At 51.1% G+C, this 41691-nt stretch carries 37 protein-coding genes and 2 pseudogenes (1 of these 39 only partly in view); 6 read left to right on the top strand and 33 right to left on the bottom strand.

The genetic code is table 11. The features are described from left to right. The 8 genes and pseudogenes from narH to TJ79_RS03065 form a co-directional block, all read right to left on the bottom strand. Positions 1 to 189 (bottom strand): annotated as a pseudogene (gene narH / locus TJ79_RS03100) (nitrate reductase subunit beta); the annotation flags it as partial. Continuing rightward, positions 179 to 3865, bottom strand: coding sequence for a nitrate reductase subunit alpha (locus TJ79_RS03095; RefSeq protein ID WP_040948809.1), 3687 nt, complete (start codon positions 3863 to 3865; stop codon positions 179 to 181). The pseudogene narH and the gene TJ79_RS03095, both read right to left, overlap by 11 nt. Before the next feature lie 210 nt (positions 3866 to 4075). Next, positions 4076 to 4696, bottom strand: coding sequence for a molybdopterin-guanine dinucleotide biosynthesis protein B (mobB, locus tag TJ79_RS25645; RefSeq protein ID WP_052339206.1), 621 nt, complete (start codon positions 4694 to 4696; stop codon positions 4076 to 4078). A 17-nt stretch (positions 4697 to 4713) separates the two neighbouring features. Further along, positions 4714 to 5982, bottom strand: a complete 1269-nt coding sequence (locus TJ79_RS03085; protein ID WP_040948808.1) for a molybdopterin molybdotransferase MoeA — start codon at positions 5980 to 5982, stop codon at positions 4714 to 4716. A gap of 38 nt (positions 5983 to 6020) precedes the next feature. Beyond that, on the bottom strand, positions 6021 to 7553 hold the full coding sequence (locus TJ79_RS03080; protein ID WP_052339205.1) for a nitrate/nitrite transporter: 1533 nt from the start codon (positions 7551 to 7553) through the stop codon (positions 6021 to 6023). A 124-nt stretch (positions 7554 to 7677) separates the two neighbouring features. After that, positions 7678 to 8673: a GAF domain-containing protein gene (locus TJ79_RS25640; RefSeq protein WP_052339204.1), complete on the bottom strand. Its 996-nt coding sequence runs from the start codon at positions 8671 to 8673 to the stop codon at positions 7678 to 7680. Then, positions 8666 to 9319, bottom strand: a complete 654-nt coding sequence (locus TJ79_RS03070) for a response regulator (RefSeq protein WP_040948807.1) — start codon at positions 9317 to 9319, stop codon at positions 8666 to 8668. Before TJ79_RS03070 ends, TJ79_RS25640 begins: the two co-directional genes overlap by 8 nt. Beyond that, positions 9319 to 10566 carry a histidine kinase gene (locus TJ79_RS03065; RefSeq protein ID WP_040948806.1) on the bottom strand — a complete coding sequence of 416 codons (1248 nt, stop codon included), beginning with the start codon at positions 10564 to 10566 and terminating at the stop codon, positions 9319 to 9321. Before TJ79_RS03065 ends, TJ79_RS03070 begins: the two co-directional genes overlap by 1 nt. 167 nt (positions 10567 to 10733) lie before the next feature. Here TJ79_RS03065 and TJ79_RS03060 point away from each other — a divergent pair, with 167 nt between their 5' ends. Next, positions 10734 to 11144 (top strand): VOC family protein, encoded by a 411-nt coding sequence (locus TJ79_RS03060; RefSeq protein ID WP_040948805.1) that lies wholly within the window; start codon positions 10734 to 10736, stop codon positions 11142 to 11144. Positions 11145 to 11242: 98 nt separating this feature from the next. On the opposite strand, the gene TJ79_RS03055 is transcribed toward TJ79_RS03060, so the two are convergent. Genes TJ79_RS03055 through TJ79_RS03045 form a run of 3 tightly spaced genes read right to left on the bottom strand, consistent with a single transcriptional unit; the run spans position 11243 to position 14073 of the window. Further along, positions 11243 to 12088: a hypothetical protein gene (locus TJ79_RS03055; RefSeq protein ID WP_052339203.1), complete on the bottom strand. Its 846-nt coding sequence runs from the start codon at positions 12086 to 12088 to the stop codon at positions 11243 to 11245. Between the two features lie 53 nt (positions 12089 to 12141). After that, entirely contained in the window at positions 12142 to 12666 is a 525-nt protein-coding gene (locus tag TJ79_RS03050) for a GNAT family N-acetyltransferase (RefSeq protein ID WP_040948804.1), read from the bottom strand. 3 nt (positions 12667 to 12669) lie between these two features. Beyond that, on the bottom strand, positions 12670 to 14073 hold the full coding sequence (locus TJ79_RS03045; RefSeq protein ID WP_040948803.1) for a GGDEF domain-containing protein: 1404 nt from the start codon (positions 14071 to 14073) through the stop codon (positions 12670 to 12672). Between the two features lie 159 nt (positions 14074 to 14232). On the opposite strand from TJ79_RS03045, the gene TJ79_RS03040 reads away from it, so the two are divergent. After that, positions 14233 to 17253 (top strand): DEAD/DEAH box helicase, encoded by a 3021-nt coding sequence (locus tag TJ79_RS03040; protein ID WP_238322752.1) that lies wholly within the window; start codon positions 14233 to 14235, stop codon positions 17251 to 17253. Positions 17254 to 17360: 107 nt separating this feature from the next. Further along, complete coding sequence (locus tag TJ79_RS03035) at positions 17361 to 18311, top strand: ribose-phosphate diphosphokinase (RefSeq protein ID WP_040948802.1); 951 nt, start codon at positions 17361 to 17363, stop codon at positions 18309 to 18311. Position 18312: 1 nt separating this feature from the next. On the opposite strand, the gene TJ79_RS03030 is transcribed toward TJ79_RS03035, so the two are convergent. The 12 genes from TJ79_RS03030 to TJ79_RS02980 all read right to left on the bottom strand — a co-directional run bounded on the left by TJ79_RS03030 (position 18313) and on the right by TJ79_RS02980 (position 29325). After that, the gene (locus TJ79_RS03030; RefSeq protein WP_040948801.1) at positions 18313 to 18585 is read right to left on the bottom strand and encodes an ATP-binding protein; all 273 of its coding nucleotides are present in this window, start codon (positions 18583 to 18585) and stop codon (positions 18313 to 18315) included. A 279-nt stretch (positions 18586 to 18864) separates the two neighbouring features. Then, a complete protein-coding gene (locus TJ79_RS03025) occupies positions 18865 to 19740 on the bottom strand; it encodes an amidohydrolase family protein (RefSeq protein ID WP_040948800.1) in 876 nt (291 codons plus the stop codon). 11 nt (positions 19741 to 19751) lie between these two features. Continuing rightward, positions 19752 to 20555: a hypothetical protein gene (locus TJ79_RS03020; RefSeq protein WP_155987750.1), complete on the bottom strand. Its 804-nt coding sequence runs from the start codon at positions 20553 to 20555 to the stop codon at positions 19752 to 19754. A gap of 65 nt (positions 20556 to 20620) precedes the next feature. Beyond that, positions 20621 to 20884 (bottom strand): hypothetical protein, encoded by a 264-nt coding sequence (locus tag TJ79_RS25635; RefSeq protein WP_052339201.1) that lies wholly within the window; start codon positions 20882 to 20884, stop codon positions 20621 to 20623. Beyond that, the gene (locus TJ79_RS03015; protein WP_052339200.1) at positions 20881 to 22860 is read right to left on the bottom strand and encodes a GNAT family N-acetyltransferase; all 1980 of its coding nucleotides are present in this window, start codon (positions 22858 to 22860) and stop codon (positions 20881 to 20883) included. Before TJ79_RS03015 ends, TJ79_RS25635 begins: the two co-directional genes overlap by 4 nt. Positions 22861 to 22935: 75 nt before the next feature. Continuing rightward, on the bottom strand, positions 22936 to 23472 hold the full coding sequence (locus tag TJ79_RS03010) for a DUF1697 domain-containing protein (protein ID WP_040948798.1): 537 nt from the start codon (positions 23470 to 23472) through the stop codon (positions 22936 to 22938). Positions 23473 to 23512: 40 nt separating this feature from the next. Then, positions 23513 to 24307 (bottom strand): Nif3-like dinuclear metal center hexameric protein, encoded by a 795-nt coding sequence (locus tag TJ79_RS03005; protein ID WP_040948797.1) that lies wholly within the window; start codon positions 24305 to 24307, stop codon positions 23513 to 23515. A gap of 100 nt (positions 24308 to 24407) precedes the next feature. After that, the gene (locus TJ79_RS03000) at positions 24408 to 25349 is read right to left on the bottom strand and encodes a GGDEF domain-containing protein (RefSeq protein WP_040948827.1); all 942 of its coding nucleotides are present in this window, start codon (positions 25347 to 25349) and stop codon (positions 24408 to 24410) included. Positions 25350 to 25372: 23 nt separating this feature from the next. Continuing rightward, positions 25373 to 26239, bottom strand: a complete 867-nt coding sequence (locus TJ79_RS02995; RefSeq protein ID WP_052339199.1) for an EAL domain-containing protein — start codon at positions 26237 to 26239, stop codon at positions 25373 to 25375. Positions 26240 to 26445: 206 nt separating this feature from the next. Continuing rightward, on the bottom strand, positions 26446 to 27537 hold the full coding sequence (locus tag TJ79_RS02990; protein ID WP_081756668.1) for a M24 family metallopeptidase: 1092 nt from the start codon (positions 27535 to 27537) through the stop codon (positions 26446 to 26448). 36 nt (positions 27538 to 27573) lie between these two features. After that, positions 27574 to 28272: a CPBP family intramembrane glutamic endopeptidase gene (locus TJ79_RS02985; RefSeq protein ID WP_238322750.1), complete on the bottom strand. Its 699-nt coding sequence runs from the start codon at positions 28270 to 28272 to the stop codon at positions 27574 to 27576. A 150-nt stretch (positions 28273 to 28422) separates the two neighbouring features. Then, positions 28423 to 29325, bottom strand: a complete 903-nt coding sequence (locus TJ79_RS02980; protein WP_040948794.1) for a cation diffusion facilitator family transporter — start codon at positions 29323 to 29325, stop codon at positions 28423 to 28425. 575 nt (positions 29326 to 29900) lie between these two features. On the opposite strand from TJ79_RS02980, the gene TJ79_RS02975 reads away from it, so the two are divergent. Continuing rightward, the gene (locus tag TJ79_RS02975) at positions 29901 to 30767 is read left to right on the top strand and encodes a YitT family protein (RefSeq protein WP_081756664.1); all 867 of its coding nucleotides are present in this window, start codon (positions 29901 to 29903) and stop codon (positions 30765 to 30767) included. An 18-nt stretch (positions 30768 to 30785) separates the two neighbouring features. Continuing rightward, complete coding sequence (locus TJ79_RS02970) at positions 30786 to 31646, top strand: alpha/beta hydrolase (protein WP_040948793.1); 861 nt, start codon at positions 30786 to 30788, stop codon at positions 31644 to 31646. Between the two features lie 64 nt (positions 31647 to 31710). Here TJ79_RS02970 and TJ79_RS02965 read toward each other — a convergent pair whose 3' ends face one another. The 4 genes and pseudogenes from TJ79_RS02965 to rpoD all read right to left on the bottom strand — a co-directional run bounded on the left by TJ79_RS02965 (position 31711) and on the right by rpoD (position 36534). Continuing rightward, entirely contained in the window at positions 31711 to 33153 is a 1443-nt protein-coding gene (locus tag TJ79_RS02965) for a DHA2 family efflux MFS transporter permease subunit (RefSeq protein ID WP_420319368.1), read from the bottom strand. A gap of 158 nt (positions 33154 to 33311) precedes the next feature. After that, positions 33312 to 34008: pseudogene (locus tag TJ79_RS02960) on the bottom strand (uracil-DNA glycosylase). Beyond that, positions 34005 to 35447: a serine hydrolase domain-containing protein gene (locus TJ79_RS02955; protein ID WP_052339197.1), complete on the bottom strand. Its 1443-nt coding sequence runs from the start codon at positions 35445 to 35447 to the stop codon at positions 34005 to 34007. Before TJ79_RS02955 ends, TJ79_RS02960 begins: the two are co-directional and overlap by 4 nt. Positions 35448 to 35616: 169 nt before the next feature. Continuing rightward, positions 35617 to 36534 (bottom strand): RNA polymerase sigma factor RpoD, encoded by a 918-nt coding sequence (gene rpoD, locus TJ79_RS02950; RefSeq protein ID WP_052339196.1) that lies wholly within the window; start codon positions 36532 to 36534, stop codon positions 35617 to 35619. Positions 36535 to 36961: 427 nt separating this feature from the next. Between rpoD and TJ79_RS02945 the strand changes: the two genes are divergently transcribed. Further along, positions 36962 to 37225, top strand: coding sequence for a hypothetical protein (locus TJ79_RS02945; RefSeq protein WP_040948792.1), 264 nt, complete (start codon positions 36962 to 36964; stop codon positions 37223 to 37225). A gap of 14 nt (positions 37226 to 37239) precedes the next feature. Here the strand turns inward: TJ79_RS02945 and TJ79_RS02940 are convergent, their stop codons facing one another. The 6 genes from TJ79_RS02940 to TJ79_RS02915 all read right to left on the bottom strand — a co-directional run. After that, a complete protein-coding gene (locus TJ79_RS02940) occupies positions 37240 to 37851 on the bottom strand; it encodes an alpha/beta hydrolase (protein ID WP_040948791.1) in 612 nt (203 codons plus the stop codon). Next, entirely contained in the window at positions 37848 to 38798 is a 951-nt protein-coding gene (locus TJ79_RS02935) for a ring-cleaving dioxygenase (RefSeq protein ID WP_040948790.1), read from the bottom strand. Before TJ79_RS02935 ends, TJ79_RS02940 begins: the two co-directional genes overlap by 4 nt. Positions 38799 to 38930: 132 nt before the next feature. After that, positions 38931 to 39380, bottom strand: coding sequence for a MarR family winged helix-turn-helix transcriptional regulator (locus TJ79_RS02930; RefSeq protein WP_040948789.1), 450 nt, complete (start codon positions 39378 to 39380; stop codon positions 38931 to 38933). An 87-nt stretch (positions 39381 to 39467) separates the two neighbouring features. Further along, positions 39468 to 39806 carry a hypothetical protein gene (locus tag TJ79_RS02925; RefSeq protein WP_040948788.1) on the bottom strand — a complete coding sequence of 113 codons (339 nt, stop codon included), beginning with the start codon at positions 39804 to 39806 and terminating at the stop codon, positions 39468 to 39470. Between the two features lie 119 nt (positions 39807 to 39925). After that, on the bottom strand, positions 39926 to 40891 hold the full coding sequence (locus TJ79_RS02920) for a TIGR03943 family putative permease subunit (protein WP_040948787.1): 966 nt from the start codon (positions 40889 to 40891) through the stop codon (positions 39926 to 39928). Beyond that, positions 40888 to 41691: the 3' portion of a permease gene (locus tag TJ79_RS02915; protein WP_272944731.1), read on the bottom strand. Its footprint extends 114 nt past the window's final position; the window shows 804 of its 918 coding nt (coding positions 115–918); the start codon falls outside the window, past its right edge — the gene reads right to left on this strand; the stop codon is at positions 40888 to 40890. Before TJ79_RS02915 ends, TJ79_RS02920 begins: the two co-directional genes overlap by 4 nt.

Here is a 41691-nt window from a genome sequence, read left to right as displayed (position 1 = left end):
TTTGTATTTCTCTTGGTCCTCCCATTGTTTGGGATACCCGATGCCCGGCTTGGTCTCGAGGTTGTTGAACCACATGTATTCGGCGCCTTTGCGGTTGGTCCACGTGTTTTTGCAGGTTACGGAGCAGGTGTGGCACCCGATGCATTTGTCCAGGTTCATCACCATGCCGATTTGCGCTTTAATCTTCAAGCCAGTTCACCTCCTGGAGTTTGCGGATGACAACGAACAAGTCCCGTTGGTTGCCGGTGGGGCCGTAATAGTTGAAGCCATAGCTGAGCTGGGCGTACCCACCGATCATGTGGGTCGGTTTCACGTGGATACGAGTCGGGCTGTTGTGCGTACCGCCCCGGGTGGTGGTCACATCCGTTGCGGGAACGTTGATCGTCCGGTCCTGGGCGTGATACATATAAGCCATGCCTCTCGGCATCCGGTGAGTGACGACGGCACGGGCAACGACGGCGCCGTTTTGGTTGAAGCATTCGATCCAGTCGTTATCCTTGATCTCGCCATCCGCCGCATCATCCTTATTGATCCAGATGGTCGGTCCGCCGCGGAACAGGGTCAACATCGGCAAAGAATCGTAGTACATGCTGTGAATCGACCATTTGCTGTGCGGGGTCATGAAGTTAAGCACGATTTCCTTGCCCTTCTCCCCCGGTCGCTCCTTCGTCGTGTGGAACGGTGCGTGCTTCAACGTAGGCTTGAACACCGCCATGTTTTCGCCGAATTCCATGAGCATTTCGTGGTCGAGATAAAAATGTTGCCGTCCCGTCAGCGTCCGGTAAGGAATGAGCCGCTCCACGTTGGTGGTAAAGGGAGAGTACCGGCGTCCATGCTGCTCCGATCCGCTGAAAGCGGGAGACGTGATTACCGTTTTCGGTTGGGCTGTGATTTGCTCGAAGGTAAAGCGTTCGTCGCTGCGGTCTTCCGCAAGATCCTTCAGCTTCCGGGCGGTTTTCTGTTCAAGGGCTTCCCAGGCTTTAACCGCCATTCTGCCGTTGCTGGTGGACGATAAGGTCAGGATGGCTTCGGCTACCTGCCGATCGGTTACCAGTTTCGGGCAACCTTCCCCAACTCCTGGTTCGTCAGTGACGCCGTTGACGCTTTTCAGCAGTTCATACTCCTGCGCGGCCGACCAATTGATGCCTTTCGTTCCGTAGGGTTTATCTTTAATGTTCGGTCCAAGGGAGGTCATTTTCTTGTAAACCTGCGTGTAATCCCGCTCTACCACAACGAATTTCGGCATGGTTTTGCCGGGAATCGCTTCGATTTCCCCCTTGCTCCAATCTTTGATTTTGCCGAAGGGCTGAGCCAGCTCATCCGGCGAATCGTGTTGGAGGGGCACCGCTACCACATCCCGAACCGGTCCATCAAATCGTCCTTCGGCCATTTCCGAGAAGGTTTTGGCGATGGATTTGAAGGTTTCCCAGTCGGATTTGGATTCCCAGAGCGGCGGCACCGCCGGATTGAATGGATGAATAAAGGGATGCATATCTGTGGAGCTCAGGTCGCTTTTCTCATACCAAGTAGCCGCCGGGAGCACGATATCGGAATATACCGCCGTTCCGGACATGCGGAAATCGATGTTGACCATCAGGTCTAGCTTGCCTTCCGCCCCTTTGTCCCGCCAGACGATTTCCTCCGGGCGAATGGCATGGGTGTCATCGTTCAACAGGCCGTTGTGGGCCCCTAGCAGATGCTTGAGGAAATACTCATGCCCTTTGCCGGAGCTCGATATCAGGTTAGCCCGCCAGACAAACATTACCTTCGGGTGGTTCACCGGAGAGTCCGGATCTTCGATGGCAAACTTCAAATTGCGGTCATTTAGCCGCCGCGCAATATATTGAGCGATTTCATCCCCAGTCTGGGCGCCTGCTGCCTGAGCCTCTTCCGCCAGCCCGAGGGAGTTTTGATCAAATTGCGGGTAAGACGGCAGCCAGCCAAGACGAGCGGCAAGCACATTGTAGTCCGCCGAATGGGCGTACCGGGCTTTCTCCACCAAAGCCGACGTATGGTCGTCCACCGGATTGGATTCATAGCGCCATTGATCCGTTGCAAAGTAAAAGAAGGACGTTCCGTTCTGCTGTCTCGGCGGCATCGTCCAATCTCGTGCAAAAGCAATGTTGGCCCAGCCTTCCGCCGGCCGCAGCTTTTCCTGTCCGACATAGTGAGCCCAGCCGCCGCCGTTTACCCCTTGGCAGCCAGTCATCAGCACGAGATTCAAAATGCTGCGGTAAATGGTGTCAGAATTGTACCAGTGGTTGATGCCGGCGCCGACGATGATCATCGAGCGACCTTCGCTATCCACGGCATTTTGGGCGAACTCCCGGGCGATCTGGATCACCGACGCCCGATCGACACCGGTGACGGCTTCCTGCCAGGCCGGTGAATAGGCGATGGAAGCATCGTCGTAACGGCTTTCGCCGGAGGGGCTCACACCGTATTGGGCCAGCATCAGATCGTAAACCGTCGTCACTTTATAGGTCGCACCGTCCGCCGCCGTTACCGTCATGTAAGGAAGTTCGCGAGAGACTAGCGTCTTACCATTATCGTCAAAATAGGGCAGGTTGATGGACAAGACGCCCTCCGTCTTATCTCCCAAACCCAAACGCGGAATGATTTCTTCACCGGTGAAGGTATCCACCAGTTCCAGATTCCACTTGCCGTTCTCGCCCCAGCGGGAACCGATAGTGCCGTTGGGGATGTGCAGCTTGCCGGTGTTTTCCGCCAGCAGCACCGTTTTCCATTCGGGATTGGTGGTGTCGATCCCCAAATCCTTGGCTGTCAAGAAACGGTCCGGAGCGGTCACGGCGCCGTCCTGTTCGCGGATCATAACAAGAAACGGAAAATCCGTATATTTTTTGGCGTAGCTTTCGAAATAAGGAGTGCGGTTTTGCGCATAAAATTCATTCAGGATGACGTGCCCCATGGCCATGGCGAGAGCGCCGTCGGTCCCCTGCTTGGCAGGCAGCCATTTGTCCGCGAACTTGACGAACTCCGCGTAATCCGGGCTAATGGATACAACCTTCGTCCCCCGGTAGCGGGCCTCTGTCATGAAGTGGGCGTCCGGCGTCCGGGTCATGGGCAGGTTGGAGCCCCATACCAGCAAGTAGCTGGAGTTGTACCAGTCGCTGCTCTCCGGCACGTCGGTTTGATCGCCCCAAATTTGCGGCGAGGCTGGCGGCAGGTCAGCGTACCAGTCATAGAAGCTAAGCAACGGCGAGCCGAGGAGCGACAGAAAACGTGAACCGGCCGCATAACTGACCATCGACATCGCCGGAATCGGCGAAAACCCGATGATCCGGTCCGGACCGTATTGCTTGATGGAATACAGCATGGAAGCGGCGATGATCTCATTCGCTTCCTCCCAAGTGGCGCGGACCATGCCGCCTTTTCCTCGGACACTCTTGTAGATTAGCTTCTTCTCTTCATTCTCGACAATGGAAGCCCAAGCCGCGACGGGATCTCCGCCGTGTTGGCGCTTGGCCTCACGGAACAGGTGAAGCAGCTTGCCGCGAATGTAGGGGTATTTCACCCGGAGGGGGCTGTACAGATACCAGGAAAAGCTCGCTCCGCGAGGACAGCCCCGCGGCTCGAACTCTGGCATATCCGGTCCCGTCGTGGGGTAATCCGTTTGCTGGGTTTCCCAGGTGACGATTCCATTCTTCACGAATATTTTCCAACTGCAGGAGCCGGTGCAATTGACCCCGTGTGTGGACCGAACTACCTTATCGTGGTGCCAACGGTCGCGGTACATATCTTCCCAGGAACGGTCGACTGTAGTCACTTCGCTCCAGCCTTCCGAAACCGATTCTTTTTTGCGAAAAAACGATAGCTTTTGCTTGAGCGGGTTGCTCTTCTTCATCGGCTCATCTCCCTAACGGCTTGATCTACTCTCATTGTAGCCGCGGGAGCCTGTAAAAAAGAGAGGGGAACTCCCTCACTTGCGTCGAGGGAATTCCCTAGTTTTCACTTCATAAGAGTTTATAAGAGCTTGGCGCTATAATAAGTCTTATTTCGCTATGGTAAACGTCGCTCGTCCTGGCATCTGGGTCCTATTGTCGGCGTTAGCCGTTTATCCTTGCGGTTTTGCGAGTTTTCGATGTCTAGAGCAGCTAATATTGTGGAGGGTGAGGGCGAGGGTAACAGCTTCTTGCAAAACCTTGTCTTCCTCGAAAATCGAGAGAATGCGCAGATGGGACAGTGCCGGGGTAGCCTGCTTACTATCTGCTGCTGCCTCCAGTGCATCGGGAGTTTGCCAACTTACCCATATCCGCACATCCTGAGCTGCCGTCCACAAAGTGGCGAGGTCTTCAGGTTCCCGAATTAAGGCGATTTTCGGGTAAGGCGCATCTTTGAAACCTTCAGCGATAAGGATATCGACCTTTCCGTACAGCTGCTTGACGATATCTATAAGTGTCGCCGGCGTCCGGCTCATCCAGCGGGTTTGCGAGCCGGAGGTGAGCACGGTTTCCACGGCTCCAGCCTCCAACTGCCGGGCGCTGTCTGTTCCCGAGTCGTCCAGGTCGAACTCATGGGCATCATGCTTCGCCGAACCGACCCTCAGTCCGGAAGCGGTTAACGCCTCGATCAATTTACAGGCCAATGTCGTTTTCCCGCTGTTTTTAAAGCCGACGATTTGAACAATGGGCATCAGGAACGGCGAGCGCTCCATCCATGAATCAAAGGTTTGCATGATTTCCTCTCCTTCCATCAAAGAAGAATGATTTCTACAAGAGTTCCCGCCTCAATGCCTTTTGGCGAACCGGGCAGAACGATCAAACAGTTGGCATCCCGCAGAGATACGGTGACGCTGGATTGATCCGGGCCGACGGGCCGAGCCGATAATTTTCCGCCGTTTTCCGATACAATCCCGCGAACAAACCGGGTGAAACGGTCCGACTTAGGGTAATCCACCGCTAATTGAGCAGTCAACCGCGGCTTCGGCTCGGGGTTTGTCCCCTGCATTTTGCGGAGAGCAGGACCGACAAAAAGCCTGCAACCGACAAAACAGGCGGAGGGATTGCCGGACAAGGCGAACAACGGCTTTCCCTTCCATAACCCGAAGGTTGTCGGGCTGCCGGGGCGCATCATCACCTTATTGAACTTCAAGTCGCCATCCCATTCCTGGGTGACATCATAAAGGATATCGTGGTCCCCGACGGATACCCCGCCGGTTGTCACAACGGCGTCAAAATCAGCAAGTGCCGAAAGAATGGCTACACCCGCCAATCCCGCATCATCAGGGACTGGGTCAAGCAGCGACGGCAAACCGCCATACTCCGCGACGGCGGCTGCGATCATATAGCCGTTGCTGTTGCGGATGCGTCCCGGCTGAATCTGTTGATCCACGGCAAGCAGCTCGCTTCCGGTGGTCAATACCGCCACTCGCGGCGCAGTGAACACCGGTACCCGGGCTACGCCAAACATGGCGAGGAGCGCGATCTCTCCCTGCCCAATGCGCGTTCCCGCCGGAAGCACCATATCCCCGGCAGCGATTTCGGAACCGATGGCCGAGATGTTTTCCCCGACAACAACGCTTCCTTTCACGAGGACGCCGAGCTCACCTTCCGACGCATGCGGTTTATCATCCTCTTCGGTCATCTCATACTTGATGACAGCGTCCGCTCCCTCAGGAACGGCGGCGCCGGTCATAATCCGGGCACACTCACCAGCTCCGAGGCGCTTCCCTGAGACAGCGCCTGCCGGAATGTCATCGACGACCCATAACCTTGCCGGCTCAGCGATTGTCGCTTCCGCGACATCCGCCGCCCTGACGGCGAAGCCGTCCATGCCCGACCGACGGAAGTGAGGAACCGGTTGAGCCGCCGTCACTTCTTTCGCAAGGAATCGGCCGATAGAAGCCACGAGCGGCACCTCTTCCCGGCCTAACGGCCGAATCGATTCCAACACAGACTCCACCGCTTGTTGAACTGTAACGGCTCTGCGCATGAAATTAGCCGAATCCTTCCTCCCGCTCATCGAGATCACTCCCTCTCATTCCATACACGATGTTGCTATTACGCCATGCGTATTTTTGCAGGTTGGCCATCCGGATACGATGTGGCTTCAATCTCTTGAAAGACGCCGACAAAGTAGCTGATTTCGCCTACATCATTCTTAATGCCATTAATAGTTAACATCTGCAAGTAAATGTTGCCGTTATGCTTCTTGTTCCAAATCTTACCGTTCCAGGCCCCCGTCTCTTTTAACTGTCCCCATAGACGATCATAGAATTCACGGTCATGCCGTCCCGATTTCAAGATGCCAGGCTTTTGTCCGATTGCCATCTCAGCGGTATAGCCGGTAATCTCCGTGAACGCAGGATTGACATTGATGATGATGCCCGACTTGTTTGTGACGAGTATCGCCTGGGAAGTGCTGGATATGATCTGTTCCGCCAGTTTTACTTTATCTTGCCAGTAGAGATACAAAACCAGCAGCAGGCTGCAAATCGCTGCCATCGCCAGTGCCATAAATCCGATGGCGTACTGCCCCGTAATCGCGTAAAGCGACGTCAGCATCAGCGGCGGGAAAAATCCGCCCAAGCCGCCTAAAGCGGAGATCAAACCATTGGCAATACCGGATTGTTTGGAAAAATAAAGGGGAACCAGCTTGAAAACCGTGCCATTGCCAACCCCGGCGCAGAAGCCGATAAGCAGACAACCGACAGTGAACAGTACGATGGACGGCGAAAACGCTAACAATATCCCGCCTGCCGTCAAACCGGCAAAAACGAAAGTTAGGATTCGAAATGGATTGATGCGGTCAGCCAGCCATCCGCCTATAGGGCGCATAAACGTGGCCAGCGTAACAAAACCTGCTGTCCGGAGTCCGGCGGACACTTTGCTGATTCCAAAGGTATCGACAAGGTGATGGGGCAGGAACACGGTAAAAGCAACAAAAGAACCGAAGGTAATAAAGTAGAAAAGACAGAGCAGCCAAAGTTTTTCGTTGCGGTATATCCCTTTGATCTGAACGATCAATGACGTTTTCAGCTTGGCTTCCTTCCGGTCTCCAATAAGAAAGTTTGCAAGAGCCAAGATAACCAACAGGATCATGTAAAACCGCACCGTTGTCTGCCATCCGAACTTCTCCGCTAGTAGCGGGGCAAAAAAGGTGCTGATGGCCGAACCAAGGTTGCCCAACCCGTAAATACCGTTGACTAACCCATGTTTTTCCCGAGGATAATATTTGGGCAAGGAAGTAACTCCCACGGAAAAGGTCGCTCCTGCGATCCCCAGAAACAAGCCGCCCAGGATCAAATCCGCAAAAGTGGACGCCCGGCTGATGTAAAAGACGGGAATCAAAAGCAGGACAAAGCTGACAAAAAACATGTTGCGTGCCCCGAACCGATTAGTCCAATAGCCGAAGGGAACGCGCAGGATGGAGCCGAGGACGACGGGTACCGCCGTAACCAGCGTAAGCTGCTGAGCCGTAAGCGAGATATCGCCTTTGATGAATGAGATAAGCGATGACAAGATGCCCCAAACCGCAAAACCGAGAATCAAACTCGTTGTTTGCAGCGGGAGATTAGCCTTGGATGGCTTCATACCTAAACCTCCTATTAAGTTCATTGCCTGATGAACTCATTATCCTAGGAGACCCGCTTAAAAAAAATTGGGGAATTCCCTCATTTGCTTTCAAGGAAATTCCCCATCTGCTGTTTCCGCCTCTCTAAAGCTGCCAAAGCGGTTCATCCAAAAGTGAGCGAGTCGGCAGCGTAAAGCGGACATAATGCCCATCTTCCGCAAGCCCGATCTCCAAATCGCATTTCAGCGATTTCAATTGACTCATAACCGGTTGAAATAATTGCTGGGACGGTGCCATAAGCTCATCTGCAGCAAATTCGATCAGTGTCTGCCCGTCTTCATCCTGCCCAATGACCAGCCGCGGATGATTTGCGGGAGGCATGCCAGCCTGCACCAATTGGGCCAAAACTGCAGCCAATTCTTGTTGTCTGGCGGTTGCAAGCCGCGTGACCCGCTGATCCAGCAGCTCGCAGTCAACGCCCGCGAACCGAGCTTCCCTGAGCAATTTAAGCACGGGTCCATCTTCCCTGCGGGAGGTGTCCACCGCGGCGACGAAGCTTCGCGATTCTGATCTCCTACCGGCTGCTGCCTCATCGCCTCTGCTGACATCGCTGCCCGTCTCAGGGTTGCATCCGTTCTCCGCACCCTTTATTGCAGCAGGCTCGTCATCATCATCCAAATCATACAGCCTGCCCAGCTCCCGAGCGCAGATTTGTACCCGCTCGATTTCCTTCTCCGTAAATTCCCGCATTTCCCGCTGGCCGATTAGCAGGACGCCATAAGCTTGACTTCGCTCCGGCTTGAAAGAATCTACAGATACGCCAACGCCGGACCGCAACGACTCCACCAAAAAAATAGGATATTCCAGCATTTCCTCCTGCACTTCCTCGGGGAATGCGGTGACGACGTACGGGCTTTTGGCTTGCAGTACTTTTCCGGCCATGCCCTTACCGATGCGTACGGTGATTTTCTTGTAGCGGTCGGAGTTGGCACCTAGGGCGAATCGCCAGTGGATATCGCGGTACTCCCCATCGGTCAAGGCGACGGCGACAAAATCCAGCTTAAGCTCGCTCTTTAGCTCCGCCATCTCTTTCTGTATCATCTGTTGCAAGGTGCCGGCATCCCCGTTACGATTAGTCAAAATCAAGCAGCCCCCTCGCATGCGCAAACTTCATCAATTCTCGGCGGTTAGTAAACTGAAGTTTATCCATCAGGTTCCCTTTGTGATTTTCCACCGTTTTCACACTAATGGACAGCAGCTCCGCCACTTCTTTATTAGTGTATCCTTTGGCGACGAGACTGAGGATTTCCTTTTCCCGTTCCGTGAGAGATTCGAATACGTCTTGATCATCCTTCGTCTGGCCGTGAAGATAGCCCTCAATCACTTTTTTCGTCGCCGAAGGATGCAGATAGACAAGCCCCTGATGCACCTGCTCGATAGCTTTAACCAGCTCCGAGACAGGCGCCGATTTCAGCAGGTAACCGGAAGCTCCCGCCTTCAAAGCCCGGAACAAATACTGCTCGTCGTCGTGCATCGTCAAGATGACCACCTTGACCTCAGGCAAGGATTGCAGCAGCTCGCTTGTCGTATACAGCCCGTCGCGGCCGTTCGGCATGCTGAGATCCATCAGCACGACATCCGGGCTCACTTGAAGAGCTTGCTTTATACAGTCGACGCCGTCCGCTGCCTCGCCGACCACCGTGATGCCCGGCTTCGTTTCCAGAACGGCGCGCAGGCCGCTGCGGACCACCGCATGATCGTCAGTGATAAAGACTCGGATCGCCATCATTTTCCCTCCTTTGGTTGATCGGAAGTGCCCTCCATTATGGGTACCTTCGCGCGGATCGTCGTACCCTTCCCCGGAAGCGAATTCATATCAAACCATCCTCTGAGGATTTTAACCCGTTCCTCCATGCTATACAAGCCGACTCCCTGGCGCAATTCCGAAGTAATGACGAAGCCGCACCCGTAATCCTGGATGAGCAGCTCCGCATAAAGCGGAGAAAGCTTCAGTTGAACGTCGACAACGTCGGTATGGGCGTACTTCGCCGCGTTCGTCAATGCTTCCTGCACGATACGGTAAAAGGCGGTTTCTTGAGCCGAGGGTATGCGGCCCGCATCCCCTTCCACCATGAAATGTACCTGGATGCCGAACTTCTGCCCATAACTGCGAAAATAATTCCGCAGCGCCGCCACAAGCCCGATATCGTCTAGGGCTGACGGCCGCAGCTCCGCCGAAAGATCGCGGATATCTTCGATGGTATTGCGGATCGCTTCCTGCAGCGCTTCGACCCGCTCCTCATCGGCGGTATCCTTCAGCATCTCGGTTTGGATCAGAATGCTGTACAGCGATTGTCCGATGCCGTCATGCAGCTCCCGGGATATCCGCTTTCGTTCGTCTTCCTGGGCGGAAAGGATGGAGTGAGTGATCATTTTGGCGATTTGGTGCTGCTCCTCCTGCCGCTTCTCCTCCACTTCCTTGATGCGCAGCACACTGAGCGGCCCGTGCAGCGGGTCTTCATAGCGGGAGACGCTGGTGCGAACCGAAACGGTTTCATTGCGGGGCGTGACCAGTTGCAGCTCTACCGGTTCCGTCGTATTTTCGTAGACAAAACAATTTTGGTACGTGCAAAGCTTGCCGAGTCCGGGATAATTGGAACAAACTTCGCAAAAGTTAGCCGGTTCCGTATCGCTTCCCGACTTCATTATTCTTTGGGCAGCGGGGTTAATCCGCAAAATAGTCTTCTCGTTGTCGAGGATCAGCACGCCTTCCGAGCTGTGCATGAACACATTGGCCAGCTGTTCCTGCTCCGAGCGAAGCCTGCGGCCTTGCAGATAGATCAAGAAGAAAAAGAGAGTTGTGATCACAAGCACAAAGAAAAACATGGGCGTGTAGGATCGCCATGTATCCTCTTTGCCTCCGAGGGTCGCTTTTATGGTCAAAACAATGAGCAAAGTCGTGCTGATTGTTAAAATTCCGTTCCCAATCATAAAGCCGGTGAAAGAAATAGCCTTGCCCAGCGCCGTTTTCAATGGTATACCCGCTTTCTCTATGCAGATACTTCTATCCTACTTAAAGATTGCCGACAAGATTGTGATCTTTCTAACATTTTTTACGATAATTATTGCTCCGGCTTTTGGAAATCCTCTATAATCGAAGGGCGGGCATAAAACTCCTATAACGAAAGGATGTTGAAAACATGGCCAAGCACTACACCTATTTCTTATCCGAAGACGCAAAAGCCCAGGCGGAATTTTATGTCGAAGCACTGGGAGGGCAAATCGATTCCGTGCAAACCCACGGAGAATTGCCAGGCGGCAAGGAAGAATGGAAAGACAAAGTGATACATCTCAGCGTGACCGTCGCCGGCATTACCTTCCTTATGTCAGACGCCGTTCTCGAACCCGAAACCAAAGGAACGTTCATCTGCCAAACGCTTGAATTCAAAACGGACGAAGAAGCACACAAAGCCTTCGACAATCTGGCCAAAGGCGGACAGGTGCTGGACTCGTTGAAGCCGGCCTTCTGGGGAGCCTTGTTCGGGTTGCTGGAGGACAAATTCGGCGTCCGCTGGATGATCACCACCGAAGCACCGACACCTACCGCCTGAGTCCTAACCCTTTCATAGAAAAAGCAGCCGAAATCTGAGCGGCAGCCCCTATGGGCAAGCCATTCCGTCTCTCGGTTGCTTTTTTTTGTACCATCCTTTTATCTTCCAAGGGGGGAATAAGATAAGCTCATCAGCAGGCTGCTCAAACGGTCCAGGCAATCCTTGGTGTCAACATCCCCGTCTTCGATGCGCCGGATCAGCTCGTCGCAACGAGCAAGGTTGATCTCCAAACCGGGATACAGCTCTCGCCGAGGTGAAGATTTGTATTGCTCCAACTGCTCTACCATGCGATGGAATTTATTCATAAGCTCCATCCCGGCAGCTTTCTCTCGCTGTCGGGCCTGCTCTTCCCTGCGTTTTTGCACCATATCTTGCTCGTAATCGCGCTTCAATGCTTTCAGTCGCCGGATAAAGCCATCGTGCAGCGGAAGACCTACCGCCATATGCCTCTTGATATCAGACGGAACCTCCAGCTCGGGCGGCAAATTGAGAAACTCTCTGTCATATTTCCAGCCGTCTCTCACTTTGCTTAGAACTTGATCCAGCTCGTAGTCAATCGCTTCAAACCCTTTTTTGATTAAGGATACGATGGTTGCATCAAAACCGGTATGCTCTTGCAAATGAGTGATGCCGAAACTTCTGATCTCCCCCGTCGATTTTTGGATCACGATGTACTGATGCCGAAGCGACCTGCCGCATTCACAGCGGTGTTCGGAGGATACGTGACCGGCATCTATGTATTGATCAAGCACCCATTCCGACAGATGAGCTTCGATTTCTTCATAGGAAGCGTCATTCGAGATATCCGCCCCTTTCGCCTCTGCCATGACCCGGGCAAAAGCCGTCCGCTTTCCCCTGGCCATCGTCTCCGCCAAATAAGCCAACTGCTCAGCAGTCAGCTCCGATCGAATGAGATCCCTTTCGTCAGGTGGCAAATGGAACACGGCGAACGCCTCCTTGCAAGATAAGCTCTCCTCTCACCATGAATAGAGAAGAATTATACCTCGATCCAGTACCTTTTCACCACGTTACCATCTTCCTCGATAAAGTCCGCATCGGCGATTCCGCCGTTCTTCAAAATGGTGCACTCGGACGCGGTATTGCTCGCATCGCAAACGACGAGGGCTTTTTCAATCCCCAGCTCACGGCACCTTTCCAGCGCCAACGCCAACATTTTTGCCGCGTACCCTTTTCCCCGCTCCGACGGACGGATGCCGTACCCGATATGACCGCCTTCACGAAGCAGCTTCTCATTCAGCCTGTGGCGGATGTTGACGGCTCCTACCACGCTCTTCCCATCGGCTATCAGCCAAAAGGTTGATGATGGAACCCAAGACTCCGGAATATGTTCACCCTTTTCCTGTTCGGCCAAAAATCGCAGCATGCCCGGAAAATCGGAAGGATCCTTTTCAATCGCCCAAGGAACCATCGATTCCCCGCTGTCTTTCCAATCTTGATAAAATTCCATGTATGTTTGCCGCCACTCTTCCGACGGTTTTACAAGAGATAGTTCATCAGCCACAGATTACACCTCAATTTGATTTTTTCCGTTTTGTTTAGCCATATACAACCGAACGTCAGCTAAATGGAACAAGTCTTTAAACGTCTCGATGCCGGTATCCGTATTATCCGCAACACCGATGCTGGCCGTTATTGAAACCGATAGGTCATCCTTGATAATCGGATACTGGTAGAACGATTCCTTGATCTGTTCCGCTCTCAGGATTCCGTCTTCCAGAGAGACGTTGCGAAGAACGATAACAAACTCATCCCCGCCATAACGGCCGACCAAGTCGTCTCTGCTGAAAATCCTGCTGATCGCCCTGCCCACCTGCTGAATCGCTTCATCTCCAAACAGATGGCCGTAGGTATCGTTAATGGTTTTAAAATTGTCAATATCGAAAACAATGCAAATAATCGTTTCCTCATTCTCGCGTGCGGCTTTCAACCATTGATCTGTCGTTTCCTCCATATATTTGCGGTTGAAGAGCCCCGTTAAGTAGTCCGTATTTGCATTTTTTTCGATATCGGCGATACTATGTTTGATGTCGAGCTTCAGGGCAACCAACGCCAGCTCCCGTTTCATGATCACATTCAGGAGAGCGATATACTCTTTTTGAACGCTGTATCCGAGTTGAACGTCATTCATTAATTCGCACAGTTTGCAGCGCTCTTCTTGGATCGCCTTGAGCAGATACACGTCGTCGTAACTCTCCACCAACTCCTTCGCCCGGGTGTACCAATCAAAAGCTTCCCGGTACTGTCCCTGCTTGGTGTGCCAAAAGCCTTGGAGATCATACAAATTCGCTTTTTCCCGGACAAACGACTCCAGCACCGAATTACTCATCATTTCATCGATTAAAATCTTGGATTCAGCGAAATGTCCAAGTCCGATGTGGGCTTTGGCCAAATTAAGCTTCACTCTCAGCTTCATCATTTCATTGGGCGGCTCATGAAGATTGGCGTTAAGCAGCCCTTCCTTCGCCATATATAAAGCATCCGCGTAATTACCTTCCGCCATGTAAAGATGACTGTAATTGCTGTACCCGTTGCTAATAATGTTGTATTTCTTCAGTCTTTTCCCCAACTCGATGCTCTTGTCGAGGGTCGCTTTCGCCCGAACGTAATCCTTATTAAACTCGTGAAGCAGGCACAAACAATTATACAAGTTCAAATAATCCGTGTCGTCGCCGTACTGGCTGCAAACCTCTTTATATTCACTCAAGCTTTTAAACGCCTCTTCGATATCGCCGATGCAGTAATAGGAGGACATTTTATTCAGATGCGCGACTAACATCGATTTCGGATCATTCGCTTCCGTTCCGAGTGCAAGAAGCTCCTGGCAGCCTTCAATGGTTTCCTTGTACTTCCCTTCTGCCCGAAGTGAGGTGACTTTTTGTTGCAAGCTGACTAAATCGACATGTTCCATGAACCCGTTCCCACTCCCAATCTCAGACGATCTTTCTATTATACTGTTAAATTTGTCATATTTCATCAAAAACTGCATCCCATAAAAGACATTAAAGTTATTCATCCTGTGTCCTATGATAAGATAGACATACTTTCATTATTAAAAGGAGCCCTACCTGTGAGTCGTATCCGGTCTGGCGAAAAAACGCCGCAACAACCCTATCCCTCCTTGCTGCATCCGGAAAACCGGCCGCATCCGAGTACCGTTTCTTTGGACCCCGATGCAGAGGAAGAACAATTGACCGCAGATTTGCTAGGTTTGTTCACAGATAAGGCCGTACGCCCTAGCCTTGCTCAGCCGCATTTTGAAACACGTACCCCTCTCCAAGTTGAGTTCACGCTGTTTCCGGTCCTTACCCCTATGCGAAAATACATGTTCGGCGTCAGCCTCAAAGTGGGGCTCGGCCGGTTCTATATCGTTCAGCAGCTCCATGAGTTTTTAGATCGGGTCGACAAGGGTCAACGCATCTCTTTTTCCGCTCAATTCGCCTATGATCCTGCGCTTTATTGCTTTCAACCGGCAGACGACGCCATTTTACGTCAACTGATTCAACTCAGCCGCAATGATCAGTTGTTTCAACAAGGGAATCTTTTCACCTCTGCCAAAAAACGAAACGAAGAGCGGCAGCAGCTTATTCCCCCCTACGCTTGGGACAGCCTGCAGCCCCTCTTTGCAGAGGCGCCGATGGTGAAGCTTGAACACGAACGCACGGCCTATTCGAAAATCAACTTCACCGATGCTCCGCTGCCGTTATATTTCACACTCGATCAGGAGCAGGATAGCAGCTATCGGTTGGATTTTAAAGGGATGGAACTCGTTACCGCCCTTGATTTGTATGGCCTTGTACTCCACGAAGGGAATCTGCACAAACTGCCTGCTGAGTACTGCCAACGTTTAGCGGATATGAAAGATATGCTCGAAAGCCGTGACAGCACCTGCCTGCGGATTCCGCCGGAGCAGATTTCCGCCTACATCGAAACGGTCATCCCCGGACTCGTGAAAATGGGAACGGTCCATATCGCCGAAGGCGTATCTAGCCAAATGGAGCATACGCCGTTAAAGGCGCGCTTATATCTGGATCGGGTACACGACAAACTGCTGGCAGGATTGGAGTTTCAATATGGCAGTATCATCTTTAACCCTTTGGAGGAAAACGATGGCAAAGGGAGAACGGACCGCATTTTAATTCGGGATCGGCAAAAAGAGCAGCGTATTCTGTCGCTGATGGCCGAGGGGGCTTTTGCCCGCACCGAGAGCGGCTTTTATCTGGATGAGGAGGAAGATCAATACCATTTCCTCTATCACCTCATCCCCGAGATGGAAAAACTGGCGGAAATCCACGCCACCACGGCCGTCAAAGTCCGCCTGCTGACCAAACACGCCCCGCCGCGAATAACCGTGAATGTGGATGAACGCACGAATTGGCTGGATTTTCGCTTCCATATGGATGGCATTTCGGAAAGCGAGATTCGCAAGCTGCTCCTCACCCTAGAAGAAAAACGCCGCTACTACCGTCTGCCAAACGGTTCCTTGATGCCTTTGGAAACAGAGGAGATGCAAGAGATCGTCCGCTTCTTGAATGAATTCGGCATCGGCAAAGGGGATCTGCGCGGCGCCGAGTTTCGCTTGCCCGTTGCCCGCGGTCTCCACTTAACCGAATTTGCCGGGACGAGCGGCGCCATCCGGTTGGGTAAATCCTTCCGGCAGTTACTGGAGAACATGCGCAACCCGGATCATCTCGAGTTTCCGGTACCCGAAGGACTTTCTGATACGCTGAGGGATTATCAAAAATACGGCTTTGGGTGGATGAAGACCCTCGCCCATTACCGGTTTGGCGGGATTTTGGCAGACGACATGGGCCTTGGCAAAACCGTTCAAAGCATCGCGTTTCTCGTATCCGTCCTACCGGAAATTCGCGAGCAAAAGCAGCCAGCGCTGATCGTCTGCCCCGCCTCCCTGCTTTATAATTGGCAGCAAGAGCTAAACCGGTTTGCACCGCAAATCCATGCCGTTATCGCCGACGGTGCAAAGAAGGAACGCAGCAAGTGGTTCAAGCAACCCGGTAAGGCGGATGTGATCATCACCTCCTATCCCCTTTTGCGCCGGGATATTGAAGAAATGACTGCTTGTCCATTCCATACGCTGATTCTGGATGAAGCGCAAATGTTCAAAAATTGGACGACCCAAACCGCCCAGGCTGTAAAAGAAATTGGGGCCCGCTACCGCTTTGCCCTTACCGGAACGCCGGTGGAAAATTCGCTGGAAGAACTTTGGTCCATCTTCGACGCCGTTTTCCCCGAACTGTTTCCGGATCGTAAAGCATTTCTAGACATGCCTCGCCCCCTTGTCGCCAAACGGATTCGACCCTTTCTCCTCCGCCGGGTAAAAACCGACGTGCTGGAAGAATTGCCGGAGAAGATCGAATCCTTGCAGGCCTCCGAGCTTTTGCCGGAGCAGAAAAAACTGTACGCCGCCTATCTGGCCAAGCTCCGTCATGAGACGCTCAAGCATCTGGATAAGGAGACGTTTCAAAAGAACCGTATCCGCATTCTCGCTGGGTTGACCCGGCTTCGCCAATTATGCTGCCACCCTGGATTGTTTGTGGAAGTCTATACCGGCGGTTCCGCCAAGCTAGCACAATTGCTGGAGCTTGTGGAAGAATGCCGCGGCGCCGGAAAGCGCATGCTGATCTTTTCCCAGTTTACCGGCATGCTGAAGTTGATCGGGCAGGAGCTTATGCAGATGGATATTCCATATTTCTACTTGGATGGAGCCACACCGTCGGCGGAGCGGGTAGAGCTATGCAGTCGGTTCAATAACGGGGAGCGGGACTTCTTTCTCATCTCCCTGAAGGCAGGCGGGACCGGGTTGAACTTGACGGGAGCGGACACAGTCGTCCTCTACGATATGTGGTGGAATCCCGCCGTCGAGGATCAAGCAGCCGACCGCGCTCACCGTATCGGGCAAAAAAATGTCGTTCAAGTCATCCGTTTGGTCAGCCGGGGAACGGTGGAGGAAAAAATGTACGCTCTTCAGAAGCGGAAGAAAAATCTCATCGATGAAGTCATTCAACCCGGCGAGCAGTTGGTATCTTCTCTTACCGAAGCGGATTTACGAGAGATTTTACAAATTGTATAATGGATAACAGAGTCCACGACATTAAAGCGGACAAGCGCCAAAAATAAAGACAAATCGGGCAGAACCCGGGGAACACAGATCATTATCCAACCGATGGAGGGTTAACCATGAGCGGCAGTAAAATGAAGATCTTTTCCGGCTCGTCCAATCCGAAGCTGGCAGAGGAAATTGCAAAAGATTTGGGACAGCCTCTAGGCAAAGTTAAGCTATCCAAGTTCAAAAGCGGAGAATTGTACTGTTTGTACGAGGAAGGAATCCGCAATTGCGACGTATACTTGGTGCAGACCTTTTCTCATCCCATCAATGAACACTTCGTCGAACTGCTGGTCATGATCGACGCGGCTAAACGGGCATCCGCCCGCAGCATCAATCTAGTGCTACCCTATTACGGGTATTCCCGGCAGGAGCACAAATCCGCTCCCCGCAAACCCATCGCCGCGAAAATGGTAGCCGACTCCCTCACCACCGTAGGCGCCAACCGAGTCATTACCATTGATTTGCACGCTGCCGCGATCCAGGGCTTTTTCAATATCCCGATCAATCACTTGACCTCTCTCGATTTGATCGCCGATTATATCGTCAAGAAAAATATCCAGAATCCCATCGTCGTCTCGCCGGACGCAGGACGCGCGACCACAGCGGAGCGGCTGGCCAACATTTTGAACGCCCCCTTTGCGATCACCATCAAACAGCGGCCGGAGAACAGCGAACCGGTCATCACCCACGTCATTGGTGAAGTGGAAGGCCGCACGCCCATCGTCATCGAAGACATTATCGATACGGGCACGACGATCGTCAATGTAGTGGAAGGCCTCAAAGTACGCGGAGCGTTGGACGCTTATGTTTGCGCCACCCATCCGGTGTTTTCCGGACCGGCCCTTGATCGTCTCACCCACTCCCATATCGCGGAGGTTATCGTCACCGACACCATCGCCATTCCGGAAATTCGGGATCCGCGGATCAAAGTACTTTCCGTCGCCCCACTGCTCGCCAACGCTATCCGAATTTCTTGCGAAGGCGGCTCCATCAGCTCCTTGTTCAAATACGGCGGGGTATAGGCTACAACACCGTAAAGGAGCTGCCTTCTCTCGGTTTGCTCTCTGCGGATAAAGAGCCCAGATGCTCCAGAACGATCCACTTGGCTATGGCAAGTCCAAAACCGAAGCCTTCGGGATGCAACGACGCCGTGTCCGTTACCCGGTAACAACGGTCAAAAACCCGCTTCAAATGCTTCGCCTCCATTCCTGTTCCGGTATCGGAAACGGTGATGGAGGCTTTTTTGCTTGATCTTTTAAGTTCAACTTTAACATGCCCCGCTTGCGTATACTTCAAGGCATTACATTACTCTCCACCCAATTATGATAGAAACTTGTATAAAGTCATATTCACGCGAGCGGAGATCAGGGGGAACAAGGCGGCTAACGGGAAGGAAATTCTGAAATCGGTAGAAACGAGAACTCCCCTTGCAGAGGTATGAGTGGATTTATCCAAGCAGGTTGTCACCTAAGTTATACCTATTACTGGCGATTATGCATATAAAGGTGTTCCGGTAGCCGTTTATTAAAACAGAAAAGGCAGAGGGACGCTCCTCTGCCTTTCTGTTTTTTCCGATTATAGACTTTCAAGCCTTTCCTTCACACGTGGAAATACCCGAAGCGCATTGCGGTAAAAAACGTCGTCATGATGCTTTTCAGGAATGAGGCGCCGGACGAACTCGATGTACACGTCGATGGGAGCTAACGGCCAATCGGTGCCGAACAGCATTTTTTCATAATTGTCAGCATAGACGAGCGCTCGGCGAAAATGATCCATAAAAAGAGGTTCATTCTGGAATCTGTCGAACTTATGTTGATCACCAACAACCAGGCCGGAAAGATCCGCATAGACGTTAGGGTTTTTCGCCACAACCTCCGCCGCGTCCATCACCCACGGATCGCCCAGATGGCAGATCATGAAGCGCACGCCCCGCTGCTGGTAAGCCAATTCGTCGACCGTCAGCGGATGGGAGTACTTTAGCAACCCGTTCATCGAATACGTATCGCCGGTATGAATGACGACAGGCACATCGTATTTTTTGGCCAGTTCATACACCGGTCCGTACACCGGATCGGTAACGAAATAATGATAGTAACCGGCATATAGCTTAATTCCGGCAACTTCCTTGCTTTGCAATCGCTGCTCGATTCGGTCCAAATCCTCTTTCCCAGTGTCCGCGGCTAAGCGAACCGGATTGATTCCCACGCACTCCATCAGAAAAGACGGCATCGGCCGGGCCAGATCGAGCCCCATCGGATTCCCCGCCAGCGTATCCGGAAAAGCCGCCGGGGTTTCTTCTTCCACGCCCATCCCGATCCCCAAAATAACCCCGCTGCGTTCAAACTCGGCTTTTAAGCCTGCCACAGAGTAATCCACGCCTGATAAGTCCCGCGCCGTATGGTGAAAGCTTTGAATATCGGATAAATGGATATGGCAATCGATGATCGGCATAATCGTTTCTTCTACCTCCCGTTCCCGTCAAATCGAATGTCAACCAGGTTTTGCAATTCTTTATACGTAAGGGCCTCATCGGCAAAAGCGAAGAACACGGGAGCGGTCCATACCGTCTCATCTGCTGCCATCTGCATCCATTCCGACTCCCCGAACCCGATTACCTGATTGTTGGTATATAGCCACGCACTCGATCCAGGATGGCGGTTCACCATATGCAGGATGGCGGAGCGGCTATCCGATCCTATGCGAATCACGCCCTCGGATGAAATCTCCACGCCGCTTTGGCCGCAACGTGTCCGAAGATCGCCGTCTATTTCCACCCATCCTTGCCGAATCGACTCTCCTGGCAGGATGAAACCGTTCAAGTTGCTGCGGAAGTGGTTATAAGACAGCCCCGTACCATTGGTCAGACGAGTAACACAGCATAAAACGGAAGAACCCGGCAACATCAAGGTGAGGAGATCTAGTTTCAAGCCCTTGTTTTCGTCATGCTTAACGATATCCATATTCAGGCTGATACCGCTCCACTCATTGCCCAAACTGTCCGTCAGGCTGACAAACTCGGCACTGCAGCCCTCTTCATGCATGCTGAGAAGAGACATGCCTTGCACATCCGCGTGAATGCCGCCCATCCATGGATTCCACCAGGATCGGGGACCGGGTGTGGGGAACGAGGTATCCAGCCATTCTTCTCCACGATAAACAAGAGAGTGAATCGTAGCGCCGAAGGCAGGGGTTGCCTGAATCGAAAGGGTCCCATTGCTCATGGTCAGCGTTTCCCCGTGCTCTCCCTGCAGACGCTCCTGCCGCACCGGTTCATGGTTAACCGGGAAAACCGCTGAACTGCGGAAAAAGCGGATGTCCGGGGTAATCGCCTCTAAGCGGACCGCATACCCATCTTCCAGCCCATTCCCCGGAAGGGCGGTTTGCGCTGAAAACTGCTGTCCTCTTTGTCTATGCGAATACTCGTTACTGGGAATTTCCCTGTAGGCGATGAAAGCTTCATCTCGCCCGTAAGCGGCTGCTGCCTGTTTTGGCGAATTTCAAGCGCGGCATTTTCCGATACGAAAGGATTGCCGTCGTTTACCCTGAGTTCAAAATGGTCCTTCAAAAGCGGCTTGCGCGGATCCCGTTTCTTCACGGCATAGGAACGGAAATCCCACCAGTCGGTAAAGGTTCCGATGGAAGCCGCGTGGACGGCGTCCGCTTGATCTCTCCGTCGGCCAAAGACCCCAAAGCGTATTCAATGCCAAAATGCCATTCCGTCTTGACCAGTTTGCCCGAAGGATGCCACATGAAGCCATGGGACAAATTCTCTCCGGCGCTGTACAGCCAGTTTTCGGAAATGTTCGCGATATCCCAATCATCATAATCCGCTGCAAACGGATCCTTCAAATCGTAATACTCTCCCCCATAGGGAAGAACGAGCCGATGCGGCGAATGGAAAAAAGCATCGATGAGGAACAAATCCTCTTCCGCCGCTTCACCGGAAGCATTGCGAACTTCGTAATAATGCTCGGCCATACCATTGGAAGAGAGAAGGACAGTACGGGTGAAGGTAATACCCGGAAAATCCTCCGACTGATAATCCGCCTCCAAAACCATCTGGTCGCCGGCTTTATAGGTGCGAACCTCTTCCGCTTTTTTCTTGGAAAACTCTTGAGAATAAGGTTTCCCTAACCGCGGTGATATCCACCATGTTTTATAGGTCCCCTGATAATGAGAGGCCCACAGGTCATTGTTCGTTTTATTCAAGCCGATGGTGTAGGGACCGTTCACAATAAGCCAGTTATCTCCTGCATCTCCGCCAAAACGCCCGGCGTTGCCTTTGAACACGGCGTGGAGCTTCCGTTCAAAGCAGATGGCCGCTCCCCCTTCCGGCTTCGCCGTCATCTTCACCGTCTCCGAGTATAAGCCGAATTTCTTCAGCGTATAGGAAACCGCGACGGTCCTCTTTTCTTTTGCCGGGATGCGGAGCTCGATGTCACTATCCTGAAACTCGATGAAAGAAGCTTCGGGCAGCGAAAACGAAAAGACCGCGGCGGTATCGTAATGGTTCTCAAAAGTCAGGTAAGCCAGCTCCGGCACATCCAGATATTGCTCCTGCTCCTTCACTTCCAGCTTCACCTTAGCCGGAAACTTCGGCGCGATCCCGGTGCGGAATTCCGCCCGCTTGCCGTTGATTCGCCACTCGGAGGTTACCACCGGGTGGGTTTTCCAATCGCTTTGCTCCTCCAGCACCGGATCGAGAAAAAACTCACCTTCGACGGTGACCGTGTCTTGTACCTGTACGGTTTTTTCCAGATCGAAGCGGATATTTTTATCGTCTCTGCCCTTAACGGTGCATTCAAGAGGGGCGCCGGATTTGTTGCGGATGACATACCGGACCGGATACCCGCATCCGAACACGAGATCATGAGTGGCAATCTCCGCATGAATGGAATAATCGTCGCTTTCGATCAGCCTCAAGCCTCTGCCGGTTTTTTCGAACTCGACCCGAAGAGAAGAGCCTTCTTTTTCCCAGCTGTATTCAAAATAATCAAACCCGCTTTCCCGCCTGCCGTCAGGCTTGACCTCGATGGGCCGAACGCTGTCGGCATACCAATCCAACCGGTCCAGATAAGGCTTTAGCGCTTCTGTTTGAAGAACCGTGGGAATAAAATTCATCAAATGAACGGTGTTGTCTTTCCTCTCCCAAAAGAACCCGCATTTTTTGTACATGGGAACCGCCTTCGTATTACCCGCCCATGTAAATAGGTCCAGCCGCGGCCAGCCCATCTCCACCGTTGTCTCCACCGCTTTTAAAATCAGCGACCGTCCTACCTTGTGGCCGTGATAATCGGGTCTTACGTTAAGCAAAGGCACGTACAAGGCACCTTCGTCCATTTTGTACGGAGAGAAGCTGCAGAACCCAATAACCTCATCTCCATCCACGGCGAGAAACACCTTCAGATTGCCCGCATTTTCCAACTCGCGGGTCACGCTTTCGGCAGTTCGCACCCGATTGCCGCCGCCCCAGCTTTCCTGACTCCGGTTCCACATCTCGGCCACAGCTTGCGCCCACTTCGGCTCGTATTCCACAATTAAAACTTCTTCCCGTACATTTACTGAACTCATAGGATCACCCCAGTTTCGATTTACTCTACTTCAAGAGTAGAATAAGACTGACGTGTTGCGAAAGAGAATGTTTAGTTAAAAAGATTTGATCATATCCGCCAGTTTGCGGACAGTGTTCCAATTGCGCGCCGTTGCCGGAACGCCCAGTTTGGATAGAGCGGCGGCCAGCTTGGAATCCCGGACACCTTGAGGGAGGAACAAGTATATATCTCTACCGTTTACCCGAAAGTCATCATGCTCCGCTTTAACGGCTTTGAGTTTATCGATTCCTTTTTGAGGTGGCTCAACAGGCAATAGGGCGACTTGAACGTTATCCGCTGATGAATCTTCTGCCGATAGATAGGGGCAATCCAGCATCATCCGCTCCCACTCGGCTGCCGTGCGCAATACGACGGATACCGACATCCCAAAGGTAGCTGCAATCCCTTGCTCCAGCTTGGTGCGCAGCGGTTCTTCCTCTTCCTCCGATTGAAAAACAACGTTACCGCTTTGGATATAGGTTTGCACCTGACTAAGACCGAGCTGTTCCATCATAAGCTTAAGCTCCGCCATTTTCATCCGGGTGTTGCCGCCGACGTTGATTCCCCTAAGAAGCGCAATATAATTGGACATGACGAATCCCTCCTTATGAGTTGATCACAGAATAAGCCGATTACAGCACGCGAAAAAGCGGACGCTGCGCCAGAAAATGCACGGGGACTGCCGGAAATGCCTCTTGCAGCCACTCAGCCAACCGCTCCATGCCCGGTTCCTCGCTTGCCCCGTGGCCGATAAACAGCATCGTTTTGTTCCGGCCTTGATGTGTCGCATCCCGCACATATTCGGGAGCTTCCCACTCCTGCCCCTCCCCTGCAATGATCAGATCCAGCTCTTTTTCAGCAAAAAGTGGGATCGTCACCGACCCGCCGCCCCTGTAGCCAACAGCTACGCCAACGCGCGATACCGGATTGGAAGCGTTGCCGGTAACCCGCACGAAAGGGACGCCTAGCTTGCTTTTCACCCATGCGGCGATCTCTTCCACCGTCATTGGCGGCAAGCTTACAACCGTGGCTGCTGGAAGGATCTCCTCAATATTAGATTGCCACTGGAGCGCCTCCACCAAACCTTGTGTAATGCCGTCCGGCTTATACCGGTGAACATAATCATGGCAGCGGAAAACGGCAATGCCGCTTTCCTCCAGAAGACGGCGCTTTTCCAAATAAACGGCGTTCTGCGCAAGAGCATCCTTTTGATCGTGATGGCTGTAAAAAGGTCCCTCATGAGAAATGATCAAATTTATGCCTAGCTTGATCGCATCTTCCAGCACCTCTTGCGTTAAAAGAAAAGTCACGCCTACTCCGGACACTTCCGTTTCCGGATTCCCCGGCTCCAGCTTATCCACCGTCATCTCCAGGCGGCCAACCGGTTCGATCAGCTTGTCCACTACTTGTTGAATCGTTACGGTCATCCTTCGACCCTCGTTTCCTAAAAATCTCAACATCTCTATCATACTATAAAATACCATTTTAACGAAAAAGAGACCCGCTTTAGCACCAGCAAGGCCTCTTCTATGCATTAACCAAATAGCAGCTTCCTTTGTTCTTTTTGCAGCTTTTTTTGACCAGAGCCGCGTATTCCACAAGCTCTTCCACGTTTGCAAACGTTCTGTCAACGTTAGTCACCACCGCGATGGATAAGGAGACCAAGGCGATCTTCTCCTTCACCCCTTGGCGATTTTCCGCGATGACATATTGCTGGCGGATATGTTCGCTATGATAAAACCCTTCTACCATATTATCGAATTCCTCAAGTATCGTTTCGCAAAGGGTAGCGATATCGCAATGGTCGAGCACGGCGATAAAATCGTCTCCCCCGATATGTCCCAGAAAATAACCTCGCTTCGCCACTTCTTTTTTCAACAGCTCGGCGGTAGCTTGCAGGAGATCGTCTCCTTTTTTGAAACCGTATGTATCGTTATAGGCTTTAAAGTAATTCAAATCAAAATATAATACGCTGAACCGTTCCTTGTGCAAGATCTCGTTCAGCATCTCGTCAATGATGTGATTACCCGGCAGACGGGTGAGGGGATTCAAGAAACTGGCAAATTCCACTTGCACCTCGACCAGCTTCATAAGCAGCGTTTGAATGCTAACAATGCCGACATACTTGTTTTCTTTTGTCACGATGACATAATCATACCGATGCTCTTCATCCCGATCCATAGCCAGCTTGCTTACTTCCGTAATGGATTGGAAATAGTCGACGATGAGCGTTTCCTTATTCCCGATGAGTTCAATGGACCTGCCCATGTACAGATTATACCCGTATAAGGAGCCCATCTTTTGATAAAAAAAAGTCCGTGTGATCAGGGAAATCGGCGCGTCCTGATTGACGACCACGATCCCTTGTATCTTTTTGTTCTCGCTAAACATCTTGTCTACGGCTCTGCTTAATGCATATTGAGGAATACAAGGTGCAAGCTCAACAATGTCACCAATATAGGCCGGCATCAGATCCATCTTCTTCCTGAAAATTATAAACACATACGTCCAGGAATGATTTCTTCCTGGGGCTTGCCCAAAATATACCCCTGTCCGTATTGTACCCCATGTTCACGAATATAGGATAATTCTTCCACAGTTTCAATCCCTTCAGCTATCATTTCTGTCGAGGAATGATTGGAATATTCGATGATCAGCTTCACTAGTTGCTGTTGCTCCCGGTTTTTGTCGATATTGCGGATCAAGGACATGTCCAGCTTAACGAATTCGGGCTTCAAATAGATTAACGTTTTCAAACTGTTGTATCCGGAGCCTACATCATCAATGGCAATGCGAAAGCCTTGTGAACGGTAATTGGAAAGAACCTTTTCGAATAGCTTAAAGTCGGTAACGGCTGTTTTTTCCGTCAACTCAAAAACCACTTGTTCCGGTGCGATCCCGAGCCGTGAAAGAAGATGGAGGGTTTCTCCGCTATGATAAGTGGAGTCGAGCAAGACCTGGGGATGAATGTTTATAAAAAGCAACGACGCTCTATCGTGAGCTTGGGGTTGATAACGTTCGATAAACCGCTTGAGGGAGATATTGCGGCAGTAGCATTCAAATAGAAAAACTTGATTCGTCTGGCCGACAAAATCGTAAAAATGCTCCGTATTCGGGAATAGCGGGGTGCGAGCTGGACGGTTCAAGGCTTCATATGCCATGGTTTCCCCGGAATCCAGACGAAGAATAGGCTGAAAAAAGGTATTCAATGCATCGGTTTTCATTATTTTTTGCAATTCCTTCAACCTGCGGTAATACAAAACTTCCTGTTTTCTTCGGTCGTTTAAATGCTTTAAATAAGATTGCAGCGGATGGCTCCCGATAAAAGAAAATAGCTGGCTGTTGATCCGGGCTTGCATTTGTACACCTACTTCTATGCAATTTCATCTCTTTTGATTTTCGTTAAAGATCCGTTCCTTGTACGCTCCTTTCATTTTTGCATGAATTTGTTAAGGACATGTCAATTTTTGTCGTTTCTTATGTTAAACTGTCCGACTCACGGCCTAGGCGGCACGCAAAAAAAGGCCCGCATACTCATGCAGGCCTCCCTATTCGCAATAACCGATCAAACGCCGATGACCGTCAATTCCTTTGAGAAAGTCGTCAGCACTTCTACACCGTTTGCGGTGACCCGCACATTGTCCTCAATGCGCACGCCGCCCAAGCCGGAGATGTAGATGCCAGGTTCCGCTGTGAATACCATGCCCTCCCGGACCAGATCCTGATTTTTACCATGAATCGAAGGATATTCGTGAATCTCCATACCGAATCCGTGCCCGGCCCGGTGATTGAAATATTCGCCATATCCATGGTCGATAATAACTTGGCGCGCCGCCAGATCCAGACTGCCCAGGGTTACGCCAGGACGCACCGCCTGAATCATCGCCTCATTCGCTTGCAGTACGATGTTGTAAATTTCCTTTGTCTTGTCATTCACTTCGCCGACAGCGAAGGTTCGGGTGATGTCTGATGCATAACCGTCAACGAATACCCCGCAATCGAACAGCAGCAGCTCCCCTTCCCGGACCAATTCATAGCCCGGAATACCGTGGGGAAGCCCGGTTTTTTCACCAGCCAATACCATCGTGTCAAAAGATGGCCCTTCTGCGCCGAGCTTCTTCATCCGGTACTCCAGCTCTGCTACGATATCCAGCTCGGTTATGCCCGGTTTCACGATGGATAAGGTGGAACGCAGCGCATCTTCGATGCAAACGATCGCTTTTTTGATAGCGACGACCTCATCCTCGCTCTTGATTACGCGAATATCCGCCAGTTTCCCGTCCATTCCGACAAAATCCTTTGCCCCTGTCGCTTCCATCAAACCATGATAGCGGTTCACGTTCAAATGCTCCGCCTGAATGCCAGCCCGGACGTATGTACCCTTTAAGAGACCGCGCAGAACCTCGTATGGATTATCCGTATCCTCGTGAGAATAAATTCGGCTCACGCCGGACACACGCACCGCTTTTTCATAATCCAACACCGGAACCAGGAGAAACGGCTCCTCGCCGCGTGGACATACAAGCGCCATAAAGCGCTCGTGAGGGTCCGAGTAAAAGCCCGTAAAATAGTAAACCAGCTTGGGTGAAGTGATAAAGGCAACATCCAAAGCTTCGACCTTAAGAAGAGTATTGAGTTTATCCAATCTTTCTTTCACGGTTTTCATCGCCTTTCTGACTGATCTTTAACGATATCACAAAATAAACCGGATCGCCAACCGATAAAACAAATCCGAAAAATTATGGCAGACCACGGGAGCCAATATACTTTTGGTCCTTAAATACATGATGCTATAGATGATGCCAAGCCCAAATGCAAGGGCAAGCTGGAGAGGATCGTAGTGAAGGCTGAATGGAGCCCAGGATATAAAAATGTGCCCGATGGAAAAGAAGATGCTGGACAAAAGAATGAGCACGCCCTTCGTCTTCCGCTCAACTGGTTCATGATGATCCCCATTCCCAAAAGCGAGAAACAAAAGCTGAATGACAAACACACGAAAAAAGGGTTCCTCACCTGTTCCCGGCAGCAAACCGTAGCACATGAACTCTTTAATCAGATACAATCGGCTCACAGTTCCAAGCCCGGCTGTGAATCCATTCGCCCCCATGTCAATGAGCAGTTTTCCAATTCCCATATACAAGATAGGGTACAGTATGATAAAGGCGAAAATAAACCGTAAGCTGCTAGTGAAACTGCGGAGGTTGAATCCCAGTTCAGTCAGCGGTTTGCGAAAGATTCCCTTCAATAACAAGTATGTAAAGGCGATCTGAACCACATACCACAATATCATTTGGGTAAATTCGGCTTCCAGTCCCCACCTTTGCAGCGCTTCTACGATAAAAGCCGACGGTCCCCTTGCGTCATAAGATAGATAATTCGTTACTTGCTGCATGAAAAAAATGAGGAATAATATAACCAAGCAGATCCGAAACAGCTTCCATTTGTTCCACCTAGCGGCAATCATCCTGGGATAAACCTCCAATATCGCTTAAGACCCGAAAGATACATCCTAAATTCATTCGCGATATGAGGGATTTTTCCTTCACGCCGATGAGGATGGAGAAGGAAGCGAGTTCTCTTTAATAAAGGGTTCAATATGAACGTGAACATGGCGGATTTTATGATTTTTAAAAAGCCGCGTTTCAATGGCGTCGCTGATCATGTGGCTTTCCTTGACGCTTAAGTCCTGATCGACATAAACGGTCAGATCGACAAACACGTGATTGCCCTGAAAGCGGGCACGAATGTCTTTGACCTGCTCGACACCCGGTGTTTTATTCACGGTTTCCTGAAAAGCCACGATCATCTCTTCGTCAAAACCATCTGTCAAGGAATGGGTCGCTTCCCGAAATATATCCCATGCCGTCTTAAGAATAAGTGCGCCGACTATGATCGCAGCGATGGGATCCAAAAGCGGAATCCCTAACTGAGCGCCGACTATCCCCGCAAAAGCCCCGATGCTTACATAGGCGTCGGAGCGGTTGTCTTTAGCTGCAGCCATCAGCGCTTTGCTGTTGATTTTCAGCGCCAAACGATGGTTATACCGGTATACCGCAAGCATGATGACGGCACACCCGACAGCTGTCCACGCCGCTATCATATCAGGAGCAGCATCCATCGGGTTGATGATTTTTTGAATCGTACTGAACAGCACCTGCAGGCCAACCCCGGTCATGATTAGAGATGCAATGAGAGCCGCCACAGTCTCAGCCCGAAAATGGCCGTACTGGTGGTCATGGTCAGGAGGACGGCGGGATATTTTCAAGCCGATCAGTACAGCTGCGGAGGCGACGATATCCGTCGCGTTATTGAGTCCGTCCGCCCGCAGCGCATCCGAACCGGCACTCCAACTGATCATCAACTTAATTCCAGCCAGAAAAACATAGGCAAGGATGCTGATCCATGCCCCTCTTTCGCCTTCTTTTATACTCTCGTATTCGGACACTATACTAACTCCCCCATAAAAAGAATACTTGATCATCATACCTCTCACTATTTATGTGAGTCTAGAGAAACAGTTTTGCCTATAGGCCAAATCCTCATTTATGCTTAGTCCAGCACGATCTCCAAACCCCTTTTTTCTGTCCGCATATACTATTTCAGGGATTTCGAAAGGGGTGAGACTTATGGGAGTTGTAGAAACAGAACACAAATCATCATCATCCGCCGCATTTATTCTCGTTCTCTTTATTCTGCTCGTGATCGTTCTTGTATCTTTCAGCGGATTCTATTAAAGAGGAAAAGGCGGATCCGTTAGGTTCCGCCTTTTTCTAAACCATTTTTCTGGTCGAGCCTATACCTGAGAATCATAAATTCATCCCAAACAAGAAAAAGCCCGATCAGCTTGTCTGGCCGACTGGACTCTGCGTGTTCCCAATTGTATCATGATAATGGGAAAAAGCTTATGACCTATATCTCCGGTGAGATTAGTCATAGCAATCATGCCGATAAATATTTATGATTGCCATGGAAAATAATAACTCGCAGCTCATTTACCAAATGAAAAGAAGGTACATATCCATGAAGCCGCTTCAATCCGCCTCTCTCTTGCGTCCAGCCTTTCTTGTCAGATCCTTGTGGGAGGTTGGCATCATGTTTCTCTCCTCCCTGCTCCTTGCAATCGGGCTCAATTTCTTTCTCGTCCCGCATCAACTGCTTTCCGGCGGTGTAACCGGCGTCACTTCCATTATCGGTTATGTAACGAACATGAAGATTTCTTTTCTCTATTTTGCGCTCAATATCCCCCTTGTCATCTGGGGCTGGAAAATCGTCGGCCGCAAATATATCGTCTTAAGCCTGCTGTGTATTCTGTTCACCGTTTGGCTTCTTGAAGTTGTTCCCATCGTTCAAATATCCAAAGATCCGATCATGTCATCGGTTGCCGGGGGAATCATCAGTGCCGTGGGTATCGGTATCGCACTACGCGTCGGCGGATCAACCGGCGGATTTGATATCATCGGCTCCATCGTCACCCGTACCCGAGACTTCCCGATGGGTACCCTTTTGTTTATTTTAAACGGCCTCGTTATCCTGGTGCTTGGCTTCACGAAAAATTGGGATTTGGCGCTATACTCCATGCTGTCCACCTTCGTGAAGGGAAAAGTCGTCGATATGATTCACGTGGGACATGTAAAAGTCACCTGTTTCATCATAACCAAAGAAACGGACCGAATGCTCAAGCAGCTCAGACAGCTTCCCCACGGCATTACCTGCATGGAAACGAAAGGCGGCTACAGTGATGAACATAACAGCATGCTGATGACGGTAACAACCCGCTACGAGCTGACAGCCTTACGCAAGGCCATCCTGGAAGTCGACCCTAATGCATTCATGAATGTCGTAAATTCAAGCGAAATCGTCGGACGCTTTGCGAGACCGAAAAAATAAGCGGTAAGCGGGGATCATATGACAAATGGAAATTGGCGGTTTGAAGAATGGAAATGGGATCTGACCGACAGAACCAAGATGTACGCCTGTGGCTGGCTGCCCATCGATGAGAAACGGATGAAGGGTGTCATTGGCCTTGTACATGGAATGGGTGAGCATGCCGGGCGGTATGTTCATGTCGCTGAGGCTTTTGCGGCAAAAGGCTATGCTGTACTTTCCTTCGATCAACGGGGGCACGGGCAAACAGGAGGAAAACGTGGGCACACCCCTTCCTATGAAGCGCTGCTAATAGGCATCGACATGCTTGTCTGGGAGCAACGAATTCGTTATCCGAATCTCCCCTTCTTTCTCTATGGGCACAGTATGGGCGGAAACGTAACGCTTAATTATTTGCTTAGGCGCAAACCCGATATAGCCGGAGCTCTGGTGACGGGGCCATGGTTGGAGCTTGCCTTCAATCCACCCGTTATACAAACCGCTGCCGGGTGGCTGATGGAAAAGGTTTATCCCGGCTTCAGCATCAAACAGACGTTGCGAGCCGAGGACTTAACGTCAGATCCGGTGATGATCCGGAAATTGTTGGACGACCCCCTTTACCACAATGTGATAACAGCCGGATTCTATTTTGCCGTAAGGCAGGCAGGCGCATGGGCTCTTGCCCACTCCTCCGAGCTCACCGTTCCGCTACTGCTGATGCACGGAGGTTCTGATCCGGTCACCTCTCTTCCCGCAAGCAAAAGGTTCGCCGAAGGAGCGGGAATTCATTGCGAATTCATGGAGTGGCCAGGTTATAAGCATGAGATCCATAACGATACGGGCCGTGCGGCTGTGATCGCCTATATGCTCGATTGGCTGAACGATCGGGTGGCTGCAAACTGAGCCCCTCCCTACTCTCATAACAAAAAGACCTGGACGAATTTCGTCCAGGTCTTTTTATTGAACTTTAATGCATGGATATTTGCGGATTACCTTCAGGCGCTTTCGTACGCTTCAGGAAGAAGCCGCAGACGAGCGCTGCAAAGCCGAAGACAAGTGCCACGGTAAAGGAGGTCTGTACCCCTTGCACCAAGCCGTTCACCGCTTCCTCCGGCGCCATCGGGTTGGCCGATTGCGCCAGATACGATTTGGCGGACGAACTCATGATGCTGACGAACAGCGCGGTACCGATTGCGCCGGAAACCTGCTGCAGCGTGTTGAGCACAGCCGTACCATGCGGATACAGATGACTGGGCAGTTGGTTCAGCCCCGTCGTTTGCGCCGGCATCATGACCATGGCGATGCCGATGACCATGATGATATGCATCGCGATAATGGTTCCCGAGCTAGTGTTGGCATCCAACCCGCTAAACAGATAAATCGCTATACAAACGATGACCAAACCGGTAGGGACGAGCACTCGCGGCCCAAACTTGTCAAACAGCAAGCCGGTAATCGGCGACATCAGCCCGTTCAGCACGCCACCAGGCAAGAGGATCAATCCTGCGCTGAAAGCGGAGAGCATGATGGCATTTTGCAGATACAACGGCACGAGGATATTCATCGAGAAAAGCGACATCATCATGATTAAAAGCAGTACAGCCGTTAAAGAGAACATCGGATATTTGAACACCCGAAGCTCCAAAAGCGGCTCCTTCATCACCAATTGGCGCCAGACAAATAAAACAAGCGCGATGCCGCCTACGATCAGAAAGGAATACACTTCCGGGCTTGACCAGTTGTATTTGGCCGTGTTGCTGAAACCGTACACGATTCCGCCGAAGCCGATAGTAGAAAGGATAATGGATAGGACATCCACCCGCGGCTTGGTCAGATGAGAGACATTGCGCAAATAAATCGCCGCAAAAATAACCGAAAACAACGCGAGCGGCACAACAAGATAGAACAACCAACGCCAGTCAAGAGAATCCACGATAAGACCGGACAGCGTCGGCCCGATGGCCGGTCCGGTCATGATAACGAGCCCGATCATGCCCATGGCCGCTCCCCGCTTTTCCGGCGGGAAGATAATTAAGATCGTATTCATCAAGACGGGAATCAAGAGCCCCGTTCCCAGTGCCTGGATGATGCGACCAACCAGCAAAACAGCAAAGGACGGTGCCAAGCCGCAGACAACAGTACCCACGAGGAAGAAGGACATCGCCGTCAGAAACATCTGTCTCGTTGAAAACCATTGCTGCAAGAGCGCCGTTACCGGAACAAGCACACCGATGACCAGCATGTAGACGGTAGCGAGCCATTGCACGCTGTTTTCCGCAATGCCAAATTCCTTCATGATGTCAGGAAAGGCGATGTTCAGCAGCGTCTCGTTCAGGATCGATACGAATGCGCCGATGATCAGGCTGGCAACGATCGGTCCTCGTTTAACTCCGGACAAATCCGGGGACAGTCCGGTCTTTCCTACAGTATTCTCCACTCGCTTCACCCCACATCTCTTTTTTCTCTATTGAACGCAAAGACGGTCCAATGGTTCTAATCTTAGCGGAATCCATCTTCTTGTCAAGATAAATGTGGCGATTTCGTGAATAGCTTGCCCATTTCGACAAGCTATTCCAAACCAGTAACGGGCATCTGCCACTCGATTTCCTTTTGCCCGATGGAACGCAGTCTTTCATTGGCTGCGGAAAACGGGCGGCTGCCGAAAAAGCCGTTATACGCCGACAACGGACTAGGATGAGCGGCGCGAATGATGAAATGGCGGGAAGCGTCAATGAGCTTTTCTTTCTCCTGGGCAGGTCGTCCCCACAATAGAAAGATAACCGGCTGCTCCCTGCTGTTCAGAAGTGAGATAATGGCGTCGGTAAACGTCTCCCACCCCCATTTTTTATGGGAATGAGCCTCGCCTGCCCGGACGGTAAGCACCGTGTTGAGCAGCAGCACGCCCTGCTTCGCCCAGAATTCCAGATTGCCATCAGCAGGAATATCGCAGCCTAGGTCATTATGCAGCTCTTTAAAAATGTTTTTGAGCGAAGGAGGAAGCTTGACTCCGGGATTCACGGAAAAGGCCAATCCGTTGGCTTGTCCCGGACCGTGATAAGGATCTTGTCCCAAAATGACGATTTTGACCGCATCATAGGGGATAGCATGGAGAGCCGCAAAAAATCCGCTCCTTTGGAGGATATACCGTATGCTCCCGGTATTCATCGGCCAGCCTGTCCATTAAGCTCCGAAAATAAGGTCTCTCCATTTCTGGATGCAGCAATTCCTCCCATCCGCCGGAAAGATGGAACGTATGGAACGTCATCCTGTCTCCCCCGCGGCCTGCACCGGAATGTTCACCCAATCGGTCGGACCGAAGGCAACATTCACCTTTACATCGATGCTAAAGGGTTCATCGCCGAACCGGCATTTTATCGAATAATAGAATGGGGTTTCAATCAACCGAATCACAAGCAGCAAGGTGTCAGGCGTCTCCCAAGTGCAGGCGGACATCGTCTTTTCCGGGAACTTCCGGATTAGGCTTGTTGTTCCTTCGAGCCACTTGCCTCGGCCAAAACGAAACTCCGTTGCTGCCTCGCCCTGCGATATGCGGCAGGCAACCGCCTCATCTTCAAATGAGAGGGATAATGCCCCGATTTGAAAAGGATTGGCAACGAATGAATAACTGACGGATAAGAGATCCTTCTCTAGCGGGGAGTAATCCTCCGTACAGGGAGGGAAAAGCCGTAAACTCTGTAATTTCTCCCGTAGAACTTCCGTTTCCTGTTCGTTCGGCTCAAGCCTGCCCGGTGAAAAAGCCGGTAAAAGATGAGTCCAGACCACGTCCAATAAAATTTGCATGTCTCCGACAGCCGAGGTTACCGCTAAAACCGCATCTTGCTCCGGCATCACGATGCAATACTGGCCGAATGCTCCGTCTCCACGATAAACGCCAACAGGCTTACATCGCCAAAATTGATAGCCGTAACCACAGCCCCAGTCTTTTTCGCCGTTGTCGTTGGAGATTTGCTTCGACGAAGCTTTTTCCACCCATTCCTCCGGAATCAGGCGCTGTCCGTTCCATAACCCTTTTTGCAGATAAAGCTGACCGAACTTGGCGATGTCTTCCGTTTTGAGATTGAGACCAAATCCACCGCAATGGATGCCCTTCGGACAGGATTCCCACATCGCACCGCTTATGCCGAGTGGTTCCATTATCCGAGGTTGCAAATAATCGAGCAGCTTCTGCCCCGTTACTTTTTGCAAGATTGCCGAGAGAATATAGGTAGCTCCACTATTATATAGGAACACAGTTCCAGGCTCATGGATAACGGGCGTCCGCATAAACAGGCGCACCCAATTGTCGTCAGCGTCAATGCGGGTTAAGGGATCATCCTCTTGTCCGGTACCCATCGTCAGCAGATGATGAACAGTCATGCTCCGCAAATATTCCGAAGCGTCGGCCGGTGTCTCCTCCGGAAAAAACGACACCACTTTGCTGTCCAGTGTCATGAACCCTTCCGAGATAGCCAAACCCACTGCGGTAGAGGTAAAGCTTTTGCTCAAGGAAAACAGCATATGCGGCAAATCATGCTCATAAGGAGCCCACCAACCTTCCGCCGCAACCGCCCCATGGCGCAGCAGCATGAAGCTGTGCAGTTCCAGTTCCTTCGTTTGCAATTCATGAAGAAACGCGGATACGGCTAGCGATGACAAGCCTAACTCTTCCGGTGATTTTCTTGGCAGTTTCCCCAATGCGCCCATTCGTTTCTCTTCCTCCTTTGAATGGCTAATTCTTAGCAAGCAGCTAATCCCATTTCATTGTACCCTTTAGGCTTGGAGGCCGATAGTTACAAATTGAGAACTTCTGGCATTAAAAAACTCCGGCAGGAGAGGGTAGATTTCTCTCCTGCCGGAGTCTCATTGATTCCATTTACTCCAGAAAATCCTTCAGCCGTTTGCTACGGCTCGGATGCCTCAGCTTGCGCAACGCCTTCGCTTCGATTTGCCGAATTCGCTCCCGTGTTACGCCGAATACTTTGCCAACTTCCTCCAGGGTTCGGGTTCTGCCGTCCTGAAGACCGAAACGAAGCCGAAGCACGTTTTCTTCTCTCTCGGTAAGAGAGTCTAGCACGTCCTCCACTTGCTCTTTCAGCATTTGATAATCGGCGGCATCTCCCGGCGAGACGACATCCTCATCTTCGATAAAGTCTCCCAAATTGGAATCGTGCTCTTCACCCACCGGGGTTTCCAAAGATACCGGCTCTTGAGAAGCCTTCATGATTTCAAGTACTTTCTCTGTGCTGATATCCATCTCTTTAGCAATCTCTTCGGGAGAAGGCTCTCTGCCCAAAGTTTGATGCAACTGGCGGGAAATCCGGGTCAACTTGTTGATCGTTTCGACCATATGAACGGGAATCCGGATGGTGCGAGCCTGATCGGCAATCGCTCGGGTGATGGCTTGGCGAATCCACCAGGTTGCATAGGTGCTGAATTTGAAGCCCTTGGTGTAATCAAACTTCTCTACGGCCTTCATGAGGCCCATGTTTCCTTCCTGAATCAGATCCAGAAAAGGCATTCCGCGGCCTACATACCTTCTTGCGATACTGACGACAAGGCGCAAGTTCGCTTCCGCCAATCGCCGTTGAGCGGCTTCGTCGCCTTGTTCCGAGCGCTTGGCCAGCTCGATCTCTTCCTCCGCCGTAAGCAACGGCACACGGCCAATTTCCTTCAAGTACATGCGAACTGGATCGCTGACCGCCACCCCTGGCGGAATCATCGTATCGTTAAGATTCGTCGTTTCATGAAACTGCTCAGCTTTCTCAAGTTCCGCGTAGTTTTCGCTGCTCATTCTCCGCCCCCTCGATGTTTGACAAAAGTTAAATCTTGTGGTATGTTTAGGTATTATTATAGTATATAAATGTGTTCGTTATTCTACCACAGTCATTTTCGGCCGTCAAATTTTTTTTTGACAATCGATCACTATCACAATCTTGCACAACAAGCATCCGTTAGCCTAGCAGCTGACGGTTTTTTTATCGTTACAGAATGTTTATGTTTGCTAAAGTGCTCAAGTACAAAACATTCACCTCTGAAACGCGGTCGCTCATCTTTATAAAGCCTCGATAGAGGTTTTCTTATGGACATATCTACTACGAAGCAACTCGTCCCAAAGTTTCAGCAAAAACCGATCAAATTTTTCATTTTAGTGAAAAAAAGAATCCCCGGCCAGAAAGCCGGGGGTAATCTTCTATCCGCATCACTTGGAGGGATTGCGCATGGAATGCCGGATCGGTTGCGCCGCTTGCTGTATTGTCATCTCCATCACTTCGCCCATACCCGATATGCCCTATGGCAAACCCGCAGGTATACGTTGCGCTCAACTCACGCCCGATAACGCTTGCCGGCTGTTTGGCAAACCGGAGCGTCCCCTGGTTTGTGGCAGCCTGCAGCCCGCTGAAGAAATGTGCGGCTCATGCAACGAGGATGCATTTCGGCTGCTATCGGATATGGAGCGGGTAACGAAGCCGGAACCGCGTTGATCCGTGGTCAACCTTTAGTCGATATACGTGAGTTTAAACCAATCAACCGCTGCCTCAAGTTCTGAAGAAGTCAATTGGTGGCCAAACCGCTCCCAATGAATATCAACATCGGCTCCCGCATCTGATAACAAACCGGCAAGCTCATTCGTTTCTTCCGCCGGACAGATCGGATCATTGGTACCCGCTCCAATAAACACCTTCAACCCGGTCAAATCTGGCAGTTGAATCCCCCGGCGGGGAACCATGGGGTGATGCAGCAGCGCGCCCCTCAATACTCCAGGATGGTGAAAAAGCAAGCTGCCTGCCATATTGGCGCCGTTGGAATAACCGATGGCGATCAGGTTTTCACGATCGAAGCCGTATTGCACCGCCGCATCATCCAAAAAATCCTTGATCTCCTCGGTGCGAAATACCAGATCAACTTCGTCGAACACTCCCTCCTCTAACCTTCTGAAAAAACGGGGCATGCCATTTTCCAATACGTTCCCTCTCAGGGAGAGCACAGAGGAGCCTGGAGAGACCATCCTGGCGATGGGCAGCAGATCCGTTTCCGTTCCACCTGTTCCGTGAAAGAGTACCAATACTGGCGCCGACAGGTCGCTGCCCTGTTTAAAAATATGCTTCACAACCGTCCCCCCTTCACTTCCCGCACCTCAATGGGCAGCAGGTTCGCCTCAATTTGCGCACGCTGGGGTTCGTACCATGCCGGCAGCATCAATTTCTCTCCCAATGCATCAGCTGCTTCGTCTCTTGCGAATCCTGGAGGGTCTGTGGCGATTTCAAACAAGATGCCGCCGGGTTCCCGGAAATATACCGCGTTAAAGTATTGCCGATCGATAATCGTTGTGGGTTGATACCCCTCTTCCGAGACGAACGACTGCCACTGTGCGTGCTCTTGGAAATCTTTTGCCCGCCAAGCAATGTGATGAACCGTCCCTGCTCCGCCTCCGCCCCATGGCAAAGCGGCCAACCTGAGGTCGATACGATTGCCGATATCCCCATCCGTCAAAAAGCGAAGGTAACCCCCGTCTTCCTCTGTCTTCTTCATCCCAAGCACATGCTCCAGTACATGGGCCGTTTTTTCCGGATTCACGCTGTATAAAACCGCGCCGCCAAAGCCTTTTATCGCTTTGTCCAGAGGGATGCCGCCGAAGCTCCAGCCGCTGTTTGCCCCTTCCGCCCGAGCCACAAGCTCCAGCTGCAACCCTTCATTGTCGCGGAACTGCAGATAGGTTTCGCCGAAACGTTCGCTCTTATCGACAAGAATGGAAAAGGACTCCAGCCGGTTTTCCCAATACTCAAGAGCTCCCTCCGGCACGACATACGTTGTTGTTCCCACTTGGCCGCCGCCGATCCTTCCTTTGCGCGATTCCGGCCATGGGAAGAAGGTGATAATGGTGCCGGGACTCCCGGCTTCATTGCCGAAATAAAGGTGATACACTTCTGGCGCATCAAAATTTATCGTTTTCTTCACCAGCCGTAAGCCTAAGACGCCGGCATAGAAGTCTACATTTTCCTGGGGATTGCGGGCAAAAGCAGTAATATGGTGGATTCCCGATGTTTGCAGTGTCATTTGAATTCTCTCCTTTTTTAAGTTCATTTAGTTTTCCTCATATTTTAAAAATGAACAAATCGCAAAATGACTTGCCTAACTACTATCTTTATTTTAAATGTCTTAATATTAAGATATTGGCCGGAAGAAAATCTATTGAGCCGCGGCTCCCTTGCCCAATTTCTTAAGCCCCTCAATTAAGGCTGTCTTCTCCTCATCCGCCAAAGCCCCCATTGATGCATGAATGACTTCCGCATGCTGGGGAAAAACCCGGTCAAACCAAACTCTACCTTCAGAGGTGATCTCCGCATAAATAACCCGACGGTCGTCTTCGCAAGGGACTCGTTTCAGATAACCCTTCTTCTCCAGCTTGTCGATGTTGTAGGTTACACTGCCGCTTGTTACCAGAACCTTTTCTCCGATCTGCTGCAAGGGGATTCTGCCTTTGTTATACAACACTTCCAGCATGGTAAACTCGGAGGGTGACAAGCCGTGTCGCTTCATATCCTTGACTGCCCGGTCCATAATGGTTTTATACGCTTTGGACAGCACGACCAACAAATGCAAGGAAAGCTCTTCGCCTTGTTCCCGATTATCTGTCATCTCCTTCACCTCCTCGTCAACTGTTTTAAAATCAATTATCTTAAATTTAAAATAATACACAGAGGAGGATTTGTCAACTCCCCTTCTTTAATGATTTTGGATCAGGGGTGTTCTGACAACCGCAACCCCATCAGTTCGTGATTCCATGGAATACAAATCCATAGGACCGTCCGAGTTATATATAACGAGACATGGCGCACATTCAGCTCCGATCAGGTCTTCAAAATGACTTGACAGCATGTTGCACAACCATAAGGCAAGGCAACCCTGCCGGGCTCCTTCGTCTTTCGTTATCAGGCTTGAAATTAGTTCGAGATAATCAGCAGGCAGCGTTGATTTCAATTCCTTGTGAATCCACTCAGCATCCTTTCCGCTAAAAGGTTTTGAAAAGTCTACATTTTCCAGCCATTTTGACAGTTCAGCCATGTGCAATAATCGCTCCTATTTCCCCTCGGTCAAATGTCATACTGGTATTGTAATCCATTTTAGCAAATTATGCCTTAACATTTTTTAGCTATTGTGGAACGATTGATCCATTTTTGTCGTTACTGGCGGTCAACGTAGGGGTCTTCCGGTGTCTCAATCCGGTTCCAATCTTTCACTTCGAGCACAGGAATCGTCTGCTTGAAAGGCTGATACATCTCCCAGGTCAGCTTGCCGGAGACGTGAATCCATTGATCGTTTTCCAGGTTGAGATTGGCCGGGAAATCCACAAGCATGCCGAAGACACCCGAGTCTGCAACACAATGGATAAATCCGAAGCGGAAAATAAAATAATGGTTTCCGTCCACCTGCTCGCCCTTGTATGCAAAGCCGTCGAATCCGATAGTCTTGTCCATGAATTCTCCAGGGAAGTTATAGATGACTTCCATCCCTTTTAAATAATCCTTGTCATTCAATTGGATATTATCCCGGTCGATAAACTCCGCCAGCTCCTTTTTTTGAACCTTGGAATAATTCTCTTTTCCGTAAAAAACACTGGTATCCGGCTTGAGAAACTGATGGTTTCCGGGATCCTCCGTACCGACAAACGTCGGAAATGAAAAGCCCTTGGCTTTGACAAAGCTGGAATCGAGGGTTTGCACCGGAAAGAAAAGCCCGGTCGCAACGGGTACCAGCAGGATCACGTATACGATCACTCGTTGCCAGCGCTTTTCATTGCCATGGGAGTGGTCATGACCAAAATGGTCATGATCTTCGTGACCGGCGTGATCATGGGAATGCCCATGGTGGTCATGGTCATGGTGGTGTTCGTGGCCATGCTCGTGCGAATGTTTGTGATCATGCTCATGGGCGAGGCTCATCTCCTGCCGCATTTTTTTCGCTTTTTCCAGCGCCACTTCCTTGCGGTATGCTTTCATGAATTCCACCAAGCAAAGAATGGATAAGAACACGATGGCGATGACCGTCAAATACGAGTATTTAGTGTTGATGTACTTATTCAAATTACCGCTTGTCTGCAAATAGGAAAACAGCAGCACATAGCCCGTCAAAATCATGAAGCGGATCATCCGAACAACCTCCCGACAATGGAAGCTCCGAGCAGCGTGAAGATGGTAACCAGCGCGATGAGCAAGGCAACGAACTTGCCGCGGAATGTCCCCAGTAGCATCAATGTATTTTTAATATCGATCATCGGACCAAAGACGAGAAAAGCCGACAGCGCCCCAGTTGTGAACGTGCTGCGGAAGGAAGAAGCGATAAACGCGTCAGCCTCCGAGCACAGGGACATGGTAAAAGCAAGCACAATCATGACCAGCGAAGCAGTGAGCGGGCTTCCGCCCAGCTTCAGTAAAGTAGCGGTTGGAATGAATGTCTGCATGGATGCAGCTATGAAAGCACCTATAACCAGATATTTCCCTACAGAAAAGAACTCCTCTACAGCATGGCTTAAGACACCGCTGATTTGAGATGCAACAGAGCGTCTGAGTTGCGGTTGAGGCATCGTCTCCGCTGTTGCAGCAGCTTCCAACCGGGCCGTACTCTCCTGAACCCGAAAGGGTGGCTCGGGATAAACAAAACTCAGCACCAACGCCGTACAAAAGGCGACGCCGATGGACATGAATGAGCGAATGCCGACCATCCGCCAATCGTTGCCGAAAGCGATATACGTAGCAAAAAGGACGATGGGATTAATGATCGGACCTGTAAGCATAAAGGCGATCCCTGCGTGTAGGGGAACTCCCTTGTTCAGCAGCCTGCGGGTAATCGGAACAATGCCGCACTCGCAAGAGGGGAATAAGACACCAACGCTGCAGCCCAACACCGTCGCGGCGACACGGTTTTTAGGCATAATGCGGGCGATCCATCG

Source organism: Gorillibacterium massiliense, assembly GCF_000455485.1.
In the GTDB taxonomy this organism is placed as follows: domain Bacteria; phylum Bacillota; class Bacilli; order Paenibacillales; family NBRC-103111; genus Gorillibacterium; species Gorillibacterium massiliense.
Note: the sequence above shows the minus strand (reverse complement) of the source record. Positions and strands in the feature narration are given on the sequence as shown.

What these genes read in the sequence shown, in the direction of transcription:
- TJ79_RS03015 (WP_052339200.1), bottom strand. Translation starts at nt 22,860, where the DNA reads ATGAGTTCAGTAAATGTACGGGAAGAAGTTTTAATTGTGGAATACGAG.
- TJ79_RS02920 (WP_040948787.1), bottom strand. Translation starts at nt 40,891, where the DNA reads ATGATCCGCTTCATGATTTTGACGGGCTATGTGCTGCTGTTTTCCTAT.
- TJ79_RS03010 (WP_040948798.1), bottom strand. Translation starts at nt 23,472, where the DNA reads ATGTCCAATTATATTGCGCTTCTTAGGGGAATCAACGTCGGCGGCAAC.
- TJ79_RS03005 (WP_040948797.1), bottom strand. Translation starts at nt 24,307, where the DNA reads ATGACCGTAACGATTCAACAAGTAGTGGACAAGCTGATCGAACCGGTT.
- TJ79_RS02930 (WP_040948789.1), bottom strand. Translation starts at nt 39,380, where the DNA reads ATGACAGATAATCGGGAACAAGGCGAAGAGCTTTCCTTGCATTTGTTG.
- TJ79_RS02975 (WP_081756664.1), top strand. Translation starts at nt 29,901, where the DNA reads ATGAAGCCGCTTCAATCCGCCTCTCTCTTGCGTCCAGCCTTTCTTGTC.
- rpoD (WP_052339196.1), bottom strand. Translation starts at nt 36,534, where the DNA reads ATGAGCAGCGAAAACTACGCGGAACTTGAGAAAGCTGAGCAGTTTCAT.
- TJ79_RS03025 (WP_040948800.1), bottom strand. Translation starts at nt 19,740, where the DNA reads ATGCCGATCATCGATTGCCATATCCATTTATCCGATATTCAAAGCTTT.
- TJ79_RS03000 (WP_040948827.1), bottom strand. Translation starts at nt 25,349, where the DNA reads ATGCCGGCCTATATTGGTGACATTGTTGAGCTTGCACCTTGTATTCCT.
- TJ79_RS03045 (WP_040948803.1), bottom strand. Translation starts at nt 14,073, where the DNA reads ATGGAACATGTCGATTTAGTCAGCTTGCAACAAAAAGTCACCTCACTT.
- TJ79_RS02995 (WP_052339199.1), bottom strand. Translation starts at nt 26,239, where the DNA reads ATGCAAGCCCGGATCAACAGCCAGCTATTTTCTTTTATCGGGAGCCAT.
- TJ79_RS03085 (WP_040948808.1), bottom strand. Translation starts at nt 5,982, where the DNA reads ATGAGCGGGAGGAAGGATTCGGCTAATTTCATGCGCAGAGCCGTTACA.
- TJ79_RS02985 (WP_238322750.1), bottom strand. Translation starts at nt 28,272, where the DNA reads ATGCAGCAAGTAACGAATTATCTATCTTATGACGCAAGGGGACCGTCG.
- TJ79_RS02945 (WP_040948792.1), top strand. Translation starts at nt 36,962, where the DNA reads ATGGAATGCCGGATCGGTTGCGCCGCTTGCTGTATTGTCATCTCCATC.
- TJ79_RS02970 (WP_040948793.1), top strand. Translation starts at nt 30,786, where the DNA reads ATGACAAATGGAAATTGGCGGTTTGAAGAATGGAAATGGGATCTGACC.
- TJ79_RS03095 (WP_040948809.1), bottom strand. Translation starts at nt 3,865, where the DNA reads ATGAAGAAGAGCAACCCGCTCAAGCAAAAGCTATCGTTTTTTCGCAAA.
- mobB (WP_052339206.1), bottom strand. Translation starts at nt 4,696, where the DNA reads ATGCAAACCTTTGATTCATGGATGGAGCGCTCGCCGTTCCTGATGCCC.
- TJ79_RS02955 (WP_052339197.1), bottom strand. Translation starts at nt 35,447, where the DNA reads ATGGGCGCATTGGGGAAACTGCCAAGAAAATCACCGGAAGAGTTAGGC.
- TJ79_RS03035 (WP_040948802.1), top strand. Translation starts at nt 17,361, where the DNA reads ATGAGCGGCAGTAAAATGAAGATCTTTTCCGGCTCGTCCAATCCGAAG.
- TJ79_RS03070 (WP_040948807.1), bottom strand. Translation starts at nt 9,319, where the DNA reads ATGGCGATCCGAGTCTTTATCACTGACGATCATGCGGTGGTCCGCAGC.
- TJ79_RS03060 (WP_040948805.1), top strand. Translation starts at nt 10,734, where the DNA reads ATGGCCAAGCACTACACCTATTTCTTATCCGAAGACGCAAAAGCCCAG.
- TJ79_RS02925 (WP_040948788.1), bottom strand. Translation starts at nt 39,806, where the DNA reads ATGGCTGAACTGTCAAAATGGCTGGAAAATGTAGACTTTTCAAAACCT.
- TJ79_RS03080 (WP_052339205.1), bottom strand. Translation starts at nt 7,553, where the DNA reads ATGAAGCCATCCAAGGCTAATCTCCCGCTGCAAACAACGAGTTTGATT.
- TJ79_RS02935 (WP_040948790.1), bottom strand. Translation starts at nt 38,798, where the DNA reads ATGACACTGCAAACATCGGGAATCCACCATATTACTGCTTTTGCCCGC.